This is a genomic window from Marinigracilibium pacificum, from assembly GCF_012926615.1.
Lineage (GTDB): Bacteria > Bacteroidota > Bacteroidia > Cytophagales > Cyclobacteriaceae > Mangrovivirga > Mangrovivirga pacifica.
Map to the genome: position 1 here is coordinate 57,672 of NZ_JABBNU010000011.1, position 57,671 is coordinate 115,342.

At 34.6% G+C, this 57,671-nt stretch carries 43 protein-coding genes and 1 tRNA gene (2 of these 44 cut by a window edge); 22 read left to right on the forward strand and 22 right to left on the reverse strand.

What is annotated here, in order from left to right; all coding sequences use genetic code 11:
- The 7 genes in view from HH304_RS17010 to HH304_RS17040 are tightly spaced (at most 47 nt apart) and all read left to right on the forward strand, a layout consistent with a single transcriptional unit that may run on beyond the window.
- Positions 1-20: the 3' portion of an efflux RND transporter periplasmic adaptor subunit gene (locus HH304_RS17010; protein WP_169684352.1), read on the forward strand. It extends 1,231 nt beyond the left edge of the window; only the last 20 of its 1,251 coding nucleotides appear in the window; the start codon falls outside the window, past its left edge; its stop codon occupies positions 18-20.
- Positions 21-40: 20 nt separating this feature from the next.
- Positions 41-739, forward strand: coding sequence for an ABC transporter ATP-binding protein (locus tag HH304_RS17015; protein WP_169684355.1), 699 nt, complete (start codon positions 41-43; stop codon positions 737-739).
- A gap of 47 nt (positions 740-786) precedes the next feature.
- A complete protein-coding gene (locus tag HH304_RS17020) occupies positions 787-3,246 on the forward strand; it encodes an ABC transporter permease (protein ID WP_169684358.1) in 2,460 nt (819 codons plus the stop codon).
- A 32-nt stretch (positions 3,247-3,278) separates the two neighbouring features.
- Positions 3,279-5,723, forward strand: coding sequence for an ABC transporter permease (locus tag HH304_RS17025; protein ID WP_169684360.1), 2,445 nt, complete (start codon positions 3,279-3,281; stop codon positions 5,721-5,723).
- On the forward strand, positions 5,724-8,141 hold the full coding sequence (locus tag HH304_RS17030; RefSeq protein ID WP_169684363.1) for an ABC transporter permease: 2,418 nt from the start codon (positions 5,724-5,726) through the stop codon (positions 8,139-8,141). It abuts the gene before it with no gap.
- A 47-nt stretch (positions 8,142-8,188) separates the two neighbouring features.
- Entirely contained in the window at positions 8,189-10,498 is a 2,310-nt protein-coding gene (locus tag HH304_RS17035) for an ABC transporter permease (protein WP_271711674.1), read from the forward strand.
- A 4-nt stretch (positions 10,499-10,502) separates the two neighbouring features.
- Positions 10,503-11,201, forward strand: coding sequence for an ABC transporter ATP-binding protein (locus HH304_RS17040; protein WP_169684368.1), 699 nt, complete (start codon positions 10,503-10,505; stop codon positions 11,199-11,201).
- Positions 11,202-11,261: 60 nt separating this feature from the next.
- Here the strand turns inward: HH304_RS17040 and HH304_RS17045 are convergent, their stop codons facing one another.
- A complete protein-coding gene (locus HH304_RS17045) occupies positions 11,262-12,260 on the reverse strand; it encodes an NADP-dependent oxidoreductase (RefSeq protein ID WP_169684370.1) in 999 nt (332 codons plus the stop codon).
- A 161-nt stretch (positions 12,261-12,421) separates the two neighbouring features.
- Between HH304_RS17045 and HH304_RS17050 the strand changes: the two genes are divergently transcribed.
- Positions 12,422-13,057, forward strand: coding sequence for a peroxiredoxin (locus HH304_RS17050; RefSeq protein ID WP_169684372.1), 636 nt, complete (start codon positions 12,422-12,424; stop codon positions 13,055-13,057).
- Positions 13,058-13,135: 78 nt separating this feature from the next.
- Here HH304_RS17050 and HH304_RS17055 read toward each other — a convergent pair whose 3' ends face one another.
- Complete coding sequence (locus tag HH304_RS17055; protein ID WP_169684374.1) at positions 13,136-15,478, reverse strand: glycoside hydrolase family 31 protein; 2,343 nt, start codon at positions 15,476-15,478, stop codon at positions 13,136-13,138.
- Positions 15,479-15,782: 304 nt separating this feature from the next.
- Between HH304_RS17055 and HH304_RS17060 the strand changes: the two genes are divergently transcribed.
- Positions 15,783-15,995, forward strand: coding sequence for a hypothetical protein (locus tag HH304_RS17060; RefSeq protein ID WP_169684376.1), 213 nt, complete (start codon positions 15,783-15,785; stop codon positions 15,993-15,995).
- Here HH304_RS17060 and HH304_RS17065 read toward each other — a convergent pair whose 3' ends face one another.
- Positions 15,996-16,421, reverse strand: a complete 426-nt coding sequence (locus HH304_RS17065) for a hypothetical protein (protein ID WP_169684379.1) — start codon at positions 16,419-16,421, stop codon at positions 15,996-15,998. It lies immediately after the preceding gene.
- 254 nt (positions 16,422-16,675) lie between these two features.
- Here HH304_RS17065 and HH304_RS17070 point away from each other — a divergent pair, with 254 nt between their 5' ends.
- Both HH304_RS17070 and HH304_RS17075 read left to right on the forward strand, forming a co-directional pair.
- Positions 16,676-17,248 carry a hypothetical protein gene (locus HH304_RS17070; protein ID WP_169684381.1) on the forward strand — a complete coding sequence of 191 codons (573 nt, stop codon included), beginning with the start codon at positions 16,676-16,678 and terminating at the stop codon, positions 17,246-17,248.
- A gap of 172 nt (positions 17,249-17,420) precedes the next feature.
- Positions 17,421-18,191: a copper resistance protein NlpE N-terminal domain-containing protein gene (locus HH304_RS17075; RefSeq protein ID WP_169684384.1), complete on the forward strand. Its 771-nt coding sequence runs from the start codon at positions 17,421-17,423 to the stop codon at positions 18,189-18,191.
- Position 18,192: 1 nt separating this feature from the next.
- On the opposite strand, the gene HH304_RS17080 is transcribed toward HH304_RS17075, so the two are convergent.
- The 9 genes from HH304_RS17080 to HH304_RS17120 all read right to left on the reverse strand — a co-directional run bounded on the left by HH304_RS17080 (position 18,193) and on the right by HH304_RS17120 (position 27,466).
- Positions 18,193-18,639 carry a MarR family winged helix-turn-helix transcriptional regulator gene (locus tag HH304_RS17080; protein ID WP_169684387.1) on the reverse strand — a complete coding sequence of 149 codons (447 nt, stop codon included), beginning with the start codon at positions 18,637-18,639 and terminating at the stop codon, positions 18,193-18,195.
- Positions 18,640-18,665: 26 nt separating this feature from the next.
- Complete coding sequence (locus tag HH304_RS17085; protein WP_169684390.1) at positions 18,666-19,079, reverse strand: organic hydroperoxide resistance protein; 414 nt, start codon at positions 19,077-19,079, stop codon at positions 18,666-18,668.
- Between the two features lie 430 nt (positions 19,080-19,509).
- Positions 19,510-21,399 carry a hypothetical protein gene (locus tag HH304_RS17090; RefSeq protein WP_169684393.1) on the reverse strand — a complete coding sequence of 630 codons (1,890 nt, stop codon included), beginning with the start codon at positions 21,397-21,399 and terminating at the stop codon, positions 19,510-19,512.
- A gap of 399 nt (positions 21,400-21,798) precedes the next feature.
- Positions 21,799-22,692, reverse strand: coding sequence for a hypothetical protein (locus HH304_RS17095; RefSeq protein WP_169684395.1), 894 nt, complete (start codon positions 22,690-22,692; stop codon positions 21,799-21,801).
- Positions 22,693-22,884: 192 nt separating this feature from the next.
- Entirely contained in the window at positions 22,885-23,151 is a 267-nt protein-coding gene (locus HH304_RS17100) for a hypothetical protein (RefSeq protein WP_169684398.1), read from the reverse strand.
- Positions 23,152-23,251: 100 nt separating this feature from the next.
- Positions 23,252-24,382 carry a DUF4932 domain-containing protein gene (locus HH304_RS17105; RefSeq protein WP_169684400.1) on the reverse strand — a complete coding sequence of 377 codons (1,131 nt, stop codon included), beginning with the start codon at positions 24,380-24,382 and terminating at the stop codon, positions 23,252-23,254.
- Positions 24,383-24,465: 83 nt separating this feature from the next.
- Positions 24,466-25,560, reverse strand: a complete 1,095-nt coding sequence (locus HH304_RS17110; RefSeq protein WP_169684402.1) for a helix-turn-helix domain-containing protein — start codon at positions 25,558-25,560, stop codon at positions 24,466-24,468.
- Between the two features lie 125 nt (positions 25,561-25,685).
- Positions 25,686-26,378, reverse strand: coding sequence for a LytR/AlgR family response regulator transcription factor (locus HH304_RS17115; RefSeq protein ID WP_169684405.1), 693 nt, complete (start codon positions 26,376-26,378; stop codon positions 25,686-25,688).
- Entirely contained in the window at positions 26,375-27,466 is a 1,092-nt protein-coding gene (locus HH304_RS17120) for a sensor histidine kinase (protein ID WP_169684408.1), read from the reverse strand. The genes HH304_RS17115 and HH304_RS17120 overlap by 4 nt, the downstream gene beginning before the upstream one ends.
- Positions 27,467-27,744: 278 nt before the next feature.
- Between HH304_RS17120 and HH304_RS17125 the strand changes: the two genes are divergently transcribed.
- The 5 genes from HH304_RS17125 (at position 27,745) to HH304_RS17145 (ending at position 38,989) form a co-directional block, all read left to right on the forward strand.
- Positions 27,745-30,873 (forward strand): SusC/RagA family TonB-linked outer membrane protein, encoded by a 3,129-nt coding sequence (locus HH304_RS17125; RefSeq protein WP_169684412.1) that lies wholly within the window; start codon positions 27,745-27,747, stop codon positions 30,871-30,873.
- 22 nt (positions 30,874-30,895) lie between these two features.
- On the forward strand, positions 30,896-32,365 hold the full coding sequence (locus HH304_RS17130; RefSeq protein ID WP_169684416.1) for a SusD/RagB family nutrient-binding outer membrane lipoprotein: 1,470 nt from the start codon (positions 30,896-30,898) through the stop codon (positions 32,363-32,365).
- A 97-nt stretch (positions 32,366-32,462) separates the two neighbouring features.
- A complete protein-coding gene (gene nagB / locus HH304_RS17135) occupies positions 32,463-34,412 on the forward strand; it encodes a glucosamine-6-phosphate deaminase (protein ID WP_169684418.1) in 1,950 nt (649 codons plus the stop codon).
- A 69-nt stretch (positions 34,413-34,481) separates the two neighbouring features.
- Positions 34,482-36,950, forward strand: coding sequence for a beta-N-acetylhexosaminidase (locus tag HH304_RS17140; RefSeq protein ID WP_169684420.1), 2,469 nt, complete (start codon positions 34,482-34,484; stop codon positions 36,948-36,950).
- Between the two features lie 242 nt (positions 36,951-37,192).
- Positions 37,193-38,989: a sodium:solute symporter family protein gene (locus HH304_RS17145; protein WP_169684422.1), complete on the forward strand. Its 1,797-nt coding sequence runs from the start codon at positions 37,193-37,195 to the stop codon at positions 38,987-38,989.
- On the opposite strand, the gene HH304_RS17150 is transcribed toward HH304_RS17145, so the two are convergent.
- Positions 38,978-39,712: a class I SAM-dependent methyltransferase gene (locus HH304_RS17150; RefSeq protein WP_169684425.1), complete on the reverse strand. Its 735-nt coding sequence runs from the start codon at positions 39,710-39,712 to the stop codon at positions 38,978-38,980. The two genes, HH304_RS17145 and HH304_RS17150, sit on opposite strands and share 12 nt — an antisense overlap.
- Before the next feature lie 224 nt (positions 39,713-39,936).
- Here HH304_RS17150 and HH304_RS17155 point away from each other — a divergent pair, with 224 nt between their 5' ends.
- Positions 39,937-40,821 (forward strand): tryptophan 2,3-dioxygenase family protein, encoded by an 885-nt coding sequence (locus HH304_RS17155; protein WP_169684427.1) that lies wholly within the window; start codon positions 39,937-39,939, stop codon positions 40,819-40,821.
- Between the two features lie 6 nt (positions 40,822-40,827).
- Here HH304_RS17155 and cls read toward each other — a convergent pair whose 3' ends face one another.
- Positions 40,828-42,300, reverse strand: coding sequence for a cardiolipin synthase (cls, locus tag HH304_RS17160; protein WP_169684429.1), 1,473 nt, complete (start codon positions 42,298-42,300; stop codon positions 40,828-40,830).
- Between the two features lie 134 nt (positions 42,301-42,434).
- Here cls and HH304_RS17165 point away from each other — a divergent pair, with 134 nt between their 5' ends.
- Positions 42,435-43,031: a DJ-1/PfpI family protein gene (locus HH304_RS17165; protein ID WP_169684431.1), complete on the forward strand. Its 597-nt coding sequence runs from the start codon at positions 42,435-42,437 to the stop codon at positions 43,029-43,031.
- Positions 43,028-43,843, forward strand: coding sequence for a PhzF family phenazine biosynthesis protein (locus HH304_RS17170; protein ID WP_169684434.1), 816 nt, complete (start codon positions 43,028-43,030; stop codon positions 43,841-43,843). The genes HH304_RS17165 and HH304_RS17170 overlap by 4 nt, the downstream gene beginning before the upstream one ends.
- A gap of 63 nt (positions 43,844-43,906) precedes the next feature.
- Here the strand turns inward: HH304_RS17170 and HH304_RS17175 are convergent, their stop codons facing one another.
- Both HH304_RS17175 and HH304_RS17180 read right to left on the reverse strand, forming a co-directional pair.
- Positions 43,907-44,776: a sigma-70 family RNA polymerase sigma factor gene (locus tag HH304_RS17175; RefSeq protein WP_169684436.1), complete on the reverse strand. Its 870-nt coding sequence runs from the start codon at positions 44,774-44,776 to the stop codon at positions 43,907-43,909.
- Between the two features lie 349 nt (positions 44,777-45,125).
- Complete coding sequence (locus HH304_RS17180) at positions 45,126-45,767, reverse strand: phosphoribosyltransferase (protein WP_169684439.1); 642 nt, start codon at positions 45,765-45,767, stop codon at positions 45,126-45,128.
- A gap of 78 nt (positions 45,768-45,845) precedes the next feature.
- On the opposite strand from HH304_RS17180, the gene HH304_RS17185 reads away from it, so the two are divergent.
- Positions 45,846-46,868 carry a synaptic vesicle VAT-1 family membrane protein gene (locus HH304_RS17185; RefSeq protein WP_169684441.1) on the forward strand — a complete coding sequence of 341 codons (1,023 nt, stop codon included), beginning with the start codon at positions 45,846-45,848 and terminating at the stop codon, positions 46,866-46,868.
- A gap of 47 nt (positions 46,869-46,915) precedes the next feature.
- Here the strand turns inward: HH304_RS17185 and HH304_RS17190 are convergent, their stop codons facing one another.
- The 6 genes from HH304_RS17190 to HH304_RS17215 form a co-directional block, all read right to left on the reverse strand.
- Positions 46,916-50,077: an Ig-like domain-containing protein gene (locus tag HH304_RS17190; protein ID WP_169684443.1), complete on the reverse strand. Its 3,162-nt coding sequence runs from the start codon at positions 50,075-50,077 to the stop codon at positions 46,916-46,918.
- 247 nt (positions 50,078-50,324) lie between these two features.
- Positions 50,325-50,798 carry a hypothetical protein gene (locus tag HH304_RS17195; RefSeq protein WP_169684445.1) on the reverse strand — a complete coding sequence of 158 codons (474 nt, stop codon included), beginning with the start codon at positions 50,796-50,798 and terminating at the stop codon, positions 50,325-50,327.
- A 270-nt stretch (positions 50,799-51,068) separates the two neighbouring features.
- Positions 51,069-51,142 (reverse strand) — tRNA-Cys (locus tag HH304_RS17200).
- A gap of 124 nt (positions 51,143-51,266) precedes the next feature.
- Entirely contained in the window at positions 51,267-53,048 is a 1,782-nt protein-coding gene (gene rpsA / locus HH304_RS17205; protein ID WP_169684447.1) for a 30S ribosomal protein S1, read from the reverse strand.
- Between the two features lie 157 nt (positions 53,049-53,205).
- Positions 53,206-54,039 carry a universal stress protein gene (locus HH304_RS17210; RefSeq protein ID WP_169684449.1) on the reverse strand — a complete coding sequence of 278 codons (834 nt, stop codon included), beginning with the start codon at positions 54,037-54,039 and terminating at the stop codon, positions 53,206-53,208.
- Positions 54,036-54,881, reverse strand: a complete 846-nt coding sequence (locus HH304_RS17215; RefSeq protein WP_169684451.1) for a universal stress protein — start codon at positions 54,879-54,881, stop codon at positions 54,036-54,038. The genes HH304_RS17210 and HH304_RS17215 overlap by 4 nt, the downstream gene beginning before the upstream one ends.
- A gap of 630 nt (positions 54,882-55,511) precedes the next feature.
- Between HH304_RS17215 and HH304_RS17220 the strand changes: the two genes are divergently transcribed.
- Positions 55,512-56,555, forward strand: coding sequence for a PA0069 family radical SAM protein (locus HH304_RS17220; RefSeq protein ID WP_169684453.1), 1,044 nt, complete (start codon positions 55,512-55,514; stop codon positions 56,553-56,555).
- Positions 56,556-56,937: 382 nt separating this feature from the next.
- Positions 56,938-57,671 carry the 5' portion of a c-type cytochrome gene (locus tag HH304_RS17225; RefSeq protein WP_271711675.1) on the forward strand. Its footprint extends 589 nt past the window's final position, so the window shows 734 of its 1,323 coding nt (coding positions 1-734); the start codon lies at positions 56,938-56,940; its stop codon lies beyond the right edge, outside the window.

Genomic DNA, 57,671 nt, shown 5'->3' on the forward strand with positions numbered 1-57,671 from the left:
AAGTATTGAATCTTAAATAACTACGCAAAAACAATATACAATGGAGAATATTTTAAGAACTGTAAACCTTACCAAGCTGTATCGTACAGAGGAGGTTGAAACTACTGCACTTAACGGTATTGATATTGAAATCAAAAAGGGTGAGTTTGTTGCTATAATGGGCCCCTCAGGATGTGGTAAATCAACTTTGCTGAATATTTTGGGCCTATTGGATAACCCATCAAATGGTGAATATCATTTTGTTGAACAAGAAGTAAGTCGTTTTAGCGAAAGGCAAAGAGCAAAGTTGCGAAAAGGAAATATAGGCTTTGTGTTCCAGAGTTTTAATCTCATTGATGAACTGACAGTATTTGAAAATGTGGAATTGCCATTATTGTATCTTAAGGTACCAGCTAGCGAAAGAAAACAAAAGGTAGAAGAGGTACTTGATCGCATGAATATAATGCATAGACGTAACCACTTTCCTCAGCAGTTATCAGGAGGTCAGCAACAGCGTGTTGCAATTGCCAGAGCAATTGTTGCTAAACCTTCAGTGATACTTGCCGATGAGCCAACAGGTAACCTTGATAGTGCAAATGGAGAAGAAGTAATGAGACTTCTAGAACAGTTAAATGGTGAAGGAACTACAATTATTATGGTTACTCACTCCCCACATGATGCAAATTATGCTCACAGGATTATCAATTTATTTGATGGCCAGGTAGTTACAGAAAATATCAAGGAGCAGTTTCATGTTTAGACCAATCTGAATTATTTCAGAGATTTATTTACCAAAACCCTACCACCATGTGGAAAAATTATCTAAAAATAGCTTTCAGGAATTTATGGAATACCAAGTTTTATTCCCTGATCAATATATTTGGTCTGGCTATCGGAATTGCCTGTTGCATAATGATTGTTCTATATATTTTGGATGAAGTTAGCTATGATAAGCATTTCAAGCATTCCGAAAGAATATACAGGACTACCAATGAAGTAAGTTTTGGAGGTAATTATTCACATTACGCTGTTACTCCGGCACCAATGGCTTCAGCGTTGGTAGAGGATTATCCATATGTTGAAGTAGCAGGTAGGTTTAGAACCTGGGGAGATTACCTTGTTAAGGTTAATGAAGATGATCAAAATGTAAAAGAGAAGGAAGTAGTATTTGCTGACTCTTCTATTTTCAATGTATTTTCGATTCCTTTTATCCAGGGTGATGCAAATAAAGTACTTAAAGAGCCATATACAGTAGTTATTTCGGAGTCTGTGGCAAAGAACTACTTCAATACCACAGATGTCGTTGGTAAACATTTAATATTTGATAATGAAAATAAGTATCGTATCGATGGAGTGATAGAGGATCTACCCGAAAATACACACTTCGATTTTAATATCTATCTATCTCTTCTTGAAAGAGGTGAGAGTAAATCTGATCACTGGCTTAGTAATAATTTCCATACTTATTTCAGGTTAAAAGAAGGAGTAGATGTTAAGAAGTTTGAATCGCAGATTAGGGAAGATTTGCTTTACAAATATATTGGTCCTCAAATCACAAACCTTTTGGGTACAACCTATGATGATCTTGAAGCACAAGGTAACTTTTTGAAATATCACATTCAACCACTGGAAGATATTCACTTATATTCTGAAGTAGGCATTGAGCTAGGTCAGAATGGAGATATAAAATATGTGTACATATTCATAACCGTTGCCATCATAATTTTACTTATAGCGTGTATTAATTTTATAAACCTTTCAACTTCAAGGTCAATTAAAAGGTCAAAAGAAGTAGGGATTAGAAAAACTCTGGGGTCACAAAAAAGGCAATTAGTAATTCAGTTTTTAGTAGAAAGCCTGATGATTTCTTTCTTTGCATTGATCATTGGTTTGATTATTGTCGAGATAACCCTGCCATTGTTTAATCATTCATTTGATAAGCATATTGTTTCTGATTATTTCCATCGTCCTATTCTTAGTGGGATATTAATATTCATTTTGATATTAACTGGTCTGGTTGCTGGGAGTTATCCGGCATTAAGACTTTCCTCTTATAAGCCAGTTGATGTTTTAAAAGGAATCAAAATAACAGGAAAAGGATCATTTACATTAAGAAATTTTTTAGTGGTAGGGCAATTTGCCATTTCAATTATTCTAATAATAGGCACTCTGGTTATCGTCGGTCAGTTAAACTATATCCAAAATAAAAAATTAGGGTTTGAAAAAGATCGGGTGTTAATCATAAAGGATGTTTGGGGATTGAACGATCAGGCTAAGGTATTTAAAAAGAAAGTAAATGATCTGGCAAACGTAGAATATACCTCATTGACCAGTTTTCTACCTGTTGAAGGTTATGCAAGAAGTGACAATATGCATTGGCGGAATGGAGTTAATCCTGATCCCCAAACTTCTGTTAGCATGCAAACCTGGTGGACTGACGGGGATTATTTTAACACATTGGGGCTTGAAATCATATCAGGAAGAGCATTCGACACTAACAAGCCTGCAGATTCTGCAACTGTATTACTTAATGAGTCAGCCATAGATATGTTTGGCTTTGAAGGGGATCCTGTTGGGCAATACATCCATACTTTTGCCTATGACGATGAAAAAGGACAAGTGGATAAAGAAAACATTTTAGCATACAAGGTGATTGGTGTTGTCAAAAATTTTCATTTCAACTCAATGAAGCAAACCATAACAGCTTTGGGGATCTTTAATGGTGAAAACTATGGTACTCTGATGGTTAAGATGAAAAGTGATGATTACAAAAACACTTTGTCCAATATTAAAAAATTATGGTCGGGATTCACTAAAAACCAGCCTTTCCAGTATTCATTTCTTGATGATGATTTTGAATCTATGTATGTAGCAGAACAACGTGTCAAAAGCTTAATGTTGGTATTTTCTGGTCTTGCAATCTTTGTTGCTTGTCTTGGGTTATTTGGGCTATCTGCATTCACAGCTGAAAAACGATTCAAAGAGATCGGAGTGAGAAAAGTTATGGGTGCAGAAACCAATCAGGTAGTGGTGATGTTGCTTAGTGGGTTTATGAAACTGGTGTTTGTGGCTTACATTATCGGAGTACCGATTGCGTGGTTTGCTATGAAACGATGGCTTGAAGATTTTGCCTATAAAACTGAAATAAGTCCTAAAATAATATTGCTGGCTTTGGTGCCTGCCCTGATAATTGCACTGGTAACAGTTAGTTTCCAATCTATAAAAGCTGCTCTCAGCGATCCTGTTAAAGCATTGAGAACGGAATAGGTCTATTTTAAAATATTTAAAATCAATCGAGAATGTGGATCAATTATTTAAAAATTGCCTTTAGAAACCTTCTGGCTAAAAAGCAATATACAATTATAAATCTGGTAGGACTATCGGCCGGCTTGGGAGTTGCAATTCTGATACTGTTTTTTATAGTTCAGGAACATAACTACGATAAGTTTAACAAGAATTATGACCGCATTGCAAAAGTAATGCTTCATGAGGTGATCGATAATAATGAAGATTATGGAACATCTACACCTCCTGTATTAATGCCAACTATCAAAGAAGAATTTCCACAGGTAATTGCATCTTCAAGGTTTATAAATACAATGAATATGACCCGGATTGCCGGAGGAAAAAGTATTAATCAGCTAACCCACCTGGTAAGTACGGATTTCTTCAAAATATTCGACTTTGAGTTTATTGTAGGTAATCCGGAAAGTGCTTTGTCATCATATTCAAACATTATTCTTACAGAAACTACTGCAAAAAAGTATTTCGGGAATACAAATATCATTGGCAGACCCATTGAAATGCAAATAGGACCTGAATATGAAGAATACGTAGTTTCGGCAGTAGTAAAGGATCCTGACAGTAACTCTAGTATACAATTTGAGGCCTTACTTCATGATGAGCAGTTCAAACAAGTATTTGGAAAGGATGGTCTCGAAGGATGGTTTAATGTTTTTGGTGAGACCTTCATTTTGTTAGAAGAGGGAACCGTAATGTCTGAGTTTGAGGCTCTACTACCAAAAATGATTAAAAAAGCCTTAGGCAAAGATTATGAAGAAGGAACCTACTGGCTAACACTTTTACCTTTAGCTGATATTCATATTAATGGTACGGACCCTTCAGGAATGTCTGTTACCACAGATCCGAAGTTATTGAAGATTCTAGGCGGTATAGCAATTCTGGTATTGATTATAGCTTGTATAAATTTCACCACGATGGCAATTGGTCGATCAATTACAAGAGCAAAAGAAGTGGGGGTCAGGAAAACCATGGGAGCAAGGTATAAGCAGCTTTTTATACAATTTATGGTTGAAGCCTTATTGATCACCGTATTTTCTGCAATAATCGGAATTATCATAGCTCAATTGATACTTCCTATATTCAATGATCTTTTTGATAAGAATGTAGAGCTTGCATTTGAAGCAAAATACATAGCATTATTAATTGTACTTGTATTAATTATTGCTTTTGCAGCTGGTGTTTATCCTGCAGTTTTCCTGTCATCTCTTAAACCGGTTACAGTTCTTAAATCTCATCTAACATTAAGTTTTGGTAAACAAAATTTAAGAAAGGGGTTATTAGCATTTCAATTTTTTGTTTCAATTTTTCTAATAACATGTACACTCATAATGTACATGCAAATTGACAAGATTAGAAATTTTGATTTGGGTTTTAATAAAGATCAAATTATTGAGATTAATGTTATTCCTACTCCATCATCTGATTTAGGCCCTTTAGTAGTAAATGGTTTTAACAAGACGGTACCTTTCGTTAATGAATTAAAGCAAAAAGCATTTGTGGAGAATTGTGGAGTAACGCTTGCTACTTATGGAAACAATGTTTGGTGGCAAGCTGGATTTCCATTGGAAGATGGTTCATTATTTAAATTCAGAATGAATATTGTTAGCCCGGGTTATGCAGAAACTTTGGGACTTGAATTTGTCGAGGGAAGGAATTTTATAGATAATGCTTCTGATAGTAGTGGTATAATAATAAATCAGAAAATGGCAGAATTGCTAAATCTGAATGATCCGATCAATTCTCAGCTTCCGAGTACCGATAATTTTGACCCACATCAAATAATCGGGGTAGTTAAAAATTTTCACCATGCCGCACTCTATGAAGAAATTGAGCCTTTAATATTGGCAGTCGATCCGGAACTTGTTTTCTCAGGTCTAACACATTTGAATATTCCCGGAGGAATGAACCCGGTGGTTTTAGTCAAAGTTAATTCAGACAATTTTAGATCTCATATTGCTCAAATAGAATCAGATTTCAATAAGTTATATCCTGGAGAGCCATTTAGCTTTAAGTTTCTCGATGAGACAATCCAGAGACAATACGAGGAGGATGAAAAATTAAGTAAAATGGTTACAGCAGGAGCTCTAATATCGATAATTATTGCTGCTATGGGCTTGTATGCTCTTGTTTCTCTGGCTATCAATAGTAGAACAAAAGAAATAGGAATAAGGAAAGTAATGGGAGCCGGAGCAATGTCTCTTTCCGGAATGTTTAATTCAGAATTTCTGAAAGTTACTATAATTGGAATTTTAATCGCATTGCCAGTTAGTCTCTTCTTTATGCAAAGCTGGCTTTCTTCCTTTATTTATCATGAAGTAAACTGGGTTTGGATTATGGCATTGGCAGCATTTATTGGTATTGTTTTCACAATGATTATAGTGACAATTAATACGCTAAAAGCTGTTTGGTTAAACCCTGTTGACACATTAAAAGACGAATAAATGAGCGTTATACTAAATAATATCAAAACAACTACCAGAGCTTTGCTAAAGCATCGTAATAATACTATTATTAATCTGTTAGGCTTAAGTATCGGTGTTGCCGGAGCACTTATGCTTTTGGTTTTATATTCTCATTTTTCAGGATATGATAAGTACCATGATGATTATCAAAGGATTTTCAGAGTAAATACACATGACAACTTCCGTGGAGAATTATATTATTCGATGGGTGTACAGGCAATATTGCCAACCTCCATTGAAAATAAGATTCCTGAAATAGAAAATTCAGTTTTCTTTTCTGGTGTATATAGTGCAGATAAATTGATTACCATTCCTAAAAAAGGAGGTAATGAAGAATATTTTCAATTAGATGGAAGAGAGAATGTAGCGTATACTTCCGGAGCGTTTTTTGAGATTTTTAGTAGAGAGATTTTAAGAGGAGGTAAAAAGGAAAAACTACTGAACTCAAAAAATGAGGCTGTTATTTCAGAATCAATTGCTTTGAAATGGTTTGGTTCAACTGATGTGATCGGCAACGACTTTATTCTGGATGGCCATGATACATTTGTAATAACCGGTGTAATGGAAGATTACCGTAATGACACAGGTTTTCCATTTGATATTTTCCTTTCATACATAACTATTAAGGAAGAGAAGGAAGAACCAGGGTGGACAAGTTTATATAGTGATGATACATTTTATGTAAAGTTAAAAAATAGTGATAGAAAGGCTACTGTTGATTCCCAGATAGCAAAAATTCTTGAAGATGTTATTGAAGAAGATCCTGCAGATGCCGGTGATAGAAATTTTTACTTGCAACCGCTGGTAGAAACTCATACTGATAAACGGTTTTCAAACTACAATTACAGAACAATATCAGATGGTACCTTACAGTCGCTTATAGTAATATCCATATTGTTGTTATTAACCGCTTGTGTGAATTTTATTAATTTATCGACAGCGGTTGCAAACAAAAGGAGTAAAGAAGTCGGGGTTCGTAAAGTATTAGGTAGTTCCAGGAAGTCATTGGTTATAAGATTTTTGTTAGAAACTTCAATTATTACCCTGGCTGCATTAATGATAGCCTATGTGATTGATATTCTGTTGCTTGGAAAACTTAATGATTTTCTTGAAATAAAAATTGATGCTTCTGTATTTCTTAATGGTAATTTCATTGTTTTTCTAATATTTCTTTGGTTTGTCTTAACCATTTTGGCAGGACTATATCCGGCATTACTATTATCAGGGTTTAAGCCTGCAATTACTCTAAAAGGTAGGTTTAACTACAAAGGCTCTTTCAGTTACAATCTGAGAAGGATATTAGTTGGTAGCCAGTTTTTCATTTCTCAGGCTTTTATTATCTGTACAATCATTATGATTAGTCAGATGTCATTTTTTAAAAATCATGATCTGGGTTATAATAAATCCGGAATAATTGTGATGGATTTGCCTTATCAGGACATCGATAAAGCTGAACAGTTTAAGAATGAAGCATTGAAATATTCGGGTATCACTAATGCTGCATTGGGAATGTCATCTCCAGGCTCGGGGTCTGTTTCAAGCACTGGTATTTCCGTGGAGGGTTCTGATAGATCATATAATGTTCAGGTTAAAGTAGGAGACAAGGATTATATAGATACATATAATTTTCGGATAATTGAGGGAGAGGGACTTGTTAGAACTGATTCAGCAAACAGGTTTGTAGTAAATGAAACTTTTCTAAAAGAGACAGGGTATTCAAATCCCTCCGAAATTATCGGAAAAATGATAACTGTCTGGGGAACTGAAGCTCCCGTAACCGGAGTTGTTAAGGATTTTCATGCTCAAAGTTTAAAGAGAAAGAAAGAACCAATCGTGATGTTAGTCAGGCCTCAACATTATTATCACATTGGTTTTAAAGTTGCAGGAGGTAACATACCCGGTTCAGTAGAACATTTGAAGAAAGTTTATAAATCGATATATCCAAAGTATACCTTTGATTATAATTTCCTTGATGATTATCTGAATGTTACATTTTATGCTGATGATGAGCGGTTGACTACAATTTTCTCAATTTTTTCAGGTGTAGCCATATTTATTGGGTGTTTAGGGTTGTTTGGTTTGATTAGTTACATGGCTGAGCAAAAAATGAAAGAGATAAGCATAAGAAAGGTTCTTGGAGCATCAGAAAATCAGTTGATGTGGGTGTTTTCAGGTGAGTTTCTAAAACTGTTGTTAATATCATCACTTATCTCTTTTCCGGTAAGCTATTTGGTTATGAATAGATATCTGGAGGAGTATGTTTATAAAATTACGATTTCACCAATGTTTTTTGTTGCAGGATTGATTGTGACAGCGCTGATAGCCTTTGGAGCAATAGCCTTTCGTAGTTATAAAACTACCCGGGCAAATCCTGTAGTTGCACTTAAAGATGAATAACAAATACCGCTATGAATAACTACTTTATAAATTCTTTTATTCGGGATATGAAGAAAAACAAAATGTTTTCCTTTATAAATATTATTGGTCTGGCTATAGGCTTTGCTTTTAGTTTATTGGTTCTGGCCTGGGTTCATAATATGTATTCTGTTGATAAGTTTCATAGCAATATCGATAGGCTGTATCAGGTTATGGAGCATCAGACATATTCTGATGGTAGTATTATGACTACCCGATCCACTCCCGGGATATTTGGGCCAGAGTTTCAAAAAGAAATTCCTGAAGTTGAAAAAGCTGCAAGGATGACTTGGTATTATCACATGATCTCTTCATACGAAAAGAATTCCGTTAGGCAGTTAATTCGGCATACAGAACCGGAATTTCTTGAAATATTTTCATTTGAAGCTATTGATGGTATTCCTTCACTATCAGAAACCAATCATGCAGTAATTACTGAAAAGGCTGCTATCGAATTATTTAATAGTAAAAATGTTGTAGGTAAGACATTTACCCTCAATGGTGAAGAAGATTATGAAGTTACGGCAGTTATAAAACTAGATGAGCATAAATCAAGCATTGAGTTTGATGTCCTTATTCCATTTAAGCCATATTTTGAAGCAAATGACTGGATGCACAGTTGGGGTAATAATAATACTTTATGTTATGTCCTACTAGCGGAAAATGCTAATTATAATGATGTCAATAATAAGGTTATAGATTTTATAAAGAAAAGAGAAGAAGGTTCGGTTGTTGAAATTTTTATATACCCTTTCAAAGATGTTTATTTAAAAGGACTATTTAAGGACAAAGTAGAACGTGGAGGACAGGTAGAAAGTTTAAAGATTTTTGTTGTGATAGCAGTTTTTTTGCTAGTTATAGCAAGTATCAACTTTATGAATCTTTCTACAGCACGGTCAGTTAAAAAAGCTAAGGAAACAGGAATAAGGAAAGTAATTGGAGCCAGTAGAATTTCTTTAATCAGAAACTATCTTATATCAACATTTATATATGCTTTGATAGCAATTTTAGTTGGTTTAGTTATGGTTGAATTGATGTTACCCTTCTTTAATTCGATATCTCCTATGGAGATTACCATACCTTATAGTAGTGTGATATTCTGGGTTGGATTATTGGGTGTACTTTTTTTAACTGCTTTGATGTCAGGTATTTATCCTGCTATATACCTTTCGGATTTTAGGCCGGTGAGTGTATTGAAAGGAAAGGTTGAAAAGGGGAAGTCAGCCCTTCGATTTAGACAGGTTCTTGTTGTGGTTCAATTTAGCCTTTCTATTATCTTAATTACAGGTACAATGTTTACCTACCAGCAAATAAATTATATAAAGAATAAGAATATAGGCATGGATAAAGACCGGATTTTATTTTACTTTCCACATAGTACTTTTTACGAAAAATTTGATATCTGGAAAAACCAAATCGAGGATATGCCAGGGATAGAATCTGTTTCCAGAGTTGATCAAAATCCCATAAGAGTAGGGAACAGTACCGGAGATCCGGAATGGGATGGGAAAAATCCGAATGACAAAGTTCTTTTTGATGTGATGAATGTTGGCAAGGATTTTAATAAAACCATGGGGATAAAAATTGATAAGGGTAGATCCTGGGATGGCCGTAATACAGATTCTCTAGATTTTGTAATCAATGAGGAGGCTGCAAAATTAATGGGGATGAAAAACCCTATTGGTGAAAACCTTTCATTTTGGGGTAAAAAAGGGACTATTATAGGAATGTTTAAAAATGTTCATACTGGTTCATTAAAGCGTCCGATTGCTCCTACAATATTAAATTTTGATCCGAAGAAAACTTACCGTACAGTTATTAAGTTTAAGCCCAATGAGGAGACTGCAGCACTAGAGTCTATGAAGGCTATTCATTCTAATTATGATAAAATCACACCCTTCGATTATGAATTTATGAATGAGGCATATAACAAACTTTATAAAAATGAGGAAGTAATTGGAAAATTATCAGGGGTGTTTACAATAGTTGCAATAATTATTTCTTGTTTGGGATTATTTGGATTAGCTTCTTTTTCGGCAGAACAAAGAACAAAGGAGATTGGTATTAGGAAAGTATTGGGTAGCTCAGTGAAAAGCATTGTTTTGAGTTTCAATTCTTCATTTATAAAGCTTGTTTTCATTTCTACAATTATTGCAATTCCTATAATTTATATTTTGCTTAAAAATTGGCTTGAAAATTTCACTTATCACCTACCATTAAATGCCCCAGTGTTTATTTTGGGCGCTTTTGTGGCATTTCTGGTGGCCATTATTACAGTTACTTATCATGCCTTGCGAGCCGCTCAAACGAATCCTGTTAACGCGTTAAAATCTGAATAAGAATATGATTGAATTACAAAATCTCGATAAATACATTGATGCAAAATTTCAGAGAATATATATGTTGAAAGCGATTGATCTAAAAATCAATCAGGGAGAGTTTTTAACAATAATGGGGCCTTCCGGAGCAGGGAAGTCTACGTTGCTTAATATTCTTGGGATGCTTGATGATGCCTCGGAAGGAAAATATAAGTTAGATGGAAATGATATATATTCCTTAAAAAGCAAGCAGCGAAGTGAATTGGCTAAGACTTATTTTGGGTTTGTATTTCAGGCTTACCATTTGATTGATGAGCTAACTGTATATGAAAATATTGAAACACCATTATTATATCGCAAGGTGCCTTCTAAGGAAAGAAAATCTATGGTGGCAGAAATGCTTGACAGGTTTAATATGGTTGCAAAAAAAGACCTCTTTCCAGATCAGCTTTCAGGTGGTCAGCAACAGTTGGTTGGTGTGGCAAGGGCAATAATCGGGAAACCTAAAATTTTATTGGCCGATGAACCTACAGGTAATCTTCATAGCAAACAGGCAGCCGAGGTGATGGAAATATTTAAACAACTGAACGAGGAGGATGGAACAACGATTATCCAGGTTACTCATGACGAGAAAAATGCATCTTATGGAAATCGTATTGTGGAATTAGTAGATGGTAGGATAGAAAATGATTACAAGACACAACATATAAAGAGCAATTATTAAGTTCGATTAATACAGCCCGGTTAGCGCTTTGCCAGCAATTATTACCGGGCTGTTATTTTCTTATACTTTCACAACCATTTTTCCTTTGTTATCTCCGAAAAATAATCCTAGAAATGCATTCGGAATATTATCGAATCCTTCAACAACTGTTTCTTCATATTTAAGCTTGCCCTCGCTTAACCATTCCGCTATTTGCTTAATACCTTCACCAAACTGTTTTTGAAAATCAGAAACAATAAATCCCTGTAGTTTTACGCGACGAGTAAGATAAATGCTTTCTAAGCGAGGACCTACCGGAACTTCTTTTACATTATACAATGCAATTTGTCCGCAGAGAGAAACCCTGGCAAAATCATTTAAAAGTAAGGTTACAGCATCTGATATTTCTCCACCTACATTATCGAAATAGATATCAACTCCATTAGGACATGCCTCGCGTAAATCTTTTTTGATATCTGTTGAAGTTTTATAATTAATAGCAGCATCAAATCCGAATTTCTCTTTCAACATTGCTACTTTTTCATCACTTCCGGCAATTCCAACTGCTCTGCAGCCATTGATTTTAGCAATCTGACCAACAATTGAACCCACAGCACCTGCAGCCCCGGAGACTACTACAGTATCTCCTTCTTTAGGTTCACCGATTTTCATAAGTCCAAAATATGCTGTTAACCCTGGCATACCCAGAATTCCAACATAGTAGCTTGGAGGTGCCATGTTTGGATCTATTTTTCTTAATACTGATGCATCAGATACCTGATGTTCTGCCCATTTTAACATTCCAAAAACTGTATCTCCAATATTGAAGTTTTCTGATTTGCTTTCTTCAACTACAGCTATTGCTCCACCTTCAAGTGGCTTATCAACTTCAAAGGGTGCTGTATATGACCTTGCGTCATTCATTTTACCACGCATATACGGATCAACCGAAAACCATGTTGAACGAAGTAATACCTCTCCATCTTTTAATTCCGGAGTTTCTACTGTTTCAAATTTAAAGGTTGAATCGTCTGGCATTCCTTTTGGCCTGGCGGCAAAAGTTATTTGTCTGGTTTGCATGTTTATGGATTGTTTGGTTACATAAATACGTTATTCTAAAAATAAGTTTAATTATTGATAATTACCCTAACAAAGTGTATTTGTATTCGTTCAATGATCTAAGAGCCAAAATCCAGATCGGATTTATTCTATTTGATAATTAACTTAAAAATCTATTAACCATGGCACATTTAAGACTGGGTGACCTTGCACCTGATTTTACAGCACAAACTACCGAAGGCCAAATAAGTTTTCATGAATGGCTAGGAGACTCCTGGGGAGTGTTCTTTTCTCATCCTGCAGATTTTACTCCTGTTTGTACTACAGAATTAGGGACAGTTGCCCGTTACCGTAATGAATTTGATAAAAGAAATGTTAAAACTATCGCTTTAAGTGTAGACCCATTAGATCAACACAAAGAATGGATCAAGGATATCAATGAGGTAAACAATACTACTGTAGATTATCCGATTATCGCTGATGAGGATAGAAAAGTTGCTGAGTTATATGATATGATTCATCCAAACTCAACTGAAAATGCAACTGTAAGATCAGTCTTCATTATTGGTCCTGATAAAAAAATTAAACTGACATTGACCTATCCTGCTTCAACAGGTAGAAACTTTGACGAAATTATCAGGGTTATTGATAGTTTACAGCTTACTGCTAACCAATCTCTGGCAACTCCTGCAAATTGGAAAGAAGGTGATAGAGCAGTAATATCGCCATCCGTGAGTAAGGAGGAAGCAGATAAGAAATTTCCTGGTTATGAAACTAAAAAACCTTATTTGAGATTAACAAAGGCAAGCAAAATCTAACCGAATAGTAAAATAAAAAAGCCCTTATGAACATTAAGGGCTTTTTTATTTATTATTAAATCAGAAATCGAATAAATCCTATTTCCTAATTGTAATAGTTTTACCTTCTTCTAATGTATCATAAAATTCTAATGTAGAATCTTCGGCATTCCACTTGTATTCCTCGGTCAATCTAACAGGATTAGAATCTAAGCCATGAACAATTATTTTGTAAACCCTGGATTCCGGATTTCCTTTGTAGCCTTCGCCCTTGGTTTCGTAATTGAATGTTATCTTATCATTGTCACCAGTTGTTGAAATAGAAACTACTTGATATTGATTATTCTCCAGGCTACCTCTCGATTTTCCATCGTCAAAGAAAATGTTTTGACTTGAAGATGTCTGATCGTAGTAATAATGGATATTGACCGTATCTGTTTTATAGATATCCGTTGAGTGAATTAGGTCTGTGGTTGGTAAAATACTTCCGGATTTTACAAATACGGGAATGTTTTCCATGGTTACAGGGATTTCAACCCATTGTCCACCTTTGTATTTCTCGTTATTCCAGAAATTATACCAATTCCCTTCAGGAAGATAGACTTTCCTTGAGCTAACTCCCGGATTTAATATCGGAGCAACCAGCAAGTTTTTCCCCCACATATATTGGTTATTTAAGGTGTCTGAAACCTCTGGATATTCAACAAACATAGGTCTTGCCAATGGCATTCCGGTTGTCGCGTTTTCCCAAGCTAGTGTATAGTTATATGGTAGCATTTTATAGCGAAGGTCGACAAATGGCTTAACATTATTTTGAACCTCATTATTCCACATTACTGGTTCAGCTGGTGCCGAGTTATCTGCGTGTGGTCTGAATATTGGAGTGAATGTAGCAAATTGCACCCATCGGGTATATAGTTCAGGATCGCCTTTCTCAACAAATGTAAAACCACCTGCATCTGAATGCATGTAACCAATACCTGAAAGTCCCATACTAAGCATTATCGATGGTTGGGGCTTAAGGCCTGACCAGTTTCTTCCGACATCACCAGACCAGGGAATAAGCCCATATCGCTGGGTACCCGCAAATCCTGCTCTTGCCAATAGAAATAGTCTTTCGTCAGGATAATCTTTAGCGAAGCCTTCAGACATCATTTTAGCCCATTCGTGGCCATAAATGCCATGAACTTCATAACCCATTCCTGTTTTATGCAAAATTGAATCCGGATGAGTTTCTGGTTCTCCTAAATCTACCCACCATCCATCTACACCATATTCTTTAAGTCTCTTATACTCATTCCACATCCATTTTTTTGCTTCAGGATTGAAAATATCTAGAATACCTCCATTGCCGAAGTAAAAATTTGGTAAGTCATATGTTGAACCATTTTTATCGTATGCCAATAACCCGTTTTTTGATAAGTACTCGTAATTTCTTGATTTTTTAGTGAAAAAAGGTTCGGTAATTAAAACTGTCTTTACACCTTTATCTTTAAAATTTGAAATCATTTGTTTCGGTTGAGGCCATAAACTTAAATCCCAGTTTAAATCACCCATTTTACCATCCTCTATCTCCGGACCAAACCAATATATGTCAAGAATGATAGCATCGGTTGAGTATCCTGCTTTTATCGATTTATTGAGAATGGTTTCAGCTTCATTTTGATTCTTGTATCCAAACCTTGATTGGAAATTACCCATTGCCCATAACGGAGGAAGGGGCTGTTTCCCGGTTAATGCAGTATAGTTACCTATTAACTCTTTAAAAGAATTTCCATTAATGAAATAGAATGACATATTCCCTTTGTAACTGCTATATACAAGTTTGTCGTTTTGACTCTTACCGATATCAAAAAATGCTTTTGAAGGGTTGTCTATTAGCATCATATAGTCATTAGAAGACATCCAATGTGGTATTGAATAATTTAATTCTGTAGCACCCTCACCATATGCATATTGAGGTTTGTTATATGCCAGAAATGAATGACCTCTTCTGTTCATTGGTATTGCCCTGAAACCTGTGCCATATATCGATTCTTCAGGTCTTAGGGTGAATGAAGTTGCCAGGGAATCTCCAAACCTGGTTACTCCTTTTGTAGTCATCTTTAGTTTACCATCAATTGTAAAATAGCTGGCCTTAAAAGGAGATTTATTAATTACTAATTTGATTTTTTCTGTTTTAGCAGTGATAATGCTATCGGTTTCAGAAACTTCCATTTGAATTGACTGATTTAAAACCGGCGCATAAACATCAGAGGATTTGATTAGTGAATCTTCGAAAGAAATTTTAATAATGTCGTTAGAAATAGCCTGGATTATATAATTACCATTAGAGGTTTCTATAGTAATTTTTTCTTTTTGAATTGGTCTATCAAGCGTATCTGTAGGTGAGCATCCCGAAAGAAATCCGAGAATTAAAAGTGGTAAAATAATATATCTCATGTTTTATTTAGGTTATACCTGGCTAATTTATAAAAAGAAGTTAGAAATTATTATCAGGTTCTAAAATATCATATGATTTTCTGTATTTGTATCTCAATAAACTATAGCGAGCATTTATGGGTATGAATTTTAGCTTTTTAACAGGAATTCAAGGACTAAAAATAAGCTAAATGGGTGAGGTCGAGAATCTATAAATATTTTTTATAATTATTTTAAGTATTAATTGAATTATTTTTAAACATATGTAAGTTTTTAAGCGTTACATTAAATACCTAAGTTTATTGTTCCGCCTAAACCAGCTAATATGTTTAAGATAAAGACAGACCGGTTCATCCTTTATGTATTATCTGCAATATGCATTCTGATGATGGCATTTTCCTTTCTTGCACTTTCTGATATTTACAATAGCAGTAAAATAGATTTAACCACTGAATGGAATATAGTCAGATGGTCTTTCATTTTAAATGTTTCCTTGGTAGGTTATTATGCATATTGTTTTTTGAAACGCCAAGTTTAATTAGTCAACCTTTCTTAATATTAGTTTATTCGTTTTTCTTTTTAGTTTCGAGCTAATTAGAACTAGTCCTTCTTTTGTGTTGGTTTTTAATATTTCTGAATGAATTTGAGTCCCTTCAGTTAAAGGGTAATTTGGGATAGTTACTTTGATTACCGTGGTGGTGTATTCACAATTTGAGGTGTACTTGATAGCAGACTTAACTATATAACGCCCATTTTCATAGTATTCTGTTACATAATCGTCTTGGAATTCAATTCTATAACCTATTGATGGTTTTTCTTCTTTAAGCATATGGATAAACTGATTTTTATTTAGAATTGAGCAATTCGGAATAGAATCAGTCTCTACAAACCAGTTAGTGTTTTGAGCATTTATCAAGAGGGGTGAGTTGAAAATTATTAGTAAAAAAATAATGCGTAAAATCATGATTTAGGTAGTTAAAGTTTAAAAAATCTAATCCAATATTTATTTATAACCTCTCTATAGGAGAATTTATGATGTTTAACGAAATCATTTTAAAAAATAGCCTACTTGTATAGAAAAATAGGCTTAAATGTCTAAATTTAATATTAAGAGCTATTTCCCAGTTTTGCAAAATACTATTAATCAATTGATAGCATTGGTCTGAAATCAATAGTAAAAATTCTATTATTCAAACTAACTAACAAACTAATGCAATCATGAAAGTTTCACACCTTACCACACCCACAATTTTCAAATCCAGAATTGATTTGAAGTGTTGTTTGCTTGTCATATTCTTAATATTGACAGGAGGATGTACCAATGAGCCTGACGAATTTGTACCCACCGGCAAAATGAAGGTTGACGGTTTTGTTTGTTGCGATGGCGACAAAGAGCTTAACCAACAACTTCTCAAGGAAATCAATGAAGTAAAAGCTTCAGTAGCCCAACTACAAAACTATAATATTGCCACATACATGGGTTGGGATAATGATTTAACAGATTATGTACCTAACATGGGCCATCACTTTGCAAAAATGTCTGAAATTGATGGGGAGTTTAATCATAGAGTTCCTGAAGTTTTATTATTCATTCCGGGGCAAAATGGCAAATGGTCATTTGTTGGTGTTGAATATCTGGTTCCAACCGCATTAAGTCCTGATCCTCCTGAAGGTTTTACAGGTGATCTGGATAAATGGGTTGTTGTTGGACCATTCTGGGCATTACACTTATGGATAAAAGTTGAAAACCCGGATGGAATTTTCCACCCGACAAATTCCAGGATCCCATGATTGATCTAACCCCGGTTCTTCAATCGGGGTTTTTTTATATTCATAATTTTTTACTCCACAGATCATTGAAATTCATTAACTTATATGTCTATTACTTCTAATAGTAATCAATAAATCTGAACGCAAAATTTATTTTGGTATCAAATTTGGTTTCTATCTCAAAAATTAAGTTATGAAAAATTCTATGTTGTTTATTCTTTGTATTATGTGTTTAATTGGATGTAAATCAAATAGCACATCAGATAATAATCAGTCTTATTCTGGAGATAATAGTAATGTTTCGGTAGACTGGGATGGTAGATACCTTGGTGTATTACCTTGTGCAGATTGTAATGGGATTAAAACCACAATTGACCTGAATAAGGACAAGACATTTTCTATGAGTACAGTTTATCTAGGAAAGAGTGATCAAACATATACCCATAATGGTTCATTTGAATGGTATGATAATGGGAGTAAAATTAAATTGAAAAGTGAGGATATGGATGGTGCGTTTATTGTTGGGGAAAATCAACTTATTCATTTAGATAAGGAAGGAAATCGTATTGATGGTGATATGGGTGATAAATATGTTTTAAAGAAATTGGATATGAGTACAATGAAAGAGTTAACAGATAATAAATGGAAGTTAACCAGATTACTCGGAAGAGATATTGAAATTGAAGGTGATAAAGATGTGTTTCTTGAATTTGATGCCTCTGAAAGCAGGGTTAGTGGCTTTGCGGGGTGTAATAATTTTTTTGGAACATTTATTTGGGAAGGGGATACCAGAATAAGATTTTCACAAATAGGAAGTACTCAGAAAATGTGCATTAAAAACATGGAGATAGAATCTGATCTTTTGAAAGCCCTTCAAAACACTGATTCATATACGATAAATAATGGAGTATTAAGTATAAGTAAAGCAAGAAGAGCTCCTTTTGCACAATTTCAAAAGATGTAATCTATTGATCATTTAGTTTATCGATTAGAGTACATAGCGTTTTTTGTAAACTAATAATATCTTTTGCAGGTATATCGGGTGATGAAAGTTGGTTGACTAACTTATCTGGTATACCTGCTGCTTTATTTTTAAGTTTTTTGCCCTCTGATGTTAGAGTTACAAATACTGACCGTTCATCAGCCTCAGACCTTTTTCTGCTAATAAGCATAGATTTCTCCATTCTCTTTAATAATGGAGTTATCGTATTAGTCTCTAATATCAGTTTCTGACTAATATATTTTACTGAAACATTATCTTTTTCCCAAAGAACAAGTAAAACCAGGTATTGTGGGTAAGTGATTCCTAGTTCATCTAGTAATGGTTTGTATGCTTTAGTAATTAGTCGGGAGGCAGCATACATTGGAAAGCATATTTGGTTACTTAATTTCAGTTTTTCTTCAGTTTCCATACCATTAAATTTTAAATACCTGAAAATTAAACAAGACTTAATTCTACATTGATGTTTCCTCTGGTTGCATTTGAAAAAGGGCAGATTTCATGAGCTGATTCTAAAAGTTTTTGAGCTACATCTTTATCTACACCATCAATTTTCACATTGATTTTTGCGCTTATGGCGTAAGTGTGATTTTCTGTCTTATTTAAAGCAACAGATACATTAGTCTTAGAGTCAATTTTCAATTTTTGCATTGAAGCAACAATATTTAAAGCGCTATCAAAACAAGAGGCATATCCACATGCAAATAGTTGTTCAGGGTTTGTGAAATCTCCTTTTTCTCCTCCGACTGATTGAGGAAGTCTTACTTCTAAATCTATTACTCCATCTTCGGATTTTACCTGACCGTTTCTTCCACCAGTAGCTGATGCTGTTGATTCATATAGTGTTTTCATGTTGTGTTGTCGTTTAAGTTTAAATCGTAAACGATTTAATTTAACTAATGTTTTTGATAGTAGGTAAGAATTATTGGCAAATTAGTTTGTTATTAAGGAGGTAATTGTGTGTTTTAAATGTCTGGAAATTGATTTTGGATTTAATTTATCCATATGCCCTCCAATTCCCCAAATAGCTACTTTCCTTTCAGTATTGCCACAGTTGGGACATTTCCTAGTGATTCTTAATGTATAATTTGGACAAATGATATGCCTAAATATTTGACCTTATAAAATCAATAGATGAATCTTAATGCCTTGTTTATTTTTCTAAAGTTGCTTCGATTTAAAACTATATAAACTTAGGCATATTTTCACCAATAGAAATATTATTGTAATCAAGCTCATTATTCAAAAAATGATTACAATAATATGAACTTTCTTTTAATTTTTACAATCCCTGGTCACCGCAGTTTTCACAATATAGGGTATTGATTAGTTTATTATTTCGATATTGAAAACTAACTCCTCCTTGAGATTTTGGAGTAAAGAACTGACAGAATCGATCCTGATTTCTAGATAATGCTTTTCTTATCAATATGTCTGATAAATTGTTTTCAGGGATTCTGTTATTCACTAAAAACAGACGTAAATAATAGAATAAAACATCTTCAGATACACCATGTGTATTAACAACCGGGTTTAAGATATTTAAAGCGGTTTTAAATTCACCATTATAAGTTAATGCCTTTGAAATACTAAAGATTTCATTTTCATTAAGCGCAGTTGTATTATTATAAGCTATTATAGTTCTAATAGTTTGATCAATTTGATCAAACTCTTTTTTCTGAATTTGCTTCTGTACAACAGCCAAATAATAATTTATCTTAAGTTGCGCTAAAACAGATTCTTGAATATCAGAATTATTCATTGATTGGATTTGATTAAAAAGAACTTGCTGTTCTTCTGGTGAATAATCTGTAGAAATCCAGTTTTTAATTTTGAGGGTCGCAAGGTTGAATTTAATCTTCCAATTGGCTGAACATGTATTTGATATCTTATTATAATTATCGATAGCTTCTTTATTACTAATTATATGATGATCCAGTTTAAAAAGGATATCATTGTTTAATAATCTAATATTTGATTCTTCTATTGGAATTAATAGATTATTTATAAATCCAAGAGGTAGTCTACCTTCTTTAACTTCTTTAAAAAAATAATTCTGTATTTGTAAGGCTTGGTCAATATCTTGACTTTCAATTGATTGTTCAAATAGTTGTACTAGTTGATTAGGATTATTTATAACATTATTTTTAACTCGCAGGTCAAGCCTGATTTCTGCATATCTTTGTTTACTTAATATAGGCTCTAATTCTAATAATAATTTCCTGTCTTTCTTAAGTTTTTCTTTTACTTGCTCTTGTGATAACTTTTTCAGGAACTCAAATTTTGTATTTGATATTGATTTTGCGAATTCCTTCCAGTTTTCTGACGCTTTTATATGTGGATGTATTTTTAACGTCTGATATGATTCAAGGGCTTCGGTAATACTTTTAGCTCTGGCAAATTGTAAATCAGTATTTTCTCTTACTGTACCTTCAACTGAAGAAAATGCTTCAATCCAAATATCAGTAATATCATAGTTTGATATTTGAAGTGAATCGTATAATTCTTGAATTTCTGATGTATTGTATCTTGATTTACCCTTTTTGAATGGAATCTTAAAGTAAATTGATTTATCAAATGAAAATGCATTTATCTCAGTGTTGCTAGTAATGGTATCCCAATACAGTTTTGTTGGAATAAAATTTCTTGTTTCCTGAAGAACTCCCGGATTGGTTACATAATCACAAAGTGCCTTTTTTTGTAAAATCATTAAGTTACACTCAACATTACCTGCATCTAATGAATTTGGTATTGTTCCTACACTAACGACTACTTTATTCTCTTCATTGATTGTGTAACTATTTAATAATTCATTTTTATACACCGGCTCAATCATCATTCCCTTACTAGGCCATGAACTTGGGATATTATCTATGCTCTCACAAGAATATTGATCCTGATCTATAATATCTATTGCAATACCGTCAAATGTATCATCAAATAGTAACTGAAAATATTCCTCACTTGGGAATAAGAGTTTAATCTGCCTGTCTATGACTTCCAGATCGAAAACCATGTCATTTGGTAATGATTCTACTATGATATTATATTCCTTACAACGATCTGATAATAAGCCTTTTGATCCTTTGATGTTATCTCTGAAATCATTGTTTTGGCATATGCCAATACCATAAATAAAAAATACAATAATGGTTAAAAATACCTTGTTCATAATCAATAAATTGAATCAAATTGTTGGTTGATATCCCTTACAATTGCTGGCCTGGTATTAAAGCATTATTATTTTTAGAATTGAAGTTAGCAAAAAATAGCCTCAACAAATTCCATTAAAAATTATAAAATATCTTGAATGAGTATAATTGCTGCTAATATCCTAAATACTTTTTTAAGAATCAAATTTGGTTGTAAAATATTTCAAATATTTATAGGTATCTGACAATTTCTTAGCAGAGGTAGGTCTGTAAATGTGATTTTTATTATCGTTAATAAGCTATAATGATGTGCGTTAGACGGCTTTGTATGAGCCTGATTATCAGATAAGAGGGGGAGGGGATTCAAGACATATTTAATTCAAAATCTAATTCAGAATTAAATATGTCTTGATTTAAATTTAAGGATTCATATTTTCAAGTTCTTCAAGTTTGCTTTTTGCATTCTCGTTGTCCGCATCTAACTCAAGAACTTTATTATAAAACTGTTTCGCAATATCGTAATTTCCGGCAATCATATTTGCTTCTGCATAGCTATCGTATACGTTTGGTTCGTATGGAAATATAAATGTATTAAACAGGAATACAGTTAAAGCCTCATCAATCCGGCCTGCATCTAATAAAACGTATCCTAATGTGTTTAATTCCCTCGATTTACCAGATTTATAGTAGCATTCAATTACATGCTTTCTCCTCTCGTTGTCTATTTCTTCAAGTGTGTTATTTTCAAAGAGATCCAACATATAGTTTGCAGCTCTGTAATTTGGATTTGATGGATAGCCAAGTGCAATCTGAGCCAGATCAGTTTCCAGATCATTCACCGGATATTCTACTATGCGCGCAATTTCATTTTCATTATTACGAAATATGAAAGTAGGTACCCTATGAATTTTTAACCCTTTTTCTTCTTGATTTGGACCTTGTTTATATTTTCCTTCAACCCCATTATCATATAATGCAATTAGTTTTAGGTTACTTTCTTTAAGTCCTAATTCCCTCCATAGTTTAATGAATTTTGGAACATAGTTTTGACTATCACCACACCAACTACCGAAGTAAATTTCTACTTTAGTATCATTTAATTTACTGGCCCATTCAGTATCTTTTTCTGAAAGGGTAAATTCTTCAGCGCTAGAAAGGTACCAGAAAGAATATGTTGTGTCCGTTTCCAGCATTTTAATTGGGATTTCTCCGATAAGGTGCTTTTCTCCTTTTTCATTGGTATAAGTTAAATTCTCTTGCGAGATAATAGGGAGAGAAAATAAAATTAGTGTTAGTGTGAGTAATTTTTTCATATGGTTGATTATGATTTTTAGGTAATCTTAATCAATCACCTTTACTATCAATAGTATTATTTGTTAATAAACTATAAATAATCTATGAGTTTAATTTTTTTAATTCATTCACTTTAAATAACTATTGACTAAATAGTTCTCTGCAGAAAATTTGTTTATTAATTGATAGGTAAAATAGAATAAAGTGGTAAACTAAAAAGTTCTTCCCATAAAAAATAATAAAGCAGAAATTGTTCCTAATGCAGTTATTATTCCACCAACAATTAATTTTGTTCGTTCAATATTTTTTAATTCGGCTTCAGCTTTTCGTTGTAACTGAGAGTCGATGTATCGGATAATTGCTTTGATGTCTTGTTCATCTAAGCCCTTTTTTATCATATCTTCTCTAACTAAATCCAAATCAAAATCAGGATTTTTAGCTTGGCTTAAATAGTCTTCTATAAGTTTTGCTTTATTCATTATTGATAAAGTGATAAAAATAAATTGGATTCTAAAATAGGTGACTACCACAAAAAATCAAAATGAAAATTTTCATATTATCAATTACTTAAATTATAAATCAGAGATTGTCTTTATATAAAATCATTATTGAGTCTATTACAGCTTCCTCAAATCCTGAGTAATTCTTTTTATAATTTATTAGTATCTTTTCAAAAATCGGGATGTAGATGAATTGTCTTTTTTCCAGATAGTCTTTTCTTAAGACATTGTATTCATTTATAGTGGTGTTGTTTTTGGCTATTATTAACTCTACTGTTCTAATAATATGCTCATTTATTACGGTATTCCAATTATTGTATCCTTGGTCATACATTTGTTCTTTAATAGGAGTCATTAAATGGGAGGTAGCATTAATCAGTGAGTCTGGTATTGATGCCCACGCTTTATGAATAAAAGAGTGACCAAATTCATGAATACTCAGTTCTCTTAATTTTATTTCATTTTTAAATCCCATATTTAACGAATCTGGGTTTGAAATAACTTGAAAGTCTAAAGCACCAAAGACATTGCATATTCCTCCATCCGGATATTTTAGGCCAAACCCCATAGTTTTTGGTAATGTCAGACTAGGTATAAGGTGATATGAATTATATTCATTTGAAAAGTAGTTTTCCAGACTTGAAATGAAATCATACTTTGGTTTAGTCTGTTCAATTTCGGTGATGGCTTTCTGATAAAAAAAATCACATTCGTTTAGATACTGATCAAAATTTATTTCTTCGTAAAACTCATTAAGTTCTGAAAGAAATATTGATGCATTTTGGTAGGCTGAAACTGAATCTTTATCAATAGAAAAATCAATATAAAATTGAAGAGGTAGATCAGAAGGTATATCTGCATTTGGGAAATCCTGAACTCTTATCAATAGGTTTAGAATCTTATCAAGCCATAAATGGTTGGCTACAGAAATGGCCTTTTGTAAGTGTTCAGAATTGAATTTGGAGTGGTATTTTTTATAAAATGAATAACCGTAATTATGCCATTCTTTTTTAGGAATCTCCTTTCCATTTATGTTAATAGTCTTGTCTTCAATCCCTTCAGTTTCAAAACCAATGAAATAAATGAATCCAATGAATTCGACATTTTTTTCAAAATGGATTTTTAGCTTTGGATTAGTGATGTTTTTCTCCTGGGCAATTGATGATAAGCTGCAAAAAATAAAAATAATTATTTGTAGTAATGGTTTCATAATGTGAAATGTTTTTTGCCAAATAAGCGTCTAATTTCATTTCGCATCGACCTGAAACACGTTTTCATACCTCCTGAATCATGTTATTGGACTTCTTTTTTGTTAGGGTCAGGGTTAAAGTACTCTTTAGGGCTCTTTCCTTTGATATCTTTAAAGGCTTGATTAAAAGAAGACTTGGAATTAAATCCAGCATCCATAGCAATTCCAAGTAGTGTTTTATTTTTTAATTCACCATTGTTTATTTTTTCTATTACTTCATTGATTCGATGGTGGTTAATGTATCTTCTGAAATCCGTACCATAATATGTGTTTATCAATTCTGAAAGATCTCTTGATTTTATATTAAGTTGTTCTGCTGCATTTTTAATAGTAAGCCTGGGTTGTAAATAGATCTTTCTGGAAGTGAATTCTTCATTTATTCTTCCCATCTCTGTTCTTGCTTCAATTGAACTATCTGCAAAAGATGTTGTTCTGATTAGAATTGGCGGGAGGTCAAAAAAATCAGGACTGAAAAAGGATATGTAGCCTAAAGCAAAAATGATCAGGCAAAGTAATAATACCGAATAACTGAATAGGGGCAAGTTAATTACTGCTTCAAGAAACCAGAATATGGTAATTAATACCAGGATGAGATAGAATACAGATATTTTGATCAGGTGTTGATATGATTTGGTGCCAGGAATAGTTTTTATTGAATTACGTAGCGCATTAATATCTATTCCATTTATAAAAAGAACAATTATAACTGACAATAAAGGGAGCAATTCTGTAAACCAAAACCATAAGGAGTTTCTGAATAATGATATTTGACTGCCTGAATATTTATTGAAGAAATAGGAGCCAAACTCTGAAATGATTTCGATAATAGAAGGTATAAATAATAATTTGTGCCAACCTTCAATCTTAAATTTTGCTTTGGTAGTTAGTTTTCCAAAAAGAAAAAGAGCCGGAGGGATAATTAAGAAAGATGAAAAAACCCAAAATGGAAAAATATCCGGATCATTAGTTCTTTTTGTAATTACAGCCCAACCGGTTAAAATTTCCAGAGCAAACACTAAGGTTATCAACCCCAGGAATAGGTTTTGTTTCTTTTTAAGTACTCCGGAAGTGATTAAACCAAGACTCAAAATTATGCCCTGACTTCCTGAAATTAATAATATGGTTTGAAATTCAGACAAATTATAGATACTTTTCAAATTGAAAAATACTCAATAATTGATAACTATATTATTTTCCTAATTTTAATTTTTGGTTGGCTAGAGAATCATCTTAATAAAATTATTGTAATTTAAATTTAAACATATTACCCCAACAACCTTTCTTTAACTTCCTTAATGAAATTTCTTCCTACAGGTATATGTTGCCTCCCTATCAATAACATATTTCCTTCCATTTCATCTACTTTAGACATGTTTGCAATAAAACTTTTATGTACTCTGTAAAAATCATGAGATGGGAGTATTTCACTTACTGTGTTTAAATTATGATGTGTAATAAGGCTTTTATCAGGTGTTACTATTCTGATATAATCCTTAAGACTTTCAATCCACATTATCTCATCAAAAAAGACTTTAACTTGCTTTTTGTTTACTTTAAAGAATGTAAATTCAGCAACATCTTCTTTATCTTGCTCTCCTGATCTTGACGAATAGGCTTTTCTAATTCTTTCTACAGAATCCATAAATCTACTCATGGAAATAGGCTTAACAAGGTAATCTAATACTTCCAGCTCAAACCCTTCAACTGCATATTCCTTATAAGCAGTTGTTAATACGACTAATGGTTTACTTTTTAGAGTTCTGAGAAGATCCAGGCCACTTAATTCAGGTATATTGATATCCAGAAATAAGACATCAATTTTTTCGTGTTGAAGAATATTATAAGCTTCAAGTGCATTGTCTGATGTTTTTACGATCTCCAGATCATCAACATGCTCAATAAATCGTTCAATTATCTTTACTGCAAGAGGTTCATCGTCTACAATTAGGCACTTCATTTTCTTTTTAACGGTATTTTTAATCTTAAAAAATAGGTTTGCTGATCTTCTTTTATATCGAGTGAATAATTTTTGCTAAATAATAATTCAAGGCGTTTACGGACATTTTCATTGCCAACACCACCAACTTCAATTGCTGATGATTTTAACTTTTGCTTAAAATTATGTGATTTAAATATCAAATGGTTATCTGTTACCTCAATTGTTATTTTAATTGGTATCATCCCCTCATTGTTTTTACCGGCATGCTTAAAGGAATTTTCTATAAAAGGTAATAAAGTTAGTGGTGGAATTAAATCACTTTCATTTCCTTCGGTTCGCGAATAGTTAAGACTTAATTTATCACCATATCTTAATTTTACCAGTTCAACATAATTATCAAGTTGATCAAAAGCATTATTTGTTGATACAAATTCTTCTTGAGAACCATATATAACATACCTCATCAAATCGGATAGCCTGATTATCATATCAGCAGCTTTGTCAGACTTTACTAGAACAAGAGAGTATAAATTGTTGAGTGTATTAAAGAAAAAGTGTGGTTGAATCTGAGATTGTAAAAAAGCCATTTCGGCCTGCATCTTCAGACGTTCTAATTCTCTTGTTTTCTTTTGAAAATTCACCCAGTCGACTCCTAATTTTAACGCAGTTGTCAATCCTACCACATAAAGTTCACCAATAAACACTGCAAGGATATAATTGCCTCCAAATAATTCAGCTGGTTGACCCGATTCTTTCCATATTTCTGTAGTTACAAATTCATAAGTAATAACAATTCTGATTATTGAAATGACCAGTGTTGATAACATCAGAAATATAAAATACCATCCCCAATATTTAGGGATCAACCTTGGAAGCAGAAAATACAAGTTAAAGTAAACAAGTATAATATGTAAGGGGAACTCAACCAGATTTGACTCTAATGAGTATTGATAATCATCAAAATATGATCCCCATCTGATCAAATTAAAAGTAAAATAGATCAGCCAAAAAATAGTATGTTGTACCCAAGTTGTCTTTAAAAAGTCCTTCATCGAAGATTCTTTTGTAAGATTATTTCCAAGGGTAAGATAATTGGAAAATGTCATCTTTCTAAAAATTAGCAAGAAGGAATATGTATATTTTATCTGTTAACAGAAAAGTTTTTTATCTATACTGTTCTATTTTGTAGCTGAAGTGTATTTTGCACTATTTTTTAAGTTCGCAATCGGTTGAAATGTTGTTTAGCGAATAGAATTGCAGTTTAGATAATTTTTTAAGCAGGTTGGCGAATAAATTTTTTGTCTGTTTTTTCTCCTTCTATATTGGTTTTGAAGCAAAAATGAAAAAGCGTCTTTTTCTTCTAAAACCTAAAACACAAATACCAATGAAAAAATTATATTTAATGTGGGTAATGGTTATTCTGACCTCCCTGACTGCCTGGGCTCAGTCTACTGTAACAGGTACAGTCAAAGATCTGTCAGATAATAGTGCCATACCCGGAGCCAATGTTCTTATTAAAGGAACAACCCAGGGCAATGTCACTGATATTAATGGGAAATTTTCTATCAGTGTACCATCGACAGATGTCATATTAGTTGTTTCGTATGTAGGTTATGAATCTCTTGAGGTACCATTAAATGGTAGAACATCTCTTGAAGTTAGCCTTAACCCTTCAATTGAGCAGTTATCTGAAGTTATTGTTACTGCTTATGGTATTGAGAAAGAGACTAAATCATTAGGATACTCTGTTTCTCAATTAGAAAGCAAACAACTAAACTTAGTTAAAGAAACCAATGTTGTTAACAGTTTGAGCGGTCGCGTAGCTGGTGTTCAGGTTTCACGTACCGCTTCTGGTCCTGCCGGATCATCTAGAGTGGTAATTAGAGGAAACAACTCTTTAGTAGGAAATAACCAACCGCTTTATGTTGTTGATGGAGTACCTATTGATAACCAAAATCTTGATGCTGCCGGACGATGGGGTGGTATAGATTACGGTGATGGAATCGGTGATATCAGCGCTGATGATATTGAGTCTGTTACTGTATTAAAAGGACCAAATGCTGCTGCCTTGTATGGAGCTCGAGCTGCTAATGGTGTAATTCAGATTACTACAAAGTCTGGAGGTAAAAAGCCTGGAGTAGGAATTGATTTCACATCAACCTACACATTGGATCAGATAATGATTTCTCCTGAATATCAAAATGAATACGGAGCTGGAACAGGTGGAGCAGCGCCAACATCAGCAGAAGAATACCTTGCACTAGGTACAAATGGTGTTGGTACAAGCTGGGGAGCGCCAATGAACGGTCAAACTATAACTTATTGGGATGGTGAGCAAAGAGCATATTCAGCTCAACCGGATAATTTTAAGGATTTCTGGGAAACTGGTCAGACATTTACCAATACTCTTGCTTTTTCAGGAGGAAATGAAACTTCTGCATTCAGAGTTAGTCTTACCCGTATGGATAACGAGTCAATCTTACCTAACAGTAAGTTTGACAGAACATCGATTACAGCTAAAGGAAATACTTACCTGAATGATCGATTAAATGTTGCTGCAAAATTTACTTACATTAGAAATAATGCAGAAAACAGAGCGAATCTAGCTGATATCATGGAAAACCCTGTAAACGGTCTGATTTGGATGCCTAGAAATGAAGAGCTTTCAAACTTACTTCCTTATGAAGGTGAAGACGGATTGCAAAGACTATATACTTCAGAAACATTTAGATTAAATCCTTACTGGGCTGTTGAGAAAAACGGTAACCATGATTCGAAAAACAGAATATTAAGTTATGTAAAGCTTAAATATGAATTAACCGACTGGTTAAAAGCTGAAGTTGTTTCTGGAATGGATTGGTATACTTCAAAGCGATTCAGATATGTTTCTAAGGGAACAAGATATCGCTTGAATGGAGAGATCCAGCAAAACTTATATGAAGTTCAGGAATTTAATAATATGTTCTTGTTAAATTCTTCTCATAATTTAACTGAAGGTCTAAGCCTTAAAACAGTAGTTGGTGGAAATATTCTTAGACAAAATGTAGAGCAGTTTGGTGCTTATGGAACCAACCTTGCAGTTGATGGTTTCTATCACTTAAGTAACGCAGGGTCTGTTACATTCACTCCAAATACTTTTGAGAAAGAGATTTGGTCATTATTTGGACAGGCTAGTTTTGACTATAATGGATACCTTTTCCTTGATATAACAGGAAGAAATGATTGGTCTTCGACTCTACCAATAGATAATAATGACTTTTTCTACCCTTCAGTATCAGCAGGTTTCATTTTCAGTGAAGCATTCAATCTTTATAACGACTTCTTTAATTATGGTAAAGTGAGAGCTTCATGGGCTAAGGTAGGTAATGATACTAGTCCTTATCAATTAGCGTCTTCTTTTGGTTCGATGGGTAGTCATGCTGGTGCTTCTATGTATGGAATTGGTCCATATCTTGATCAGTATGTTCCAAATCAGACAATACCAAACTTTAGTTTAATACCTGAACTTACAAAAAGTATTGAAGCTGGTATTGACCTTGTGTTCTTTAAAGACAGATTGGATATCAACTTCACTTATTACAAATCGAATACTGAGAATCAGATTTTGCCTACTACTGTTTCTAGCACAACAGGATTTGGAAACGCTCTTATCAATGCTGGTGAAATGGAAAATAGTGGTTATGAAGCAAGTATAAACGGAGCAATCATTAAAAGTGGTGATTTTTCAGTTAACCTAGGCTTAAGATTTGCAAAAAACAAAAACAAAGTAATTTCTCTTGTTGATAATCTTGATCAGCTTTTATTGGGCGCTGATAGAGGAATTTCAGTGGTTGCTTCTCCAGGAAACCCATACGGAGATCTTATGGGGTATGATTTCCTAAGAGATGACAATGGAAATGTAGTTGTTGGAGATGATGGAATTCCATTGAGAACTGAAGGAATTGTTGTTCTTGGTAATATTAATCCGGATTGGATTGGTGGTCTTACGGTAGGTATATCTTATAAAAACTTCAGATTTAACTCATTGATTGACATGAGAAAAGGAGGGGATATTTATTCGATTACTAACAGATATCTTCATTCTAATGGAAATCATGAAAATACACTTGAAGGAAGAGCAGAGTGGTATGCCGGTACAGGTGGTTATTTAGTTGATGGAGTAACAGAAGGTGGAGCTGTTAATACAGTTGCAGTTGATCCGGAAGTTTATTGGTCAAGCCTGGCTAGAGATGGACAGCCAACTTCCATTGATGCACCATTTGTTTATGATGGAACATTCATTAAGATGCGTGAAATGAGTCTTACTTATTCTTTCCCTGCATCATTTATTGAAGGATCGTTTTTAGAAGCTCTTGATGTATCTCTTGTAGGTAGAAACTTGTTCTTTTTCAAGAATAATGTTCCTGGAGTTCATCCTGAATCATCTTTCAACAGTGGAAATGCCGGTGGTCGTGAATCAGCTTCCTTCCCTGCATACAGAAGTTATGGTGTGACATTAAACTTATCATTTTAATTCCAACCAAAGAATTTGAATTATGAAAACTATTAATATATCAAAGAAGATTTTTGCTGCTGCTTTGGCAGTTGGAATGCTCTTCTCAAGCTGTGATGACAGGTTTGAAAAATTAAATCAAAACCCTAATCAGGTGGTTGAAGTAACTCCTGACCTGATCTTGCCATATATTCAAAATGGTATGTCAGCTCACAGATTTGAATCTTGGAGGGGTAATGTACTTTATGCAATGCACTATTCTTGTCTGATGTCGTCACCATGGTTAACCGGAAGTGAATTCCTGGCGGCTAATGATGCTTGGACTCAAGGAATGTGGGATAGAGCTTATCAACGTCTGGGAGGTAATCTTCAGGCAATGGTTGACTTTATAGAAGAACAGCCTGATGGCCCGGATAAAAATGCACAATTGGCAATTGCTGATGTAATGAGAGTACTAATCTATCACAGACTTACAGATTTCTTCGGGGATGTACCTTACTCAGAAGCAGGGTTAGGTATGGAAGGCATCTTTCAACCAAAGTATGATTCTCAAGAGGATATCTACAAGGATATGCTTTCAAGACTGGAAACAGCTGCTCAAAATTTAAGAATGGGTGAAAATACCTATGGAGTTCAGGATATTTTCTACCAGGGAGAAGAAGAAGGATGGATCAGACTGGCAAACTCGCTTCGCTTGAGACTTGCTATGAGAATTTCTGATGTAGAGCCTCAACTTGCCGCTTCTCATATCAGTGCGGTTATTAATGAGCCATTAATCACTACAAATGAATGGATTTGTAAAATGCCTCATGAAGATGATGGTAGCCAGTGGTCTTCAGGATCTAATGGTACAAGTGCTCCAATATCAGCTTTTGATGCTCATTTTATGGCAAAAGCATTAGTAGATAATATGCAGGATGATCCTAGACTGGACTTATATGGAAGAAAATTAGGCAGTGGTGAAATAGTTGGTTATCCTTCAGGAACTGTTCCTTCTGATGTGGTTTTACCTTCATTTACTCCGGATAATTTCTCATTATTAAATTCATCAGCAGGTGCAGTATTTGATCTTGGCAATGACTGGATTCATGTATCAGCTGCAGAAGTTAATTTATTGCTGGCAGAAGCTGCATTCAGAGGAATAGGAATGACACAATCTGATGCTCAGGCAGAATCATATTATCAGGAAGGTATTACACAAGGTCTTTCTTATTGGGGATTATCTTCTAACCCTGCATTTGAGGCTAATGTTGCATTTGATGCTGCAGATGGCTTGAATCAAATTATAACACAAAAATGGATCGCACTTTTCCCTGATGGATTTGAAGCATTTGCTGAATTAAGAAGAACTGATCTTCCAAGATTTGCTGCTGATCAGGTATATGGTGAGTTACCTAAAAGACATAAGTACCCTCTAATTGAGCAATCATTGAATTCAGAGAATTATTCTGAAGCAGTATCAAGACAAGGTCAAGATATCGAAAGTACATCGCTTTGGTGGGATGTTAATTAATTAGTTGTTGCATTTGATACAGTGGGGTTGCCAATCAAGAGCCTGGCACCCCCTGTTTTCAAAATCTACTTTAAAAACTGATCGAAATCATAAATATATGAATGAGGTATTAAATGGTGTTGACATCAGCTACAAGGCACCTGGAGTTGATGAACAGACGAGGTATGAAAAAATTCACACAGTAATATTTGGTGAAAGTGATGATGCATCTAAAATGGTCGCAGCTGAGATAGCTGAACTGATCCGTGAGAAAGAAAAATTATCTCAAAAAGCAATATTAGGCCTGGCGACAGGTAGCACTCCTAAGGGAGTTTATAGCGAATTGATTCGATTACATAAAGAAGAAGGTCTAAGCTTCAAAAATGTAATTACTTTTAATCTTGATGAATATTATCCTATCGAACCTGATGCACTTCAAAGTTATGTGCGGTTCATGAATGATCATTTATTTGATCACATCGATATTGATCCTAATAACGTTCATGTACCGGATGGAACTCTTGACCCTGTAGAAATTCAGGCGTATTGCGAAAGGTATGAAGAGAAGATTCTTGAACTGGGAGGACTTGATATTCAGATTCTGGGTATTGGTAGAACAGGACATATTGGATTTAACGAGCCAGGATCTCAGATTAATAGCCGAACAAGGTTAATTACTCTTGATCATATAACACGTATTGATGCTGCTTCCGACTTTTTTGGTGAAGATTTTGTTCCTAAAAAAGCAATAACAATGGGAGTAGGGACAATCCTGAAGGCTAAAAGAGTAATCTTAATGGCATGGGGAGAGGGTAAAGCTGGTGTAGTTAAAAGAACTGTAGAAGGAGAGGTTAGCGACACTGTTCCGGCAACGTATCTTCAAATGCACCCAAATGCTACAATAGTTATTGATGAAGCTGCTGCTGATGAGCTTGTACGAATAAAATCACCATGGTTGGTAGGCGATTGTCTATGGACTGATCGCATGATAAAAAGAGCTGTTATTTGGTTATCTCTAAAGTTACAAAAGCCAATTTTAAAGCTGACTGACAGAGATTATAATGATAATGGTATGAGTGGGCTAATTGCCGAATATGGTAGCGCTTATGAAATCAATTTGAAGCTCTTTAATACTCTTCAGCATACTATTACCGGATGGCCTGGTGGTAAACCTGGTGCTGATGATACTAACAGACCTGAGAGAGCTGAACCTGCAAATAAAAAGGTGGTAATATTCTCTCCACACCCTGATGATGATGTTATTTCCATGGGTGGAACTTTTATTAGGCTGGTAGATCAAGGTCATGATGTCCATGTGGCTTATCAAACCTCTGGAAATATTGCTGTTTTTGATGAAGATGTTGTTCGTTTTGTAGATTTCTTTAAAGATTTTAATGGGGAACACAGCGTTAGTAACGAAGATGGCAACGCCCTATATAGCGAAATCAGAGAGTTTATAAACAATAAAAAGCCGGGTGAAATCGATCATCCGATTGTTAGACAAGTAAAAGGACTGATACGTAGAGGAGAAGCTAAAGCTGCTTGTAGATATGTAGGCATAGGAGATGAAAAAGCTCATTTTCTAGACCTTCCTTTTTACGAAACAGGTTTAGTTAAAAAGAAACCTATCGGCGAGGAAGATGTTAAAATAATTGTAGATCTATTACAAAAAATTAAGCCTCATCAAATTTATGCTGCAGGTGATCTTTCAGATCCGCATGGAACTCACAGGGTATGTCTGACTGCAATATTCAGAGCATTAGAGCAACTGAAAGATGAAGATTGGATCAAAGACTGTTATGTATGGTTATACCGTGGTGCATGGCAGGAGTGGGGTATCGAAGATATCGATATGGCTGTTCCAATTAGTCCAATGGAACTTATGAGAAAGCGTAAAGCTATATTTAAGCATCAGTCTCAAAAGGATTCTGCAGTTTTCCCCGGATCAGACAAGAGAGAGTTTTGGCAAAGAGCCGAAGATCGTAATCATGGACTGGCAGAATTGTATGATAAGCTTGGAATGGCAGAATATGAAGCCATGGAAGCTTTCAAACGGTATTACTTTTAACGAAAGGATAAGATCTTGAAATTTATATTAAGAATTTATGTTTGTTTGGGTTTGATATCATCATGTTTAATGGGCATCATTCCTATGAATGCTCATGCACAACAGGTGGATCATCTGGTTTTGCCGCTACCTTCACAGGTAGTGGCAGGCTCGGGTGAATTTTCTATCACCGAACAGCTAACACCAAAAATTGAAGGTAGTGAGAGACTTACTTTAGCTTTAGACAGATTTTATGATGCTTTAAGTGCTAAAACCGGGGTATTTTATAATTATAGGAAATGGTGGGAAGCTGATGATTTCCAACTCATAATTAAAACAGAAGAGGAGGCTCCTCTTAATCTTGGGGCTGATGAATCTTATAAGCTGGAAATTACAACTTCAAGGATTGAAATTAGTGCCAAAACCGATGTTGGAGCAATGTATGCTTTGCAGACCTTACTTCAACTAGTGAAATCAAATGAAGAAGGGTATTATTTTCCTGCTTTGACCATAGATGATTCTCCTCGTTTTAAATGGAGAGGGATTATGTTGGATGTTTCCCGCCATTTTATGTCTGTCGAAACGGTAAAAAGACAACTTGATCTGATGCATGCAGTTAAATTTAATGTGATGCATTGGCATTTAACTGATGATCAGGGGTGGCGTGTTGAAAGTGATTCTTTTCCTCTTCTAACTCAAAAGGCTTCTGATGGAAAGTTTTATACTAAAGAACAGGTAAAAGATGTAATCGACTATGCCTATGATAGAGGTATTCGTGTCGTGCCCGAATTCGATGTTCCGGGTCATGCTACCGCAATTCTAACCGCATATCCTGAATATGCGAGTGAAGACAATGCAAGCTACTCAATTGAGAGAAATGCAGGAATATTTGATCCTACATTAAACCCTACAATCGATGAAACTTATGAATTTCTAGATGTTCTTTTTACTGAAATGGCAGCTCTGTTCCCTGATAAATATTTTCATATTGGAGGTGATGAAAATGAAGGTAAACACTGGGATAGCAATGATAAGATAGTTGCATTTAAAAAGAAAATGGGGTTTGATAATCATGAACTTCAGGCTTGGTTTAATAAGAAGGTTAATAAAACCCTTGTTAATGCTGGTAAAATTATGGTAGGATGGGATGAAATCCTGCACGATGATTTACTCAGTTCAAATCCGGTAATTCAATCTTGGAGAGGAGAAGAAGGTCTAAAACGGTCTGTGGAAAGTGGACTGGAAGTTATCAGAAGCCATGGCTACTATGTAGATCTCATGCAGTCTGTTACCTATCATTACTTTATTGATCCAATTCCAACCTCTTTGGTGAATGACGAAAAAGCTAAAAACCTGGTTCTTGGTGGAGAAGCTACAATGTGGTCTGAATTAATAGATGAAAATAGTATTGATAGCAGGCTTTGGCCGAGATCTGCTGCAATTGCAGAAATTTATTGGTCTGAAAGACAAAAGTTAGATGGTATTTATCTTTTTGACAGGCTTGAAAACATATCAGGACATTTGGAAACTTTGGGTGGAAAACATATTTCTAATCGTCATACAATAATCCGACGCCTAACTAATTCCCATAATGAGTTTAATGATTTATTGTATTTCAATGATCTGATGGGACCCTATCAGATCTACACCCGAAATCCAAAAGGTCTGATGTATTCAATGTTATCACCATTAAATCAATGGGCTGATGCAGCAGTGGCCGATCCGCAAGAAGCTAGAAACTTCTCTGCAGCGGTTAAGGAATTTATCTCCGCGAAACACACTTCAAAGTTAAATGAAATTAAATCTCATTTTGACAGATGGATTAATTTTGAAGATTTGGTAAATGGATTAGTAGAATCTAAACCTCAAATGGATAGTCTTACTCAGACAGCGATTGATTTTAAAACTGCCGGTCAATACGGTAATTTAGTAATTGATCATCTAAATGGTGTGAAGCCAATATCAGATCAGAAGTTTAATTCAATTATTGATGATATCAAAAGTCTCAAATTTGAAGGAGGAAGAACCAGGTTTGCTGGTATTGATGATTTGATTTTATTCTTTCAATTTTCTAAAGGCATTAAAGTAGGTAAAGAATCTGATCCAGTCAGATATTTTATGATTCCACAGTTAAATGAAGAGAGACCCAATTCAATACTTGGTATCGCATTAGTTGATTCTAAGAAATTTTTAAGAATCCAATTGATTCAAAAAGAAGGCCTTCATAAAACTGATCAAGTAACTCTTAATATTTCTAATAAAGGAGTTGAAAATGAAACTGTTGTTGTAATCCCGTCAAAGATGAAAGAAGCAACAGTTAAGGATTTGAAAAACAAAGAGAAAGTAGTTTCAATTTCAAAATCTGAAAACCATTATACCATAGAAATCCCATGGAAAACCCTTGGGGGAAGATCTCAATTACTTGAAAGTAGTATAAGTCTGAAGGTAAGGAAGACTGACCCTAGAGGTAGATCATATAGTTATGGTATCAATGGAGTCGTTCTTTCTGATGGTGAAAAAGCACCATATATTGATCTTGAAATGGCATTGAATAATTAGTAAACATAAATTGTTTGGTTGTATATATTCTGACCAGGGGTTTGTGCATTAAAGTCTGTCTTGTGATTTGTTGATTTTCAAACGTTAAATTCCCATATACCGATTGCTCATTGACTAATTAATGTACAATACCCCCGAGGTCATTATTTTCCAAAGATTTTATTCAATGGTGTAACCTTTTGTAAATTCAATTTATATATTTAGCATTTATTTTTAGCCCAATAATTTTTTAAAGAAAGTTTATGGAACTCGAATGGATTGACTGGTTATCGGTAGCATTGTTTTTTATTGTATCTCTTGCTATTGGGGTATGGTTTGCAAGATCTGCCGGTAAAAGCGCAAAAGACTTCTTTTTATCAGGAAGAAATATGCCCTGGTGGTTATTGGGTATATCAATGGTGGCAACAACTTTTTCAGCTGATACTCCAAACCTCGTAACAGAAATTGTCAGAACTGACGGTGTTGCTGGTAACTGGACCTGGTGGGCATTTTTATTGACAGGTATGTTAACCGTGTTTGTTTATGCGGCACTATGGAGAAAGTCTGAAGTTGTAACTGACCTTGAATTTTATGAATTAAGATATAGCGGAAAAGCTGCTGCTTTTCTAAGAGCCTTCAGAGCAGTATACCTTGGGGTATTCTTTAATGTGATGATTATGGCTACTGTATGTCTTGCCGCAGCTAAAATGGGTAATGTATTACTTGGATTGACTAAAGGCGAAACATTGATAATTGCAGGGGTTGTAACTGTTATTTATTCGTCACTTGGAGGATTAAAGGGTGTACTTGTTACCGATTTTATTCAATTTATTATTGCTATGGCAGGTTCAGTTTGGGCCGCAATGATAATTATTGATTTACCGGAAGTTGGAGGCCTCTCTAACTTGATTTCAAGTCCTGTCCTTGAAGATAAGCTTGACTTTATTCCTGATCCTAACAATCTAAATGTATTTATTCCGGTATTCCTTATACCAATTGCCGTTCAGTGGTGGAATGTTTGGTACCCGGGTGCTGAGCCTGGCGGTGGAGGTTACATCGTTCAGAGAATGTTATCAGCAAAGGATGAAAATAATGCTGTTGGTGCAACATTATTCTTTAATATTACTCATTATGCATTAAGACCATGGCCATGGATTTTAATCGGATTGGCTTCATTATTAGTTTTTCCTGATCTTTCTGCCATTCAATCAGCATTTCCAAATGTTGACAGTTCAATAATTGGGCATGATCTGGCATACCCGGCAATGCTTACTTACTTACCTCATGGTTTGTTAGGTGTGGTTGTTGCTTCTTTGATTGCGGCATTTATGTCGACCATATCTACTCACTTAAACTGGGGATCTTCTTATGTGGTATATGATTTTTACCAAAGGTTTTTGAAGCCTGAAGCTAGTGAAAAAGAGCTTGTTATGGTAGGTCGTATTTCAACGGTAATTCTTATGGTGCTGGCAATGTTGTTTGCATTAGTTCTTGAAAGTGCATTAGAAGCATTCCAGATTTTATTAACAATCGGCGCCGGAACAGGATTGATCTTCATTCTTAGATGGTTTTGGTGGAGAATTAACGCCTGGTCTGAAATAACCGGTATGGCAGTCTCATTCATTGTAGCCATTTACTTTAATGTTATTCATGATGAGTTTTTTACAAAACTGGAATCTTACCAGGTATTATTGATAAGCATTACCATTACTACAATTGCATGGGTTACTGTAACACTATTAACTCGCCCAACTGATCATGGTGTACTAGTTAATTTTGTTAAGAAAATTAACCCGGGAGGTATTGGTTGGAATAAAATATACAATTGGATATCAAGTAATGAACAAGCTATTACATATAATAAGAATAAAATTCCATTGGGAATTGCTGGGATGTTAACCGGTACATTCTCAGTTTACTCCGCCTTATTTGCTGTGGGTTACTGGCTTTATGGTAATATTGTCCCTGCTGTTGTATTAACAGGGTTTTCAATAGTATGCTTTATACTAATGTTTAGAATCTGGGGAGGATTGCGGAAAATTGATAGATCAGATAGTTAGCCTTCCTGCTCTCATGAATATTCTTTGTTTGATAGCATAACTTTCTTTTGAAAGATTATTTATAAGAAAAGCCATTGGATCAGTTCCGGTGGCTTTTTTATATTCTTTCACCGCCGACCAGGTGGATATGTACCCCAATAAATGCTTTTTGCTATAATTTGCATGAATTTCAAACAATGGGGACTCAAATTCTTCTATTGGTAATTTTATATTTTGGTAGCCATTATCGACATACTTTCTTTCCTCAGGCCAATAAGGTCCAATAAGATCGTGGTAAAATTCATCAATAAATTTTTGATCACCAGATTGAATGTCTATCAGGTTATATCCCCAGGCTGCAAAAATTGCATTTTCAGTAGCAACTCTATGCACTTCTTCAAAAAAAGCATCAAGATCAAACCAGTGTAGTGCTTGAGCTGTCGTGATTAGATCGATACTTTCCCCCGGCCATAAGGATTCTTCGGCTCTACCAACTTTATAAACAATATTATCTATTTCAGGAGCATTTTCAATTTGCTCTTCACTAATATCATTGGCATATACAGTTGAAAACTGCTTTGACAGTTCACTAGCTACCTGACCTGTACCACAAGCAGCATCCCAAGCTCTATAAAATCCTGTACAATGCTCAAAAAGCCATTTGTACAACTCTTGAGGATAGTTAGGTCTATATTTGGCATAATCAGCCGATATTTCTGAAAAATGATCCTGTTGGTCTTTCATAATTGGTTTAACGTTGACTTTATCGATCTTTGAGTGAAATTAACAAGAATAATTCCCTTATTATAGATCATATCCACTATTTATTTTAAACGAAATAATAAGAAAAAGGGATTTAAATTAAAATATCTTGTTTTTTAGCTAAATCAAAGCTGATTTTAATTAAAAAAACCACATACTTTCCTAACTTTCAGCACAACATTAATGACCCCTAAGTAAAAATTTCGATGAAAGAAGAAACTCTTAATAAGCTCAAGCAAAAATATGAAGATATAAAGCAACCCGCTGATGCTTATCTTCAAGGCTTATATCATGCTAAAGCAATCAACTACTGGGATTATATCCAGGTTGATACCTTGCTAACTCTTCAGAAGACCCGTACTGATTTTCATGATGAAAAAATATTCATAGTATATCATCAGGTTACTGAACTTATCCTTAATCTTATTATTCACGAACTTGAAAAACTTACTCAGGGAGACTTGCCCGGTGAGGAAGAATTGATAACTCGAATGAAAAGGTGTGCAAATTATGCTGATATGCTTATCAATAGTTTTAGTGTAATGAGCAAGGGTATGTCTTATGAGGAATATAACCAATTTCGTATGACACTTACTCCCGCAAGCGGATTTCAATCTGTACAGTTTAGGTTAGTTGAATTTTACTGTACTGACCTTGAAAATCTAATGAAGCCTGCTGATAGGGATAAATTAAACGGTAATGAGTCAATAGAGGAGAAGTTTGAGTTTTTATATTGGCAGCATGCAGGCAAGAATCCGAAAACAGGCGAAAAGAGCCTTACGTTAAAGCACTTTGAAGATAAATACAAAAAACAGATGGTTGAGCTGGCAGAGAATATGAAGTCGGAAAACCTTAATCTTCGTTTGAAATCAATTAGTGGTTCTAAAGGATTATCACCGGAATTGCTTGAAACAGTAAAAGTGTTTGAAAGAAAGTTTAATTATGACTGGCCTATGGTTCACCTTGAAACTGCCAGATTTTATTTAACGGGAAACCCTAAAAAAGAGGCTACTGGTGGTAGTGACTGGGAGAAATATCTTCACCCTGATTATCAGCAAAGAAAATACTTTCCTGAGTTTACCATTGAATAGTTAAAATTATAATAAAGGGCTGATCATCCTGGCTACTCCTTCAAGTATCTTCTGGCTGGTCGGCCTTTTTTTGAATTCCTCCGGTGAGATATAGTCACTTTCCATTAAATCATTTTCAAAATTCCTGCTTAATAATTCTGTGGTCTCTTTATCATAGATAAATGCATTGACCTCAAAATTTTTCTCAAAGCTTCTTTCATCCATATTGGCAGTGCCAACTGAAGAGAATATTCCGTCGACTATGATTACTTTCCCGTGGTTAAAGCCTTTCTTATAAATATAAACATCAACTCCTGTATAGATTAATCTTTTTGCAAAGCTCAATGAGGTGTAAAATAGTGTTTTGTGATCAGGCATTCCCGGTAGAAGAAGTTTGACTTTAACACCGCTTAATGCTGCTGTTTCCAGAGCTGTTAATATGGCTTCATTTGGCACGAAGTATGGTGTTGAAATATAAATGTATTCTCTTGCTGTTGTAATTGCTGTAAAATATGCCTGCATAATGGCAACTTCTTCTGAATCAGGGCCCGAGGCCGCGATTTGAACCAGTTTATTTGATTCGCTCTCATACTTTGGAAAATATTCAGGCCCTTCAAATACTCTTTTGCATACAAAACGCCAATCTTGCAAAAATACAGATTGAAGACAGGTAGCAGCTTTTCCTGTTATCTGAATATGTGTATCCCTCCAGAAACCTGTGTCTTTTTTGATTTTAGAATAACGTTCGGCAATATTTAATCCTCCGGTAAAAGCTGTAATACCATCAATAATGAGAATCTTACGGTGATTCCTATAATTTAACCTTGAGGTAAGTAAAGGAAACCTTACAGGCATAAATATTTCTACTTCAATCCCGGATTCTTTAAGATCATTAATAATCTTTTTTGATAATCCCCATGATCCGATACCATCGAATATGCCTCGGATTTCAACTCCTTCTTTTGCTTTTTTTATTAGTGCTTCGATGAATTGTATCCCTATATCATCTTCTTCAAATGAATAAAAACATAGATGAATATGATGCCGGGCCTGATTTATACCATTCAACATTGCTGGGAAGCTGACTGCTCCATTTTCTAAAATTTTCAACGAATTGGAATCAGTTAGCATAGCTTTATTTGCAGCTGCTGCCAGTTTCATGATTTTATTAAAAGGTTTTACTTCAGGGTCCTTTTTAAGGATATCGGTTTGAGATAGATCAATATCTTCAACCTGTTTGATTATTTTGTAACTATCCTGTCTGGATTTTGCTGAAAAAAGTTTCTCTTTCCTGAAGTTCCTTCCATATCGGAGATATAATAAAATCCCAAATACCGGGAAGAATAAGACTATCACCATCCAGGATATTGATTTCGTAGGATTTTTACCTTCCAGAATGATAACGGTAATAGTAAAAGTCAGGGTAAGGCCATAGAAGAGCAAAAATAATATTGCCAGAATTTCAGTTGTAAGTGGTCCTAAAAAGGCTGATAGTTCCATTTTTTAAAAAATACCTTTAGTAATCTAATCTACAGCTTAATAATTGTGAAATCGAATAAAAATGTTTTTAAATTAACTGATAGATATCATAATTAAAGGAAATAGGCAATTAATCAATTTTAATTTGAGGAATTATGAAAATTACTGTAGGCTTTTTTATCTATGATAACATGGAATTAATGGATTTTGCAGGTCCTTGGGAAGTTCTTTCTGTCGCCGCAGAATTAGTTGAAGAATCTCATGAACTTAAATTGTTTTCTTTTGCTGAATATGACAGACAAATTAACACTGTAAATGGTGTGTCAATTATTCCCGATTTTGTTATAGATAATAAACCAGACCTTGATGTTTTGATATTTCCTGGCGGAAATGGTTCCAAAAGAATTATTTCCAATGATAGGCTTTTGAGTGATCTTGCGAAGGCCTCTTCTTCGGCTAAAATAACAGCCACTGTATGCAGCGGAGCCAGAATTGCTGCAACCCTGGGTTTGTTGAAGGGAAAGAAATTTACTACTCATTATTCTGTCTTTGATGATGTGATTAAAATTGAACCAACAGCAGAACCGGATTTTGATAATAGATATGTCAGAGAAGGGAATGTTCTGACGTCTGCTGGAGTTTCTGCAGGCATTGATATGTCATTATTCCTTGTATCGGTTATATTTGATGATGAAACTGCTGAAAAAACTGCAAGGTTTATAGAATACCCATACTTTACATTTAAATCATGATCAAAACCAATTCTTTTAGTTGTTATCAGGTAGATGCATTTGCCGAAAGGATTTTTGAAGGCAATCCGGCTGCGGTTGTGCCACTCGATTTCTGGCTTGATAATGAGGTAATGCAAAAAATAGCCAAGGAAAATAATCTTTCTGAAACTGCATTTTTTATCCCAATAAATGCTGATGACAATGAGTACCAACTGCGATGGTTTACACCAGAAGTTGAAGTTAATCTTTGTGGACATGCTACTTTAGCTTCAGCCTATGTACTATTTAATTTATTAGAAATTCAAGGTGATTACATTAGGTTTCAATCAAGATCCGGAATGCTTGAAGTCAGGCGAAAAGGAGAATTGTATTGGTTGAACTTTCCATCAATGTCGTACGATGAAGCTACAGTTGATAGTAATATAGTAGAAGCAATGGGGATTGCACCTTCGAAAGTTTATACTTCTGATGATGACTGGTTATTGCTTTATGACACGGAAGAACAGGTGAAATCACTGAAGCCAGATATGTCCTTATTAAGGGAGTTTCCTGCCAGAGGAATTATTGCTACTTCATCTGCAGAAAATTATGATGCAATATCACGATTTTTTGCACCCTCGGTAGGAATAGATGAAGATTATGTGACTGGATCTTCTTTTACGAAACTGATTCCTTTCTGGTCAGAAAAACTTGAAAAGGATGAACTATATTTCTACCAGGCTTCTGCAAGAGGAGGTGTTATTTTTGGGAAGAATATGGGAGACCGGGTTGAAATAGGAGGGAAGGCAAAATTATTTTCCAAAGGAAAGTTTTATATTAATGGAGAAGAATAGTAATTATTAGAAATAAAAAAGCCGGCTTTAAGCCGGCTTTAGTTTATGATATATTCGTACGTATTATCTTCCTAAGTAAGCAATAAGGTTTCTCGCTGCAGGACTTTTAGACAGTTTACGAATGGCTTTTTCCTTGATCTGTCTTACACGCTCACGCGATAGACCAAGATTTTCTCCGATATCTTCCAGCGTAAGACTTTGTTGTCTTCCAATTCCAAAGAACTGACGGATAACTTCTCTTTCTTTTTCTGATAAGATTGAAAGAACTCTTTCAACTTCAGATTTAAGTGAATCCTGATGGATTAAATCACTATCAACCTGGTTAGCATCTTCGTTTTCTAATACATCAAGTAAAGAGCTACTCTCACCTTCTTCAAATGGCTTATCCATTGATACCGATTTTGTGAGAGATTTAAGCGTGTCCTGAACTTGATCAACATCCATTTCAAGTACCGTAGCCAATTCCTCTGGAGTTGGTTCACGGTCAAATTTCTGTTGTAACTCAGCTGCTGCCTGATCAATTTTAGAGAGTGTACCGATTTTGTTTGCCGGAAGGCGGATCATTCGAGACTGTTCAGCTAATGCCTGGATGATCGATTGCCTGATCCACCACACTGCATAAGAAATAAATTTGAATCCTCGGGTTTCATCGAATTTTTTGGCTGCTTTAATAAGCCCTACATTACCCTCGTTAATCAAATCATTTAATGGGATTTTAGTGTGCTGATATTGCTTGGCAACCGAAACAACGAATCTTAAATTAGCTTTAATTAGTTTAGCTAACGCTACTTGATCACCTTGTTTAATTCTTTGAGCCAGCATAACTTCCTCTTCTGGTGTAAGCATCTCTTCTTTTGAAATTTCAAAGAAATACTTTTCAAGGGTTTTACTGTCCCTGTTGGTAATCGTTTGCGTAATTTTAAGTTGTCTCATGTTATATAAGCTTGAAAATCAGTAGTTTTTAATTTAAGACCTTTAACTCAAACGTCAATGGTATATATATGTTGCAAATATTTGCAATACTAGTTTCTTTAATCTTACATGTAAAATGTCAGCTTAAGACTGAACTATTGAAGGAACTAACGCGATGAATTTTAAAACGTAGGTGGTTATCCATTATGTATAGGTGTAATTCTTTTTTACGTTTAACCATACTGTTTTGTTTCAAATGCATCCTTTTTGCGGATTGTGATCGCTTTTTTAATGATTTTTATAGTCAGCCGTCGAAATCACCCGCAAAAATAGAGTTAATTTTCAATTAACCAAAATCTTAACTTGAATTTTATATAATTGTTTTGTGTTCCCTCTTTTTATCGGTAAAACGGATCAAATTGTCTATGAATGATAAGCTACAGGTTCTGAATGTTTCATAATATGATGATACGAATCTGAATTCAGAAGGCTGTAATAGCGAGATTACCTGATCTGCCTTGCCATCCACTTTACTTAATCCAACTGGTGATCCTACCGGTACAGCAATAGTTATGCTTTTCGGGCCATGACGTTTGACATATTCAATTGCTGATAATGCTGTTGCTCCGCTAGCTATTCCGTCATCAACGATTATCAGATCTTTATTGTAATATGACTGATTGCCAATTGACAAAGAATAATATTCCGCTGCATTTGCTAATTCTTTCTCAATTATCTTACATTGGGAGTCTAAATATTTTTTACTGATCCCATGATGGGCAAAAAGTTTTATAGAGGATTGATTTACTGCCCCCACTGCGTATTTTTTATTTACCGGATGGGGAATGCGCTTTACTAACACAAATCCTAATGGTGTATGTAGGGCCTTGCTTAGCACATGTGCTATAACTATACCGCCATTAGGAATACCAACAATTAATGTGTCTTTTGTGACCCTATCATGTAGTGTAGGGTATAAGGCCAGAGCTGCATCGATTCTATCCTCGAACATTATTTTTTGGTTTGTATATTGATAATAACAATTAATTTATATTTAGTCAAGAAAAAATATGAATATATTTATCTGATTATGAAGAAATTATCCTGGAAAGTGACTCCCAAAGCGGGAAGTATGAAAAAACTAAAATTGGTTGAGGAAAATATCACTTCCCTCGGACCTAATGAAGTAAGGGTTGCGAATAAGGCAATCGGATTAAATTTTGCCGATATTTTTGCCATTTTCGGACTTTATAGTGCGACACCGAAAGGCGAATTTATACCTGGCCTTGAATTTTGTGGTGATATCATTGAAGTTGGAACGGAGGTAAGTGACTATAAAGTTGGCGATCGGGTAATGGGGTCTTCAAGGTTTGGAGGATATACTTCGCTGCTCAATATTGATCAAAGATATATCATTCCACTTCCTGATAATTGGTCTTATGAAGAAGGCGCTGGGTTTATTGTTCAGGCATTAACTGCATATTATGCTCTTATTGAACTTGGAAATGCAAAAAAAGATCAAAATGTACTGATTCATTCTGCAGCAGGAGGGGTTGGGTTGATGGCTAATAGAATCGCTAAAAAAATTGGACTTTTTACTATTGGCTCAGTCGGCAGTAGTAGTAAAATAGATCTTTTAAAGAAAGAAGGATATGATAAAGCCATCGTTCGTAGTAAAAATTTTAAGGAAGATCTGGAGAAATCATTGTCTGGTAAACCCTTAAATATAATCCTTGAATGTATAGGTGGGAGAATTTTTAGTGAGGGTTATACTACTTTGGCTAAGCAGGGAAGACATGTGATTTATGGATCTGCAAGATATGCCCATCCAGGGAAAACACCGAATTATTTATTTTTGATATGGAAATATATTACTCGTCCGAAAGTTGATCCCCAAAAGATGATTGAAGAAAATAAATCAATTATGGGCTTCAATCTTATTTGGCTGTATGAACAAGTCGATGAACTGAAAAATATGCTTGAAAAAATTGTTGATCTGGATTTACCGGCGCCTGTTGTAGGACACACTTTTAAATTTGAAGATATGCATCAAGCTCTCGAATTATTTCAATCGGGTAAAACTACTGGTAAGGTGGTTGTGACCGTAAATTAGTTGGAATATCAAGAAAAAAATAGGGGACAAGAGTCCCCTTATTTATTTTATTCTTTTTGTAGGATCATCTTACCATGATGAACAAAATTATTTTGTCGAATTTCATATATGTATATTCCATTCTGATAATTTTTGCTATCCCAATTAACTTCATAAATACCTGAATTGTGATTTGAATCAACTAAAACATCAAGTTGTTTCCCTGATTGATCAAATATTTTAATTGATACATTACCTTCTGTTTCTACGGCATATCTTATGGTAGTTTTGGAACTAAAAGGATTAGGATAATTTATTGGGTGATTTAGCGTTGCATTTCGCGAAATAGAATTAATCTGAAGACTGCTTAACTCACTTGCCGGGCTCATTGGTAATAATGCTTCTGTACTAGTGGTATTGTTTTCTTCATCTGTTGCTGTGCAAACCAATGAGATCACATCTCCTTTGACTGAAATTAAATTACCTGAGTCATCAAATTTATATTGGAATTTATTTTTATCATACTTTAACTCAAGAACCTGGCCATCATTTACAGAGACTCCCTGATCATTCACCACCATTGTCCAGAATGATTGAGGGTTTGGAGCTTTTACATCTACAGTGTTTTTGATCATGTCAATTTCTATGGAATATTTAGAACTAACCTTGTAACTAACAGCAGGATTTGTTATTTGAGGTGTTTTTATAATTGAAGAAACGGTAAGGTTTTCTGAGCAGATATCATTTACAGAGCAAGATATGGCGTATTCATTTTTTCCGATAAGGACAAAGTCTGCTATTACTTCAGGAGGTAGGCTGTCATCAACTGAAATAGTTGCTACTTTACTATCTTCCTTACCACATTCATCAACCACTTTTAAGGTGAAATCATGACTGCCTACCTGTAAAAGTACCACTGTAGTAGGTTCAATAGAAGGGCCTGCTATTAGTTCTCCATTTTTAAACCAACTAAATAAAAGCGTTCCCTCTTCAGGATCATAAGAACCACTGCCGTCCAAGGTGATTTCAGTTCCTCCAGGTCCTTCACATTCATAAGTCTGGTCATTAAATACTGCCACAGGTGGTTGGTTTTCCTGGATCACTTCAATGAAAACCCTAACCGAATCAGAATAATTTAAGGCTGCATCTCTCATTCGGTATACAAAATAATCGGACCCGACATAATCCGCATCTGGACTATATACAAATTTACCATTTCCTAAGGCAGAGAGCCCTCCATGTTTTGGAAGTTTGAGTATTGCTGTGGCAAAAATGTCATCATTGTCTGCATCGAAATCGTTCAAAAGAAATCCACTTTCCTCTATTGTTAAGACGGTGTTTTTAATGGCAGTATAATGATCATCCAACCCAGCTGGATCACGGTTGCCTTTTACAACATTAATAAAGACTCTTACAGAATCAGAGTAATTCAATGAAGCATCTCTCATGCGATAAGCAAAGGAATCCATTCCTTCGAAATCGGGATCAGGAGAATAAGTAAATTTACCATCAACCAAAGCAGAAAGATTACCATGATCAGGCAGGTCAAGAATAGCTGTTGCCGAAATTGCTTCTGAATCCTGGTCTACATCATTAATTAAAAAACCGGGAGAGTCGACTGAAAGAACTGTATTTGTTAATGCAGTATAGTAATCATCAAATCCAATTGGAGGCCTGTTAGTAGCTGCAGTAACTTCAATAGTTACAAAAACTGAGTCCGAATAGTTCAAAGAAGCATCTCTTATTCGGTAAGCAAATTTATCTATCCCGACGAAATCATCATCTGGGTCATAAACGAATTTTCCATCTACAAGGGCAGAAAGATTACCATGATCAGGAAGGTCTAAAATAGCTGTGGCAAATATATTCTCTCCATTCAGGTCAATGTCATTAATTAAGAAGCCTGGTGCTTCTACAGTCAGTGTTCGGTCATTGCTAATCTTGAAATGGTCATTAACTCCTACAGGTAGTGTTCCATTTTCAACAACAAGGATATTGACAGTTACAGAATCTGAATAATTCAATGAAGCATCCCTCATCCTGTATACGAATTTGTCTTCTCCGGTAAAATCCGAATCTGGTATATAACTGAAACTACCATCTGCAAAGGCTGTAACGATTCCATTGTTTGGGAATTTCAAAATAGCTGTAGCACTTATTGCATCTCCATCCGGATCAAAATCATTTATTAGGAAGCCAGAAGCGGGGATTGATAATGTAGTGTTTTTTGTGATTATAAAATTATCATCAATTCCTTCAGGAGGCCTGTTTCCTTCAAGAACATTAATGGTTACAAAAACTGAGTCCGAATAGTTGAGTGAAGCATCTCTCATTCTGTAAGCAAACATGTCTTCACCTACAAAACCAGCATCAGGGATGTAATTGAAACTACCATCTGCAAAGGCAGTAACAATTCCATGTTCGGGAAATTTTAAAATAGCTGTTGCAGAAATAATTTCTCCATCTTGATCCGCATCATTTTGCAAAAAACCGGGAGCTACTATTTCTAATGTCTTATTCGCGGGGACACTAAATACATCATCCTGGCCAATTGGGGTTCTGTTTGCTGGTTCAGTTACTATTATGGTTACAAAAATTGAGTCTGAATAATTTGAGGAAGCATCTCTCATTCTGTAGGCAAATACATCTTCACCTACAAAATCTGAGTTGGGGATATAGCTGAAACTGCCATCTGCAAATGCTGTAACAATACCATTTTCTGGAAATTTTAAAATAGCTGTTGCGGATATTGCCTCTCCTTGAAGATCAATATCATTTTGTAAAAAACCAGGAGCAGCAATTTGTAGTGTTCTATCTGATGCCGTCTTGTAATAATCAGGTGTTCCAATTGGTGAATCACCGCAAACCGAAATTGATAATATTTCAAAATTATCAATTTGTTTATCAGTGCTCATGTTCAGAATTGAGCTGGAATTTGTTTCAGAAATAGTTTCTCTTGTAATTGGTTGCCTTGAATCCGGAGATTCTATGCTAAGTATGGTTATGGAATCATCTGAAAACTGCTGTTTTTTAACTTCTGTTAGGTTAACATCATTAACTAATGGGGTATTGGTGCCCGGATCAATTTGTTGAAGGAAGAAATTTGGAGCGTATTTTCTGTTAGGAGAATCTATTTCTTTCTGAAGTTTTTCCTGAGAGGTTATGGTAATAGGGAGTAGTAATACTAATATACTGATTAGTATTTCTTTGTAGTGTGGTAATGGTGACATGGCTTCTGTTTATATTTATATATAATATAATAAAAATAACATTGTTCGCCAATTTAATTGTTATATTACAATTTTTATTTTAGTGTGGTTTGATTGGTAATTTATTGATTTACAGGATTATGAGATTGCGACTTAGTTATCAAGGTTAATATATTAGAAAAGGGTATGAATTTTTAGGGATAATAAATTCAACTTTATTTTAAGACTGGTTTGTTATACATTAATTTGAGATTAATCAGCAGTTATTTTACTGAGTATCTTCCCTGTTAAAGCGAGGTTTCATGTCGCCTGTGTCAGCAGGAGTAAAGTTTTCATTACTACTTTTTACTTCTCCGGATTGAAGTGCTCTGTCAAGATCAATTACCAGATCGCGAACTTTTGTACTTGACCCCCCGTCTTCATCAAGAAAGTATCTGATAACAACATAAACATGATTGTCTTCTTGATCTTTATAAAGTCGTCTGATGGGTAAAGCAAGGTTTTCAATTCCTCTTCTTATATAAACATCAGGTTTGGATATTCTTTCCGGTTTTGGAATGAAGCAATATCGATAGTGGCTTGCAGAAGCTTTGCCAAATGTAATTAACATTCCTGCATGATAAGTGGCGCTATCAACGGCTGAATAAACCGGAAGCATCGAAGTCTTTGGGTACTGGGCTTTCACCTCATGGCTAACACCAAAAGTGAACAAAATCAAAAATATAGTAACCAATTTATTCATTATCTATTACAAAGATACTCTTTACCGGTAAATAGACCTGCCATCTATATACACATATATATTAAAAAAATAAATAGTAAAAACACTGGCTCTTGCGTTTAATACTAAAAGTTCATCCAAGGTGAACACTACCTAAATCATGCCAAACTATTGATATTTACTTCAACTCAGAATTTTGTTGAAATAATTCAATTTTATATATGATCCATTAAAACAATATAAGCATGAATTATCGTAAATAAAAAAACCGACCACATTGGTAGTCGGTTTTGGAGGTTCCGAGCGGATTCGAACCGCTGTACAAGGTTTTGCAGACCTCTGCCTAGCCACTCGGCCACGGAACCTTTTCGTTTTAGGTGATGCAAAACTAGTTAAAACAGATGTTATGCACAACACCAAATTTAATTTTCTTAAATAAAAAAAAAGCCGCCTGAAAAGGCGGCTTTTATATTGTTGATAAGCAGACAATTACTTGTCGTCTTTACCTTTTTCCATTTGTTGCTTAAGCTGAGTTAGAGCATCAAGATCACCTAAAGTAGCTTTGTCTTCCTGAGTTTTAGGAGCTGCTTTCTTTGTAGTTTTCTTCTTAGCTGCTGGTTTCTCTTCAGCTGCTACCTCAGAATAAGTAGCTTTGTGAGAAAGAACGATTTTCTTGTCGTCCTTAGAGAATTCCATCACTTTGAAATCTAATGAATCTCCGATATCAGCTTTGCTTCCATCTTCTCTGATGATATGCTTAGTGTTAGCAAATCCTTCAATTCCGTAAGGAAGCTCAAGGATTGCTCCTTTATCGTTTTTGCTAACGATAGAAGCTTTGTGAACAGATCCGATAGCAAATACAGTTTCGAAAGTATCCCAAGGATTCTCTTCAAGTTGTTTGTGTCCTAGAGCAAGTCTTCTGTTCTCAACATCAAGTTCAAGAACGATTACTTCTAGATCTTCACCAACTTTTACGAATTCAGATGGGTGCTTAATTTTCTTAGTCCAAGATAGGTCAGAAACGTGAACTAGTCCGTCGATACCTTCTTCAAGCTCAATAAATAAACCGAAGTTAGTTAAGTTACGAACCACTCCTTTGTGCTTAGTACCTACTGCGTACTTAGTAAGGATGTCTTGTTTTGTCCAAGGATCTTCAGTAAGTTGCTTGATACCAAGAGACATTTTTCTTTCGTCTCTGTCAATAGTTAAAACAACTGCCTCAAGCTCATCACCAATGTTGATGAAGTCTTGTGGGTTGCGTAAGTGTTGTGACCAAGACATTTCAGAAACGTGAATTAGTCCTTCAACACCTGGTTGAATCTCTAGGAATGCACCGTAATCAGCAACATTAACGATTTTACCTTTAACTTTTGATCCAACATCTATACCTTCAGCTAGTGAATCCCATGGATGTGGAGTAAGTTGCTTCATACCCAATGAAATTCTCTTCTTCTCGTCGTCAAAGTCAAGAACAACAACGTTAACTTTTTCATCAAGAGATAATACTTCTTCTGGGTGGTTGATTCTACCCCAAGAAATATCAGTGATGTGTAGTAATCCGTCAACACCACCAAGGTCGATGAATACACCAAAGTTTGTCATGTTCTTAATAACACCTTCAAGAACCTGACCTTTTTCAAGGTTGTTAAGGATCTCAGCTTTTTGAGCTTCGATATCTTTCTCGATAAGTACTTTGTGAGATACAACAACGTTGTCGTTAGTGTAGTTGATTTTAACAACTTTAACTTCCATTTGCTTTCCAACAAATACGTCAAAGTCACGGATTGGCTTAACATCGATTTGTGAACCTGGTAAGAACGCCTCAATACCGTAGATGTCAACAATAAGACCACCTTTAGTACGACGCTTAACTGTACCTTCGATCACATCGTCATTGTCAAGAGCACCTTGGATAAGCTCCCAAGCCTTAACGATCTTAGCTTTTCTTCTTGAAAGAACAAGTTGTCCGTTTGCGTTTTCTTTTTCTTCAACGAAAACTTGAACTTTTTGTCCAACTTTAAGATCAGGCATGTCACGGAATTCCGAAGCAGATACCAGACCGTCAGATTTGAAGCCGATGTTTAAAACAACATCTCTGTCATTGATATCAACAACAGTTCCCTCTACAACCTCTTTTTCAGCTACCTCATTCAAGGTTTGATCGTAAAGTTTTTCCATTTCAGCTCTTTCTTTAGCTGAATAGCCTTGTCCAAATCCCTGGTTGTCTGCTGCGTCCCAGTTGAACTCTTGATTTTTTACTTCTTCTGCCATAATAAATTAAATCACCCGTAGATACAGCATAAAATCCGGGTAGTTTTTTATGCCTTTTTAATTTAACAAAACACTGTAAATCAATATTTTACAGTATTGCTCACCTGAGCGGAGCGCAAAATTAATTAAATTATTTGATTTTAGCTATTTAGGAGAGTTAATCTTTGTCCTGATTAAGGATCAAAAGTGGCTTTCTGATGTGGGTTGCCAGATAGTGACTTTTACTCCTTCCAAGTAGGTTTTGCCAGAAACTTTTTTCCCTGTGAAGGTTCACTACCATATTTATGTTATGTTCTTCCAGATAATCTTCTAGTGTAGGAAGAAAACTTGCAGATGGAATAAAATGATAAATATGTGGTGATTCTTTAATGATGTCTTCGAATACCAGGCCAGCTTCAATTTCTTTTTCAGATGGATGTTCAAGGTCTTTTCCAGCATATAATACATGAACACGCGCATCAAATGCTTTTCTTATTTCATTAAATACAGAAATGTTTTTGTTTTGCTTGATTTGCTTAAAATCGTAACTGAACACTATTTCTTTAAAATTGAAATCCTTTTGTTCTTCAGGTATAATCAACAATGGTAGAGTTACTGTATGTAGAACATCGGTTATCGTGTTTCCAAGAATTGGATTTTTATCTTTATATTTTAAAGGATTACCTAATATTATAAGGTCTGGCTTATAGGTTTTGATATTATCAAGGATTGCTTCAAGTGCAAACTCTAGATCAGGATTGAACTCAATTTTTAAATCTTGAATTTCAGGAACTTCACTAATGAGTTCTTCATATTTAGTTTTACTTTCGGATAAATATTCATCAATTATAGATCGATCAAATGTATTTGCGACATCCATCATTGGGAATGGTGCGTTTGTACCATGAATAATCATGATTTCACAATTCCCAATCCGGGTCGCAATTTCTGCTGCAGCTTTTAATGAAGGCTTAGCAGCCTCAGTTAGATCTATCGGTATTAGAATTTTCATCTGTCAGAATGTATGATCAACAAAGGAACGTTACTGTGGAATGCGAGTTTTTTTGTTATACTTCTTTTAAATAATTTAGTGATGATGTCATGTTTTCTAGGCATAACCGCTAGCAAGTCTGCATTTGCTTTTTCGGTGAATGTTAATATTCCTTCATCTACCTCATCAGCTTGTAAATATTTAAATTCGTGAGGTATTCCTTTAAAGTGTAAAGCTAGTTGCTTGGCTTCAAAAGTTTCGTCTTCATTAAGACCGGTTACACCATCTGTATCAATATGTAATATGTGTATTTTTGCACCTACAAATTTTACCAGGTCAAGGAGGAATTTGATTGTTTCCTTTTTAGGTATATGTCTGAAGTCACTTGTAAACACTACGGTTTTTAAACTTTTTAATGAAGCTCCTTCAGGAATAACGATTACTGGTACTTTGACTGTTTTTATAACATTATATGCATTACTGCCTATCAGTACTTCATCTATACCTCTTGCTCCATTTGTGCCCATTATTATTAGACCAATGTTTTCTTCTTCGACAACTTGACCCACTGCGTCATTTACAAAATCATAGGTTGACTTAATTTTGAAGTCAACTTTTTTCAATTCTGGTATTGTTTCTAATAATTGATCAAATTCTTTTTCAACGTCCTCTTTTATTTCTTGATGAAGTTCAGGATCTACGGTTACTCCTGATTCTATCTCAACTCCGGTTACGGGTATTCTATATGCATGCAATAAAATTACCTGAGCACTCATTGTACGAGCTAATGCAATTCCTTCTTTAGCGGCGTTTATTGAACAAGAACTAAAATCTACAGGAATTAATATTTTGTTAACGACCATGACTGTTTAAAGTGTTTGTGTGATTATCAAATCTATTATCTGATAAAATTGTGAATTAACTTGTTGAATTTTATCTCATGGATAAAACTGATTCCGACTTTGTGTCGTAGAATGAATATTTTCAACATAACATGTAAATGCTATCTATTAGTTAATGTTTCTTGCTTGAACATCAACTAATTAAATATAGTTTACAAGGCGTGAATTACCAAGTTATGTAACTGATAAGAATCATTTCCGTATAAGACTTTTGTGGTCTTGAGGTGATATAAAAAAAAATACCCGGACTCATGATCCGGGCATTAAAAAAATCGTACAAGTTTAGGGTACAGGTATAAGTTGAAAAAATAGGTTAAGTCTAAAAAATCACTTTATTTATCTAAAAAATATTATTAATTGAAATATATTTTTATCATTTGATCAAGTTCGTGCGAGTATATTCTAACAAATCTTGCGTTCTCAAATACTTTCTCCATATTTCTTTCTCGTTTTTCACATTACAAAGGTAGGATCCTTTTTGTCGAATTCTATTTAAATATTGGAGTCTTCCTTTCTAATGTAATAAAAGTACAATTTTCATATTATGCTAAAAAATGTAGTAATTACTAAAATATTTAGTATTATTGTAGTATGAAGGGGAGAGGCTCGGATACTAATTTTAACAACAGGTTTTCTGAAAGAAAATCAGGTTTATTTGAACTTGAGGGAATTGATATTTTTGATAACTCTCATGTAGTAAATACTAAATTTTATAATGATTCTGCTAAAAAAGTAATAAACAGGGTCTCAAGCCCAGATCTCAACCTTGATTTTTCAGTTAATCCCTATCAAGGTTGTGAGCATGGATGTAGTTATTGCTATGCCAGGATGAGTCATGAGTATTGGGGTTGGAGCCCCGGTTTGGATTTTGAAACAAAAATTATAGTTAAGCGAAAGGTACCGGAATTATTAGAAAAGGAATTGCTCTCTCCATCCTGGAAGGTTGCGCCGATAATGCTCTCCGGAAATACTGATTGTTATCAACCCGTTGAAAGAAAACTTAAAATCACCCGAGATTTGCTAAAAGTTTTTAACAGATTGAAACATCCTGTTTCATTAATAACTAAAAATTCATTAGTAGAAAGAGACCTTGATATAATCGAAGAGCTCGCAGACGAAAATCTTATACATATATATATAAGTATAACTAGCCTTGATGAAAATCTTAGAAGAGTGATGGAGCCAAGAACCGCAGCCGGTGAAAAAAGACTGGAAGTTGTCCGGAAGCTTTCTGAGAAGGGAGTTCCTGTTGGTGTGATGGTGGCTCCGGTTATTCCCGGACTTAACAATACAGAGATTCCTCAGATTATTAAATTATCGGCTGAGGCTGGGGCATCAAAAATAGGTTACACTGTTTTGAGATTAAGCAAACCAGTCTATCAGGTTTTTGATAGGTGGCTTAAAGAAAATTTTCCTGAAAGATATAATAAGGTTATTAATCAAGTGAAAACAATGCATGGGGGAGATGTCTCAGATTTGAAATGGGGAAGAAGAATAAAAGGAGACGGTCCTTTAGCAACAATGATTAGTCAAACATTTCACGCAAACATCAGAAAACATCTAGGAGAAAGGCAAATGCCAGCATTTAATTTAACTGCTTTTAGAAGGGGTGGAATGCTGAAATTGGATTTTTAATGTAATTTTGATGTAAGAAAAATTCAATTTTATTAAAAGAGCAACTTTTGTTTAATTTTCTGATATTTACTCCATTCCATACCTTCACAATACTAATCTTTAAAAACTCCATAATAATATTAGAAGAGTTGCAAAGAGATTCGTCGTAAAGCACATCTTTGAAAAGTTAAACAAAATAACTTTAAATTTCGCTTATTTAAAATTATTCTAAATTACTGGATTTTGATATTGCAAATGGCTTATAATCGGCTAAAAAGCACCGTTTTAGACAGAAAACGTCAAAATATGTAGGGTTTCAAAGTATTTTGTCAAACCTCTTTGTTTGAAAACAAGCGTTCGCATAGTAGATTTGTAGCGATTTTAAAGGATGTAGTATACTGAAATGAGTATAATCAATTACTTAAACGAAAAGAAAATGGCTCTGGGTTGCAAAATGAGGAACTTTTTGTTCCTAATTTGTTTTCTGTCGAGTACTGTAGCGTTTGCACAGGATTCGACTGCTGCTGCAGGTGATGCTGCGGCGGGTGGAGGTGATGGATTCCCTGGAATCCCCACGGATCAGGCTTCAATAACAGCCGGTGAAGAATTGTTCAAAGGAAACTGTGCGACATGTCACAACGTTCATACCAAATTGGTGGGACCGGCACTGGCAAATGTTTACGACAGGGTACCAGGTGATGGAGCGGAAGCTGTAGAATGGATTTACCAATTTGTCTACAATTCCCAAAAAGTTATTGCTTCTGGCGACCCTTATGCAGCTAAGCTGTGGGATGAATATAAGCCAACTATTATGACGTCTTTCCCTTTCGAAAAAGAACAGGTGGAAGACATTTTAGCTTATATACAGCAAGAAACTATTGCAGGACCAAAAGTTGCTGGGCCAACACCTGTTGTAATTGGTGACCCTCAACCTGAAACTGGAATCAGCAGTGCTTATATGACTGTTATTCTTGGAATCCTGATTTTTGTTTTAGTTCTTATTCTTGTTGTTCTTCTTCTTATCGTTAACATTTTAGTTAAGTATTTAAAAGATAAGGAAGATCTAGACGAGGCTGATAAAGAGATCGTTGATCAGAAATTCAGCTTTACTAAACTAGCAACTAACAAAGTATTCCT

Bases quoted from the DNA above. Each gene is read 5' to 3' on its own strand.
- HH304_RS17195 (WP_169684445.1), bottom strand. From the start codon at position 50,798: ATGAATAAATTGGTTACTATATTTTTGATTTTGTTCACTTTTGGTGTT.
- HH304_RS17220 (WP_169684453.1), top strand. From the start codon at position 55,512: ATGAAGGGGAGAGGCTCGGATACTAATTTTAACAACAGGTTTTCTGAA.
- HH304_RS17130 (WP_169684416.1), top strand. From the start codon at position 30,896: ATGAAAACTATTAATATATCAAAGAAGATTTTTGCTGCTGCTTTGGCA.
- HH304_RS17190 (WP_169684443.1), bottom strand. From the start codon at position 50,077: ATGTCACCATTACCACACTACAAAGAAATACTAATCAGTATATTAGTA.
- nagB (WP_169684418.1), top strand. From the start codon at position 32,463: ATGAATGAGGTATTAAATGGTGTTGACATCAGCTACAAGGCACCTGGA.
- HH304_RS17165 (WP_169684431.1), top strand. From the start codon at position 42,435: ATGAAAATTACTGTAGGCTTTTTTATCTATGATAACATGGAATTAATG.
- HH304_RS17155 (WP_169684427.1), top strand. From the start codon at position 39,937: ATGAAAGAAGAAACTCTTAATAAGCTCAAGCAAAAATATGAAGATATA.
- HH304_RS17215 (WP_169684451.1), bottom strand. From the start codon at position 54,881: ATGGTCGTTAACAAAATATTAATTCCTGTAGATTTTAGTTCTTGTTCA.
- HH304_RS17090 (WP_169684393.1), bottom strand. From the start codon at position 21,399: ATGAACAAGGTATTTTTAACCATTATTGTATTTTTTATTTATGGTATT.
- HH304_RS17040 (WP_169684368.1), top strand. From the start codon at position 10,503: ATGATTGAATTACAAAATCTCGATAAATACATTGATGCAAAATTTCAG.
- HH304_RS17020 (WP_169684358.1), top strand. From the start codon at position 787: ATGTGGAAAAATTATCTAAAAATAGCTTTCAGGAATTTATGGAATACC.
- HH304_RS17080 (WP_169684387.1), bottom strand. From the start codon at position 18,639: ATGGAAACTGAAGAAAAACTGAAATTAAGTAACCAAATATGCTTTCCA.
- HH304_RS17100 (WP_169684398.1), bottom strand. From the start codon at position 23,151: ATGAATAAAGCAAAACTTATAGAAGACTATTTAAGCCAAGCTAAAAAT.
- HH304_RS17070 (WP_169684381.1), top strand. From the start codon at position 16,676: ATGAAAGTTTCACACCTTACCACACCCACAATTTTCAAATCCAGAATT.
- HH304_RS17065 (WP_169684379.1), bottom strand. From the start codon at position 16,421: ATGATTTTACGCATTATTTTTTTACTAATAATTTTCAACTCACCCCTC.
- HH304_RS17180 (WP_169684439.1), bottom strand. From the start codon at position 45,767: ATGTTCGAGGATAGAATCGATGCAGCTCTGGCCTTATACCCTACACTA.
- HH304_RS17095 (WP_169684395.1), bottom strand. From the start codon at position 22,692: ATGAAAAAATTACTCACACTAACACTAATTTTATTTTCTCTCCCTATT.
- HH304_RS17060 (WP_169684376.1), top strand. From the start codon at position 15,783: ATGTTTAAGATAAAGACAGACCGGTTCATCCTTTATGTATTATCTGCA.
- HH304_RS17085 (WP_169684390.1), bottom strand. From the start codon at position 19,079: ATGAAAACACTATATGAATCAACAGCATCAGCTACTGGTGGAAGAAAC.
- cls (WP_169684429.1), bottom strand. From the start codon at position 42,300: ATGGAACTATCAGCCTTTTTAGGACCACTTACAACTGAAATTCTGGCA.
- rpsA (WP_169684447.1), bottom strand. From the start codon at position 53,048: ATGGCAGAAGAAGTAAAAAATCAAGAGTTCAACTGGGACGCAGCAGAC.
- HH304_RS17035 (WP_271711674.1), top strand. From the start codon at position 8,189: ATGAAGAAAAACAAAATGTTTTCCTTTATAAATATTATTGGTCTGGCT.
- HH304_RS17125 (WP_169684412.1), top strand. From the start codon at position 27,745: ATGAAAAAATTATATTTAATGTGGGTAATGGTTATTCTGACCTCCCTG.
- HH304_RS17120 (WP_169684408.1), bottom strand. From the start codon at position 27,466: ATGACATTTTCCAATTATCTTACCCTTGGAAATAATCTTACAAAAGAA.
- HH304_RS17140 (WP_169684420.1), top strand. From the start codon at position 34,482: ATGGGCATCATTCCTATGAATGCTCATGCACAACAGGTGGATCATCTG.
- HH304_RS17025 (WP_169684360.1), top strand. From the start codon at position 3,279: ATGTGGATCAATTATTTAAAAATTGCCTTTAGAAACCTTCTGGCTAAA.
- HH304_RS17075 (WP_169684384.1), top strand. From the start codon at position 17,421: ATGAAAAATTCTATGTTGTTTATTCTTTGTATTATGTGTTTAATTGGA.
- HH304_RS17030 (WP_169684363.1), top strand. From the start codon at position 5,724: ATGAGCGTTATACTAAATAATATCAAAACAACTACCAGAGCTTTGCTA.
- HH304_RS17185 (WP_169684441.1), top strand. From the start codon at position 45,846: ATGAAGAAATTATCCTGGAAAGTGACTCCCAAAGCGGGAAGTATGAAA.
- HH304_RS17115 (WP_169684405.1), bottom strand. From the start codon at position 26,378: ATGAAGTGCCTAATTGTAGACGATGAACCTCTTGCAGTAAAGATAATT.
- HH304_RS17170 (WP_169684434.1), top strand. From the start codon at position 43,028: ATGATCAAAACCAATTCTTTTAGTTGTTATCAGGTAGATGCATTTGCC.
- HH304_RS17050 (WP_169684372.1), top strand. From the start codon at position 12,422: ATGGCACATTTAAGACTGGGTGACCTTGCACCTGATTTTACAGCACAA.
- HH304_RS17105 (WP_169684400.1), bottom strand. From the start codon at position 24,382: ATGAAACCATTACTACAAATAATTATTTTTATTTTTTGCAGCTTATCA.
- HH304_RS17045 (WP_169684370.1), bottom strand. From the start codon at position 12,260: ATGCAAACCAGACAAATAACTTTTGCCGCCAGGCCAAAAGGAATGCCA.
- HH304_RS17015 (WP_169684355.1), top strand. From the start codon at position 41: ATGGAGAATATTTTAAGAACTGTAAACCTTACCAAGCTGTATCGTACA.
- HH304_RS17055 (WP_169684374.1), bottom strand. From the start codon at position 15,478: ATGAGATATATTATTTTACCACTTTTAATTCTCGGATTTCTTTCGGGA.
- HH304_RS17175 (WP_169684436.1), bottom strand. From the start codon at position 44,776: ATGAGACAACTTAAAATTACGCAAACGATTACCAACAGGGACAGTAAA.
- HH304_RS17210 (WP_169684449.1), bottom strand. From the start codon at position 54,039: ATGAAAATTCTAATACCGATAGATCTAACTGAGGCTGCTAAGCCTTCA.
- HH304_RS17150 (WP_169684425.1), bottom strand. From the start codon at position 39,712: ATGAAAGACCAACAGGATCATTTTTCAGAAATATCGGCTGATTATGCC.
- HH304_RS17145 (WP_169684422.1), top strand. From the start codon at position 37,193: ATGGAACTCGAATGGATTGACTGGTTATCGGTAGCATTGTTTTTTATT.